Source organism: Aeromonas sp. R4-1 (genome assembly GCF_040908325.1).
Taxonomy (GTDB): Bacteria; Pseudomonadota; Gammaproteobacteria; order Enterobacterales; family Aeromonadaceae; genus Aeromonas; species Aeromonas veronii.
On record NZ_JBFODM010000036.1, the window covers coordinates 1 to 44,345 of the forward strand.

The window sequence follows — 44,345 nt, forward strand, 5'->3', positions numbered from 1 at the left end:
GGCCAAGGAGAGGCCACTACCGATGGCGTGGATGGCCAGTGAACCTGACTCGATAACCCCGAGGGTAGCATTGGCGAGGGAAAGAACACGCTTAGCATGCATGTCCTGTCCAAATATATCGTCGATGTGGTTGAGGATTAGTTCGTGGTTAAACATGGGGATAGTCTGTTGGGTATTAGCTGGTCAAGGATGGCGATCATACCTCAGAAGCCGCGCCACGCCTCGCTCATATGAGGGGATGGTTAAGGATAGAAGGGTAGCGCTGGGCCAAAGGCTCCGGGAGCAAGGCATTGGGATGAACATCAAACTGCACCGTAGTGCCATCCGGCAATGGCAAGGTCAATACACTGGCGAGATGCCCGGGTTCAAAAGGCTTGTCAGGAACCACCACTCTGACCTTTTCAGCTCGCACATCATAGATCCCTCCCCTTTCCAAGTTTTCATCCATGAAGGTCCACTGTGGTTCTGCTGCAACCTGAACAGACAAACTGGTGATAATCACCGCAATGCCATGCTTCATAGAGCCTCCTTGCCCTACCTTGGTGACAACAAGTATGGTGCAGCGTCAATTGACGATCTGCGTGACAGACAGAAAAGAAAATTCGCACAAAACTTCTGTCACGCTGAAAAATCGTGCTACACCCGCGCTCCCCATCTCAGGCAATACAGACTGGCCCCATTCAACAACGGAAAAAAGTGAAGGCGCCATTGGCGCCTTCACGGATAGATAGGGGGATGAATATCCCCTCCATTTGGATTGGTTCGTTGGTGTATTACTGCTTGCCAGCGCCCGATGCTATTGGGCAATGAATCACCATACGCTGGTTATACTCGCTGGCGTAAGCGCTCAACTTGGCATGTATCTCTTGCTGACCGGGCCTTATCACATCGCCCAATCCATCCAGATAACGCTTGCCACAGCGCGCCTTGGCCTCTGCCTGCTGCTCGGCTGCAATACCGGGGGCGAACTCTCCCCGCCCGGCTATCACTATCAGGCGGTAATCCTGCCTGGCGAGGTTTGCACTCAGCTCCTGTTCCAGCGTGCTGGCATCGGCCTGACAACCGCCGAGCATGACAAGCAGCAACAGAGGGACTCCCTTCATGTACGCCTCCGTTGCCAGCCGAGCAGCGCCAGAGCCAGCGTCCACAATCCGAGCGCCCCGCCACCACCGCCGCCACCTGAAGTCGAGCCACCTTGCACCAGAGGCAATTTGAGGGGACTGATGGCAAAGAAGATATTGTCGCTGCATGCCACTTTCAGCCTGACGCTGCTGGTGAGATCGGCAGGCAACGTTACCGTTGCTGCGCCGTTATTGGGTTGTCCGGCGGCGAGCATTGTCCAGCTTACGCCCTCATCCTGGGTCACCGAGATGTCCACCTTGCTGCAACTGATCGGCGCCACAGTTGTGCCCGCCACATCCCATGCCACTGCCTGACTGGCCCCCGGAGTGAGAGTCACCCCGTAAAACGGGTTGGTGATGCGAAATGCCGCACCGGTATTGATCACTTGCACTTTCATGTCATCACTGGCAACGCCACCCTGACCATCACGCACCGTCAGTCTGAAATTGAGATCCCGGTTGATAGTCGGCCAGGCCTCTCCTTTGGCAAGCGTGCCGGAGAGCAGGGATGGCAAACTCGGCAGGATCCGCTCCGACGATGCCGTGGGAGAGACAAAACGAAACAGCGGCCGGGAGCCATCGTCAATCATGGTGGCGGCACTGCTCGATTCAGTGCCCAGATCGATCTGCTCCCAGTTGTAGAGCAGAGAATCATTATCCAGATCTCCACCAGCCCCTTTTAACATAAAGGCCGTATTGGCAGGGATCACATAGTCCCCCCCTGCTGCTGCCTGCGGGGCATTATTGCTCAACACGAGTGTGGTTCCGCAAGTCGATAGAGTCGCCATGTGTGCACGCATCTGCTCGATGGACTTGCTATGAAAATAGGGGTCGCTGTGAGTCTGGATATTCTCATCACCACAAATACCGGCATAGGCCATGATGGAGCTGCCACTACCTGGCTCGAACGCCTGCTCGGCAACCCGGTTGCCCCCACCACAACTGCCCGTTGTACCGTTAAAGGTGTGATCGGCACCGAATTGGTGGCCAATCTCATGGGCCACATAGTCGATAAAGAAAGCATCCCCTACGGGGTCTGACGAACCCGTCATACCTGACGACTTGGCCCCGTAGGCGTAATAAGGCGGCATGGCATCAACACATAACACACCCAACCCCGCCAAGCCTCCGCCACCGGTGTTGAGCACATGGCCGATATCAAATGCCCCCAAATCCCCATCAGCAAAGGCCTGCGCCTGCACATCGACGTTGCGATCCGCATCCGCATCGGTGTTATCAAAGGGATCACTGGCAGGATCGCTAAAGATCACACTGTCATTACCACTGGCCAGCACGAACTCGGCCCCCACGTCGCGCTGATAGACTTCGTTCACCCGGTTGAGCAGGGTAGTGATGGCCGCCAGGGCCAGCACCGTGGAGCCACCGTGATATCGGGTGTACTCACCGGCTGCCGAGATAGCGATGGTGTAACGCTTGCGGACATTGCCATCAACCTGCACTTTGCGCACCAGTTTGCTGACACCCGGCCCGATTACCTTGTCGGCATCCTCTTCCAGACGACTATGGGCATCCTTCTGGTAATAGACGGCATACCCTTCGGCATTGCGCAGCGGATCGACAAACACCATCTGGCCCTGATGGCTGAACATGGCGTGGAAACCCTGTGGCCCCAGATCGAAGCGCCCGGTATCGACCGGATGCGCCGGGTTGTAACCCTTGAAGGTACGGATCTGAGGATACTTGGCTGCAAGGTCTGCGGGCAGCACGTCGTAAGCTTCCAGAGCAAAGGTGACCTCCCCCCCATCGGGTAGCGGCAGGGTCAGCTCACTCGCCCCGGCTTGCAGTCCGGCAAAATAGTCGAGCGGCACCTTGGCGACCCGGAACTGATGGGCCCGCACCTCATAGCCCTCATCTGCTGTTGCTCTGGCGGCAACCGTGCCCCATTCGCTGGCCATCAGGCTGGCTGAGCCCAGCATGCTGGCCATCAGCAAGGCCACCGTAGAGTATTTCGTCACATGCATTGTTTTTAGTCCTTGTATTAATGCAATCGCCTGAATTGCGGCCTGTACTTTATTTTTATTCGGCCACATCAATACAAAGCTGAAGCAACCCTTTCCACCATTCCCGAGTGGGAGTGTTGCGCCAACCCCGTCTAACCCCTATCATTGCGCGGATTTGTCAATTTTAGAACTGCCCCTCTTCACAAAGGTGCGGTTCATCTTTATCTGGCCAAGGTTAATCTCATGCTCAAATCCCCACTGTTGCCCCGTTTCGGGGATCTGGTCGTTGCCATTGTTGACGATGTACTCGGTCAGGGTCTCACCCTCGACCGCGCTTATGCCCGTCACTTCTCCGGCATCGAACTCAAACCGCAAGAACAGGCAAGGATTGCCCTGGTCACCGGCGACCTGCTGCGCCGTCTCAGCCTCTATTGTTTCCTCACCGGTATTCAGGTGCGTCAGGCCGAAAAGAATGTCTGGCCACTGCTGCACAGCTGGCACGCCTTCCACAAAATTGCCCAGCCCAACAACCCGACCCTGGATCGCTTTAATGAGGAAGCATTCCGCCGCCGTCTGACCGAGGCGAAGAAGAACCCGGTATTGATGGATGGTTGCCCGAGCTGGTTGGAGAAACTGGGTAGCGAGCAGCTGGGTGAAGCCTGGCCTGCCGAGCGTGCCGCCCTGGCCTGGATGCCCAAGCGCTACCTGCGGGTCAACACCCTCAAGTGCACCCGTGATGAGCTGCAAGCCATTCTGGCCAAAGAGCAGGTCACCACCATTCCGGTTGAAGGTGTGGAGACAGCCCTGCAGGTCACCTCTGACGCCGCCCTGTTCCGTACCAAGGCCTTTGCCGATGGTTGCTTCGAACAGCAGGACGCAGGCTCCCAGCTGGTTGCTGCTGCGCTGGAAGTTGCCCCAGGCATGCGCGTTATCGACGCCTGCGCCGGTGCCGGTGGCAAGACCCTGCATATCGCCGCCATGATGCAGGGCAAAGGCCGTCTGCTGGCAATGGATGTGGAAGAGTGGAAGCTGGAGAACCTCAAGCAACGCGCTCGTCGCGCCGGTGCCCACAACGTGGAGACCCGGGTCATCACCAGCAGCAAGACCGTCAAGCGCCTCAAAGAGAGCGCCGACCGCGTACTGCTGGACGTGCCCTGCTCCGGTCTAGGCGTACTCAAGCGCAATCCGGATGCCAAGTGGCGTGATACCGCCGAGCGTCTGCCGGTGCTGGTCGCGCTGCAAGAAGAGATCCTGCAGCGTTACAGCCAGATGGTGAAAGTCGGCGGCCTGCTGGTCTATGCAACCTGCTCCATCCTGCCCGAGGAGAACCGCCAGCAGGTGGACAAGTTCCTCGCCGCCAACGAAAACTTCCGTCTGCGTGACGATCACACCGTGAGCCCGTCCGAGACTGGCTTCGACGGTTTCTACATGGCTCGTATCGAACGGATCGCCTGATCTGCCCGATGACCAGATAGAAAAAGCGGCTGCCATTGGCAGCCGCTTTGCTTTGGCTTGCTGACACACTCCCGATGGGGGTGACAGTGTCTACTGCTTGCGTCGCCAGCAAATAAAAAAGGGAGCCATAAAGGCTCCCTTTTCAGCGATGTGAACACCCGCTTATTCAGCAGCAGCGTCATCCTGCTTGTACTTGGCAGCAGTCTCTTTGATCAGAGCCTGCAACTCGCCAGCCTGGAACATCTCGATCATGATGTCACAGCCACCGATCAGCTCACCTTCAACCCACAGTTGGGGGAAGGTCGGCCAGTTGGCGAATTTTGGCAATTCGGCGCGGATATCCGGATTTTGCAGGATATCAACGTAGGCAAACGGCTCGCCGCAGGACATCAGAGCCTGGGAGGCCTGGGCAGAGAAGCCACAGCTGGGTAGCTTGGGGGAGCCCTTCATGTAGATGATGATGGGGTTGTCAGCCAGCTGCTGCTTGATCTTTTCAATAGTTTCCATAGGTGCCTCACTAGAGCGATTTCGGCGGCCATTCTACTGCAATCTTGCCCGAGCACAAACTGACAAAGGGGTGACCCGGCTCGAATTGTGCAAAGAACCCACACAGGATTGATCGCGATCATGGCGCCAATCAAGAGTTGTTAGGCCATCTTTGATACTGCTACAATCCCTTGGCTTTGGGCTACCCAGCCCCATCATTTTAAAAACAACTCTTTTCACATATAGAAAAGAGTACGCAATGTCTTGCAACCGTCGCCTTCGCACGGTCCAGCCAATGGAGAGTAGAAAATGGCATTCGAACTTCCCGCTCTGCCCTATGCAATCAACGCTCTGGAACCGCACATCTCCCAGGAAACTCTGGAATATCACCACGGCAAGCACCACAACACCTACGTGGTCAACCTGAACAATCTGGTGCCGGGTACCGAGTTTGAAGGCAAGTCTCTGGAAGAGATCATCAAGACCTCCAACGGCGGCATCTTCAACAACGCCGCCCAGATCTGGAACCACACCTTCTACTGGCACTGCCTCTCCCCGAATGGTGGTGGCGAGCCGACTGGCGCCCTGGCTGATGCCATCAACAAGGCATTCGGCTCCTTCGCCGAGTTCAAAGATGCCTTCACCAAATCAGCCATCGGCAACTTCGGTTCCAGCTGGACTTGGCTGGTGAAGAAAGCTGACGGCTCTCTGGCTATCGTCAACACCTCCAACGCTGGCTGCCCGCTGACTGAAGCCGGTACCACCCCGCTGCTGACCGTTGACCTGTGGGAGCACGCCTACTACATCGACTTCCGCAACCTGCGTCCGAAGTACATGGAAACCTTCTGGGCTCTGGTTAACTGGGAATTCGTGGCCAAGAATCTGGCTGCCTAAACAGCCTCGCTTGCCAAAACGCCCCGCACTGCGGGGCGTTTTTTTATCTCGATATGGCTGCGAAAATGAATAAGGCGCCCGCAGGCGCCTTTTACATATCGAGATGACCCGCTTACTGGTCCAGCTCGTCCATGTATTCATCCAGATTGGCATCGTCAGCCTGCTCTTGCTGAGACGCTTTCAGCTCGGTCTGCTTGCCCGTCACCTTGCCCTGGTTATATTGCAGGTAGAAGTCCTTGGTCAGCGCATAAGGATCGAGGGAGTTGTCGATGATCCGCTCCTGATCGATCAGCTTGGCACGTGTGCCCAAGCCATCCAGTGCCCAGTGTGCAACCTTCATCGGGAAGGTTAACAGGGCATAGGGGAAGTAGAAGCTGTCAATCGCATCGCCAACCAGCTCCCGGGTGGTAGTCGGGCCGTAGACAGGCACCATGATGTAGGCACCATTACCGATGTCGGCCCTGCCCAGCACTGTGTCCATTTCCAGCTTGTTACGCTCGAGGCCGGCATGTTTGGCCACATCGAAGATACCCAGCAGACCGACCGTGGTGTTGAGGGTAAAGCGCCCCAGGTTGGTGCCCGCCCCCTTCAAATCACCGGTGATCAGATGGTTCACCATGCTGCTTGGCTCATCAAAGTTGGCAACAAAGTTGGCAATGCCATCCTTCACCCCTACCGGAATGTAGCGGGCATAGGCATGTACCACTGGACGTGCCACATAGGGCTCCAGCACATCATAGTTGACCGCCCACATGGCCCGGTTGGCCCCCAGGAAGGGATCGCGGGGATCGGCCGCCGTACTGGTGGCACCCGGATTATTCATGCCGGGATTGAGATCCAGACTCTCTGGGCCAGGCTTGGGTGGGCCACCGGCACAGCCAGCCAGCAAGAGGGCTGCCAGTATGGCCCCTGAACGAAGATACATATGATTGTCCTGACGTTTTATTTTGATTTATCAGAAGTATAGATAACCCGGCTCCTATCCAGGAGCCGGGTTATCCAAAGGCATATTAGAGGGCGTGATCGATGCGGATGTCAATCGGAGCAGCAGGGATCTCGGCCGTCTTGACCGGCACGGATACCCCTTCGAAGGCTCCTTCCTTGTTCATCACATTGCCACCGCGCGAGAGACGTGCCTTGAACTGCAGCTCCGGATAGGCCGCCAGTTTGCTACCTTCCATCATGGCATCGCCATCCCCGAGTGACAGGGTAACAGGCAAGGTTGGCCCTGCGATACGCTTCACGGCGATGGGCATAGGCGGCCCGTTGGGCACCACGGCAAAGACGAAGAGATGGGCATCTTCCGGCATCTGAATGCCCGCCGCCAACGTAACGTGGATGGGGAATTCCCCCTCCTTCACCGCCAGCGGTTGTCCCTCAACTGCGCCTGCTTTGGCTGCGCCTGAATTCGTCACCTCGATGCCGCGCTGCTTGAGCTGCGCGCGGGCATACTCCATGGAGCGCTCGACCATCACGTAACGGGGAGTGCCTTTCTCCATCAGTGGCAACATAGCCTGCCAGCGAGCCAGCGCGGTCTGGAAGTCCTCTTTTTGCAGCGCCATAAAGGCATAGACGGAACGCGCCTCGATATTGTCCGGATCCTGCGCGATAGCAGCCTGCAACAGGGCATCCGCTTGCGCCTCATCCCCCGTCATCATCAGCGCCTGCGCATAGGGCACCGCCACCAGCGACTTCTGGGGAGCCAGCGTGTAGGCCCGCTCCAGCGCCTCGCTGGCCATCTCGGGATCATTGCCATCCAGCGCCAAGCGTCCCAGCAGCAGCCAGCCGCGGTAGTCGTTCGGTTCATCCTTGAGGCGGGTACGCAGTGCCAGCGTGAAATCCAGCAGATCCTGCTCGGTCACCTGGGCATCCCGCTCCACCAAAATGCGGTTGCTCAGCTCGCCAAGACGGCTGCTGGCATCTTGCCAGCGACTCACCTCTTGCCAGGAGCCCAACTTGTAGTAGAGCCCCAGACTCACCACCAACAGCACCAGTACACCCGGGATCCAGATCAAACTCTTGCCACTGCGGGCAGTCTGCTCCACATCAGGGATATCATCCAAGAGACTTCGTTGCAGCTCGACCAGCGAGTCGGACTCCTCAGCCAGGACACCCTGCTCGCGCTCTTCGCCAATCTCCAGCAGCCGCTGGCGATAGAGCTGTTTGTTGAGCGCCGAGCGACTGATGCTCTGTTTGCCTTCACCACGCCACAGCGGCACGACGAGCGCCAGACTCACCAGCACCAGCAAGCCCGCAATCACTATCCAAAAAGCGGTCATTGTTTCTCTTCCTCTTTCAGCAGCTCGGCCAGTCGGCGCTGCTCCTCCTCGCTCAGGGCGTTATCCAGTTGTATTTTCACCGCAGGGGGCCGGCGGCTGCGCACCACGACCACGGCGCCACCGATCAGGATCACCAGCAGCGGGCCGAGCCAGAGGATCAGGGTGGAGGCCATCAGGGGCGGGTTATAGAGGATAAAGTTGCCGTAGCGGGCCACCATGTAATCCACTATCTCCTCTTTATCCTTGCCCTCGCGCACCATCTGGTAGGTCTTGTCGCGCAAGTCCTTGGCCAGCCCAGCATTGGAGTCGGCGATATCCTGGTTCTGACACTTGGGGCAACGCAGCTCCTTGGTCAGTTCACGGAAGACCTGCTCCTGATTGTCGTTGTCGAAGGTGTAGACATCGATAGCGGCCATGGCGGGCGCTTGCACCACCCATCCCAGCAACAGCAGCAGGGCGGCAATAAATACTCTCATCAGGACTCCCCTCACTTCATGGCATCAAAGATGGGTTTGAGGGTCAACGCCCAGTTCTCGGGGTTGATATCCCCCACGTGGCGATACCGGATGATCCCCTTGCTGTCGATAAAGAAGGTCTCCGGCGCGCCATATACCCCGAGATCCAGCCCCAGCATGCCGTCCGGATCATAGAGGTTGACCTGATAGGGGTTGCCCAGCTCAGCCAGCCATTTGATCGCCTTGTCGCGCTCATCCTTGTAGTTCATGCCGATGATGGGAATACCCTGCCCCGCCAGCTGTTTGAGGTAGGTGTGCTCGCCGTAGCAGGTCGGGCACCAGGTAGCCCAGACGTTGAGCAGCATGGGGCGACCGGTCAGGATACTGCGATCGTGCTGCTTGTTCAGATCGTAAATGTCCTGCAGGGTGAACATCGGCACCTCTTTGCCCACCATCACGGACTCAAGCTTGGTGGGATCGGAGTAGAGCCCTTTGAACAGGAACACCGCCCCCAGCAAAAAGACGATAAAGGGGATTAAAAACAACCAGGTCTTTTTGTTCATGCCTTGGCCTCCTCCTCACGACGGCCGAAACGGTAACGCTTGTCCAGCATCGCCAGCACGCCACCGATGGCCATAAAGACGCCGCCAAACCAGATCCAGCGCACGAACGGCTTGTAGTAGATCCGCACCGCCCAGGCTCCGTTGTCGAGCTGTTCCCCCAGCGCCGCATAGAGATCACGGGTGATACCGGCATCGATGGCCGCTTCGGTCATCGGCATCCGGGTCACCTTGTACATCCGCTTCTCGGGCTTGAGCAGGGCGACCTGCTTGCCATTCTTGTGCACTTCCAGCACGCCCTTGAAGCCATCGTAGTTGGGGCCGTTCTTCTCCTTGATCCCGGCAAAGACGAATTCGTAATCGGCAAAGTGCACCCGATCACCCGCCTGCATTCGCAGATCCTTCTCGATGCTGTAATTCTGGGTGCAGGCGATACCTATGATGCTGACTGCCAGCCCCACATGGCCGAGGATCATCGCCCAGTGGCTGTTGCCAAGCTTGCGCACACCGACTGCAAAGCTGTGCTTGTGGGTCGCTCGCGCCCAGGTCTCCTGCACGCTGGTGACGATGATCCAGGCCCCCAGACCAATCCCTACCGCCGCCCACGGCTTGAAGGTTTCGGCAAAGAGCAGCGGCAACAGCAAGGCTGCGGCCAGACTCAGCACCAGTGCCACAACCACCTTGTTTTTGAGTTCCCCCAGCTCCTGACGACGCCAGCGAAACAGCGGGCCAACCCCCAGCAGCAGGGCAAACGGGATGATCAGCCAGCTGTAGATGTGGTTGAAGAAGGGAGTACCGATGGAAATGCTCCCCAGCCCCAGCTCCTTGTGCACCAGCGGCAGCAAGGTACCGAGCAGAACGGTCAGCAGACCTGCAACCAGCATGATGTTGTTGCAAAGCAGCAGGGTCTCGCGGCTCCACAGCTCGTGTTTGCCGTGGCTCTTCACCTGCGAGCCTTTAAAGGCAAACAGCAGCAAGGATGAGCCGATCACTGCCAGCAGGAAGCCGAGAATAAACAGACCGCGGGTCGGATCGGAGGCAAACGCATGCACCGAGACCAGCACGCCGGAGCGCACCAGGAAGGTACCCAGCAGGCTCAGCGAGAAGGCGGAGAGGGCCAGCAGCACGGTCCACGCCTTGAAGGTGGCGCGCTTCTCGCTCACCGCCAGCGAGTGCAGCAGAGCGGTGCCCGCGAGCCAAGGCATAAACGAGGCGTTTTCTACCGGATCCCAGAACCACCAGCCGCCCCAACCAAGCTCGTAGTAGGCCCACCAGGAGCCGAGCACTATGCCCAGGGTCAGGAATACCCAGGCCGCCATGGTCCAGGGGCGCGACCAGCGAGCCCAGGTCGCATCGAGACGGCCGGTCATCAGCGAAGCAATGGCAAAGGCAAACGCCACCGAGAAGCCCACATAACCCATGTAGAGCATCGGCGGATGGAAGATAAGACCCGGATCCTGCAGCAGCGGATTGAGGTCACGACCATCTACCGGGAAATAGGGCAAGGTGCGGGTGAAGGGATCGGAGGTGAACAGCACGAATGCAGTGAAGCCGACCGAGATCAGCCCCAGCACACCGAGTACCCGCGCGACAGCATCGAGCGGCAGACGGCGACTGAACATGGCCACCGCCGCAGTCCAGCCACCCAGAGTCAGAACCCACAGCAGCAGGGAACCTTCGTGGGCCCCCCACACCGCCGAGATGCGATAGGCGAGCGGCAGCAGGCTGTTGGAGTTAGTGGCCACATACTGCACGGTGAAGTCGTTATCGATAAAGGCCCAGGTCAGGCAGAGAAACGACAGCAGCAGCAGCAAGAACTGGGCATAGGCGAGCGGACGGGCCGCCGACATCATGCCAAGACGCCCCCAACTGGCGCCTAGCAGCGGGTAGCTGCCCAGCAGCAGGGCGGTGGCAAAGGCCAGGATCAGCGCAAACTGACCTAATTCCGGGATCATGAAGGCATTCCTTTCAATTGAACGGTGACAACAGCCGCACCACGCACGGCAGGCAAAGCGGAAAAGGCAAAAACCAGAGGGATCACTGCTTGGCTCCCTTCAACTGCGCCTCGGTATACTCCGGCTTGAAGTGCATGCCGTTGGTGGCATCGGCCACTTCCGGCGGCATGTAGTTCTCATCGTGCTTGGCCAACACCTCGAACGCCTCTACGGTCGTGGCATCCTTGAGGGTGCCCTGGGCAACAATCCCCTGCCCTTCACGGAAGAGATCCGGCAGGATGCCGTCAAACTCGACCTTCACCAGATGACCGCCGTTATCCACCAGCTTGAAGGCAACCTTGAGGCTCTGGGGATCCCGCTGTACCGATCCCGGTACGACCAATCCACCGATGCGCAGGCGCTGTCCCTCTTCCGGCTTGATCTTGTCCGGCCCCTTCCCCTCCACCAGCTCGCTCGGGGTGTAGAAGAGGTCGATATTCTGACTGAGGGCGTAGAGCACCAGCCCGCTGACTGTCGCCAGACCCAGGGTAATGGCGAGAATGATGGTGAGGCGTTTTTTGCGTCTCGGATTCATAGGGTGTTCTCCATCTGCTGGGCCGCCTTGCGACGGGCCTCACGCGCCTGCTTGCTGCGCAACTCACCGAGCAGGCTGCGGGTTTTCATGCGGCTAGAAATGATGATGCCGACCAGACACACCAACGTCAGGCCAAAAGAGAGCCAGACATAGAAGGCGTAACCGCCCATCGCCATAAAATCACTGAAAGAGGCAAAGTGCATGCTTACTTCTCCTGCTCTGCAATCTCTTTGACCCAGGGGCGATGCCACTCCCGCATCAGGAGTTCATTGCGAAAACGCATCAGGGTCAGGGCACCGAGAAACGAGGCAAATGCCAGGATCATGATCAGCAGCGGCCAGAGCATCTCGGGTGAAATGGAGGGTTTGTCAAATTTGGTGATGGTGGCCCCCTGATGCAGGGTGTTCCACCACTCCACCGAGTAGTGAATGATGGGCAGGTTGATCACCCCGACCAGTGCAAGAATGCCGGCGGCACGGCCAGCGACCACCTTGTCACTGAAGGCGTTGTAGAGGGCTATCACGCCGAGGTAGAGAAACAGCAGGATCAGTTCAGAGGTTAGTCGCGCATCCCACACCCACCAGGTTCCCCACATCGGCTTGCCCCAGGCGGCACCGGTAAAGAGGGCAATAAAGGTAAATACGGCGCCGACCGGCGCAATGGCTGCAACCGTCATGTCCGCCATCCGCAATTGCCACACCAGGCCGATAAAGGCGGCTACCGCCATGGTGGAGTAGGCCCCCATGGAGAGAATGGCGGAAGGCACGTGGATATAGATGATCCGGAACGAATCTCCCTGCTGGTAATCTGCCGGAGCAAACGCGAGGCCCCAGACAGTACCGATCACAAACGAGAGCAGACTAATCACCGCAAACCAGGGCAACAGCGTGCCTGCCAGCTGATAGGCACGCTCCGGTTTGGCATAAGGGTGCAACCATTTCCACATAGCTCACAAAACCTTTTTGTTATTAATCGTTTGGCGAGGCCTACCATACCGACCGCAGGGCAGCATCAAATACCCCGAAAGCAATAAGCGGCACTCTCCTTGATCCATCGCAACATTATTTTTTGCAAAAAGACTCCGTTCGGAGCCAAATCCGGTTCAGCTCACGGCCATCAGTTGAGGCTGACCCGCAACGCCGCCGACACAGCCAGCGGCGTCAGTGTCAAAGCCCCCACCAGCATGGCGGCCAGAATGGCAAGCTGCCCGCCATAGGGCAAGCTCATCCCCGCGGCATCGATGGCTGAGGTGGCAAAAATCAGTACCGGAATATAGAGCGGCAGGATCAGCAGACTGAGCAGAACCCCGCCTTTGCGCAATCCCACCGTCAACGCAACCCCGACCGCGCCGAGCAGACTCAATACAGGAGTGCCCAGTGCCAGCGTCGCGACGACAGCCAGATAAGTGTTCATATCCAGCGACAGCAAAATCGCCAGCAAGGGAGAGATCAGCAGCAGCGGCAATCCGGTCAGCAGCCAGTGAGCGACCACTTTCGCCAGCGCCAGCAAGCCCAGCGGGTGCGGCATCAGCATCATCTGCTCCAGCGCGCCATCGGCAAAGTCGTCGCGAAACAGTCGCTCCAGCGACAGCATGGCCGCCAATAGCGCCGCTACCCAGATGATCCCCGGGGCAATACGGGCCAGCAGTTTGGGCTCCGGGCCAATCCCTAACGGAAACAGGGTGATGACGATGAGGAAAAACCAGAGCGGATTGAGAATATCGGAACGCTGGCGCAGAGCCATCAGCAGTTCACGGTGAATAAGGTGCATAACAGCGCGCAACATGGCGTTACTCCTGCAATGTCGAGGCGAAGGGGGTCAACGAGAGAGTCTTCAGCCGTCCCTGCATCAGGGTCAGATCCTGATGGGTGGTGAGGATCACCATGCCGCCCCGCTCGGCGTGGGCCAGAAAAAGCTGCTCGAGCACCTTGACCCCTTGTTTGTCGATGGCGGTAAAGGGCTCATCGAGGATCCAGAGTGCCGGTTTCTGTGACAGCCAGAGTCTGGCCAGAGCCACCCGGCGTTGCTGACCGGCAGAGAGTTGCCCGGTCGGGTTCTCTTCAAATCCGGCCAGCCCTACCCTGGCCAATATCTGCCACAAGTCAGTCTCTGTTTGCTGCGGGTGATGTAACTGCTGGTAGAACTTAAGGTTTTCAAAAGGGGTCAGCGCCGCTTTGACACCCGGCTGATGGCCGAGATAGAGCAGATTGGCATGATACTCATCACGACAGCGACGAATATTTTCCCCATTCCAGCACACCTCACCGGCAAACGGCTGCGACAGCCCGGTCAACAACCGCAACAAGCTGGTTTTGCCAACCCCGTTGGGCCCTTCAATTTGCACCAGATCGCCGGGCGCAACAGAGAAAGAGAGGTGTTCAAACAGAGTGCGATCTTCGCGCACGCAGCTCAGATTGTTAACTTGAAGCAGCATGGGGATTTTTTCAGAGAAAATGAAGCGGTCTGCATCTTAACACAGTATTGGAATACGTCTTTTCAAAGATGCAACAATTGAACTGACTGGCGACCGGGATCACAAAGAAAATACGGTAGAAACTACTCGCTCAACGCAGCTGGGGGACAAGCGGCTGCACGCCATAAAATTCAGGAAGGCAATTGCCTTCCTGAATCATCAAGAGCGACCTTTTCGCAACGATATCAAGAGCTCAGCCTCTGCCTTTGGCAACTCGCACTCACTCATGACTTCATCAAGATCGGCGCCCAGTTCGACCATCTTGGCCGCTCGGCTGTAGAGCCTGCGTTCGGGATCCTGCATGGTCAGCTCTTGCTGGCGCTCATTGACCTGCTGCATCGCCCCTTCCACCGACTGCAGACGCTGCCCCATGCCAATGGCACCGGTATGGAGCTCCATCATCTGCTTGCGCAAGCTTTCCAACTGACCTTGCAGCGTTGCCACACTGGCCTCGGACTCCTGCTTGCTGCGCTTGCTCTTGAACCAGATATAAGAGGCAAACGCCAAGGCAATCAGGGACATCCCCAAGGCAACCATCTCGATTATCAAAACATCACCTTACTTATCAGAGGGAACCGATATCTTCCCACTCTTCATCGGAGAGCAGCTTGTTCAAGTCAACCAGGATCAGCAGTTGCCCATCGCGGTTGCTCACCCCCTGAATAAACTTGGCGCTCTCTTCAGTACCGACCGCAGGTGCCGCATCGATTTCGGAAGAACGCAGATAAACCACTTCCGCCACGCTGTCGACCATGATGCCGATCACTTGCTTCTCGGCCTCGATGATCACGATCCGGGAGTTTTCACTCACATCACCGGAAGGCAAACCGAAGCGGGAACGGGTATCGATGACAGTCACCACATTGCCACGCAGGTTGATGATCCCCAGTACGTACTCAGGCGCACCCGGCACCGGTGCAATTTCGGTGTAGCGCAACACCTCCTGAACCTGCATCACATTGATGCCGTAGGTTTCGTTTTCCAGTTGGAAGGTTACCCATTGCAGCACTTCATCTTCGGCCAGATTCTGTGCAATATTGCGCTTTTCTGTCATGTTTTTATTCCTTTTATGAAAACGTCTACTGCTAAAACTAGCAATAAAACAGCTCGATTGCAGAAGTTATCAGCGACCTTCTATGTTAACCCCACGCTCCAGCAACAGGAGCAATTCGCGGACGTGTAACAGGGCACACATTTTTTCTTTAACCATGCCCGCCAACCAGGGGCGCTTGCCCTCCTGATGGCGCCATTTCACCTGGTCACGGTGTAACAATTCAGTCCCTTTGAGATGGTGGCAGGCTAGTCCCCACGGCGATTCACCAAGCATAATCAGATACTTGTAATCATCCATCTCGAGATGCTGACCCGGCATGACCCACTGGGCAGTATCGACCACATTCATCTTCTGCTCGCGAGAGGTCATGATCCCCTTGTACCAGCCAGGCTGGCCAAACAGGGAGGTGATCTCGCCCAGCTGATGAATACCACCCAGCTCGGTCAACGGCACCGCAAACGTCACGCCCGCGACTTCAAAGAAAAGGGCCTGAAACTCTTTACCGGTATCGATATTTTCCCAGGCAACCGGTTCACTGGCCTCTACCGGAGCAACCTCCAGCGCTGTCTCGGTCAGGATAGTAGTATGGGGCTCCGCAACCTCGGGGAGCAGCACCTCCGCAGGCCACTCAGGCTCCACCGGCAACAGTGACTCCTCCGCCACAATCTCCAGCGGTGCGGTGAGTGTTATCTCCTGGGTGAAGGCGTCATTCTCAAACTGGACTTGTCCTACCTGAGCCAACAGCTCACCGAGCTGGGCAAGCCGTGGATCGCTTTCGAGGTAAGGTGCGGCGACTACCTCGGGGACGCTTTGGGGCTGACGTTGCAACTGTAAAACAGGGGCTGATTGAGCCTCTTCCACCTCATCCAGCACCAGTGGCTCATCGAGCAGCAGGGAATGGAAATAGTCATCCATCGCCCGAACTTGAATGGTATCTCTCATGCCGTCACCTCATGAACCCGTTGCCGCTCAAGGGCATCAAGATGGTTGAGCAGCGTTTCATATGCATAGGTTCCACGACTCCCGGGAGAATAGATAGACGGGGGGATATGCAGCAAGCTGGCATCCCGAAACTTGGTATCAATAGGGATCACCGCATTCCACACTGAATCTCCATATTGATCCTTGATCGACTTCAAGGTCATCAGAGAGGCACGGGTGCGCTTGTCGAACATGGTCGGGATCACGGTATAACGGAACTTGTCACGCTTGGAACGCTGCATGATCTCGAATGTTTTCATCATCCGTTCCAACCCCTTGAGGGCCAGAAATTCTGTCTGGACAGGCACCAGAATGCGATCGCAGGCAGCCAGCGCGTTGACCATCATCACCCCCAGTACTGGCGGGCAATCGATCAGCACGTAATCATATTGATCCTGAATGCGCAGCAGTGCCCGCTTCAGTACCAGTCCCATCCCCTCACGATTGCCCATCACCCGATCAAGGGTCGCCAAGGTAATAGATGCTGGCAGCAAGTTGATATTTTCGAACTTGGTCTTGAGCGTCAGTTTATTGACAAGCTCAGCTGTCGGTTTGACAGCTTGAAACAACTCATAGAGGGTTCCATCCAGGCGATCTGAATCAAAATCAAGATATGCAGTCAGCGAAGCATGGGGGTCGGTATCAATCAACAGCACCCGCTGGCCACGCTGGGCCAGGATCCCCGCAAGCGAGACCACTGTGGTGGTTTTACCCACTCCACCTTTCTGATTGGCAACCGTCCAAACAATCACTGTATCAATCCTGCCTTGTTGTTATGCGTATGCCACCACCGGGCAAGGTGATCACCTTTATCTCTCCTGCATCCACCGCCTGTTGTACAGCAGGAACCGGTTCGGCAACTACCGTAGGCGTTGCAACCACAGGTGCTGGCGGCACCCAGGCAAACTTGGAGATAGCGACCACAACCTTGCGATTCTGCAGTCTGCCCTGCTCGCTGCCGTTGTCAGCAAAGGGGGAAAACTCGCCATATGCCTCGAACGCCAGACGCTGGGGGGCGATCCCATCTGCAATCAAACCATTGAGTACCGCTTCGGCCCGAGCAGCAGAAAGCGCCCAGTTAGAACGATAAATTTCATTATTTATCTGTTGGTTATCGGTATAACCCCGAACCCTTACATAGTTATCGACCGGTTTGAGAATACTTGAAAGAGTATTAATGACCGGTGCAGCGTTTGGTCCCAAAAAGGCACTGCCGCTACCAAACAACAAGCCGGAACTGAGTTCAACCGTCAGCCAGTTCTCATCTTGCGTCAGTTTGACGATACCGGCATCCACCAGCGAGCCCATGCTCTGTTGCAACTGCATATCGAGTTTTGCAAGTGTCGCGCCATCTTGCAGCACTGGCACACCAGAAATGGGAGCAAGTGAAGGAGAGGGGGATGCTGGGCTTTCCAGCAACGATGGAGAGGCAGATACCGGGTTATCCAGCAGGGAATTACCCTGCCCTTCAAGCAAGCCATTGCCGCCATACTGCATGACACTGAACGCCTGGCTCATACCATCAATCACCGCGCGATACTTGTCCTTGTTCACCAGCGCAACAGAGTAAAGTACCACGAACAAAGCAAAGATCAGCGTCATATAATCGGCATAGGAGACCAGCCAGCGGTCAAGATGCTCGCGACCCTGCAAGTGCAACCGATAGCGCTTGCGCATGGCTACTCTCCTTTCAAATAGGCCCTGAGCCGGCGTTCAACCTGCAAGCCGTTTTCACCATGGGCGATAGCCAGCAGCCCCTCCAGGGTCATCTCCTGAAAGAGTGCATAGTGATAGTGAAATGCGCGTAGCCGGTTGGCGATAGGCAGGTAGATGAGGTTGGCAAACCCCACTCCATAGATGGTTGCCACAAATGCCACTGCGATACCCGCCCCCAGCGCTGACGGGTCTTCGAGATGAAACATGGCCTGGATCAGGCCCAGCACGGCACCGATGATCCCGATGGTCGGACTGTACCCCCCCATGGCTTCAAATACTCTGGCGGCATGTTCATTGCGCTCCTGCTCGATATCGATGTCCGCTTCCAGCAGCATACGGATATCCTCTGTGGATACCCCATCGACAATCATGCCAAGCCCTTGACGGGTAAAGTTGTCTTCCTCCTGCTCGGCCTGATTTTCAAGGGCCAGCAGCCCTTGCTGGCGCGCAAAGACGGCCCATGACTGCAGCCGTTCGGCCTGGGTCGCGAGATCTTGGCGGGGAGGGGTAAAAATCCATAACAGCTGGCGCAACGCCAGCAAGATGTACTTGGCTGGGGTCTGCAACGTGACGGCACCAACGGTACCACCCAGTACGATCAAAAAAGCGGGGCCGTCCACCAGCGTCAACAGGGAGCCGCCATGCCACAGTTGGGCAATGGCAATAGCCCCCAATGCCAGGAGCAGACCTAGCAAGCCCATGATTAGCGCCCCAACTCAACCAGAATACGCTGGGCCACCTTGTCCAGAGGGAGTGATTCGCTGGCAATCCCCGCTTTGGCTACTGCTTGGGGCATACCATATACCACGCAGGAAGCCTCATCCTGAGCCCAGATGGTTGATCCCTGCTCTTTCAGCAGTCTGGCACCATCACGGCCATCAGCCCCCATACCGGTCAGCACAATCGCCAATACCTTGTCGGCATAGGTTTTGGCCGCAGAGGCAAAGGTGATGTCCACACAAGGCTTGTAATTGACCTTGTCGTTGCCATCCACGATGCGAATGCGGGCCCCTGCACCACGACCTTCCAACAGCATCTGCTTACCACCGGGAGCAAGGTAGGCATGCCCAGGTTTAAGCACATCGCCATCTTCCGCTTCCTTGACGCCAATCTGACATAACCCGTTGAGACGGGCAGCAAACGCGGCGGTAAAAGTGGCTGGCATATGCTGGATAAGCAGGATGGGATGGGGAAAATCCCCCGGCAACTTGGTCAGCACATTTTGCAAAGCAACAGGTCCACCGGTAGAAGTACCGATCGCCACCAACTGATAACTCTTGCCACTGCGCTTGAATGAGGCACTTGGCACAGTGCGTTGCAGGTCAGGCTGACGATCTGAAGATCTGGGCGCTGTGCTGCCCAGAGGAACACGAGCAACCGGTTCAGGTGCTTTGGGACGAGCAGCGGATGTCATCAGGAAGCGCTTGCGGGAGATCTCCTTCACCCGCTGTTGCAACAGTCTGACCGCTTCATCTTTGTCTCTGGCAATGTCCTCAAACTTCTTGGGCAAGAAGTCCAGGGCACCGGCGTCCAGCGCATCCAGCGTAGCCTTGGCCCCTTCATGGGTCAGGGAGGAGAACATCAGAATGGGGGTTGGGCACTTGGCCATGATCTCCCGCACCGCACTTATGCCATCCATCACGGGCATTTCGATGTCCATGGTGATCACATCAGGGCGCAGCGACATCGCCTTGTCCACCGCTTCACGTCCATTCTGGGCCGTATCAATCACCGTCAGCATGGGATCCTGATTGATGATCTCGCTCACCCGACGGCGAAAGAAGCTCGAATCGTCGACAACTAATACCTTGACTGCCATTGTTGTTTTTCTAACTCCTTGGGCCTGAGCTATTAATGTCTACGCGCATATGCTTTGAGCAGACTCGGCACATCCAAAATAAGAGCAATTCCACCATCACTGGTAATGGTCGCCCCGGCCATGCCAGGGGTGCCTTGCAGCAGGTTATCGAGTGGCTTGATCACCACCTCTTCCTGACCAATCAGACTGTCTACCACAAACCCGATTTGCTGAGTGCCAATCTGCACGATCACCACATGTCCGGTATCCTGACGTGAACGCTTGTTGGCGCCACGAATCAACCATTTATGCAGATAGAAGAGCGGTATCGCCTTCTCGCGCACAATGATGGTGAGCTGGCCATCAACCATGTTGGCCTTTTTCAGATCCAGATGGAAAATCTCGTTCACACAACCAAGGGGAAGTGCGAAGGTCTGCTCACCCACTTCCACCATCAGCGTCGGCAGAATGGCTAGCGTCAACGGAACCTTGATTTCGAGACGGGTACCTTTCCCCCAAGTGGAATCGATGTGCACCGACCCATTGAGGCTGACAATGCTGGTTTTAACCACATCCATTCCGACACCACGGCCAGAGATATCGGAGATCTCGGCCTTGGTTGAAAAGCCCGGAGCAAAAATCAGGTTATAGGCATCGTTGTCGCTCATGCGAGCGGCAGTATCTGCATCCAGAACACCGCGACTGATTGCGATGGACTTGAGTTTCTCAGGATCCATCCCTGCCCCATCATCCTCGATGCAAAGCAGAATATGGTCACCTTGTTGGGAGGCGCTAAGGGTAATAGTCCCTTGCCGCGGCTTGCCCGCTTTCTCCCGCACATCCGGCATTTCGACCCCGTGATCGCAGGAGTTGCGAACGAGGTGAACCAGAGGATCGGCGAGCGCCTCTACCAGGTTTTTATCCAGATCTGTCTCTTCGCCCACCATCACCAGCTCAATCTCTTTCTTGAGGGTTCTGGCCAGATCACGTACCACGCGCGGGAAACGACCAAATACCTTCTTGATTGGCTGCATGCGGGTTTTCATCACCGCACCTTGCAGGTCAGCCGTTACCACATCCAGATTGGCAACCGCCTTTGACATCTCTTCATCATTACTGGCAATACCCAAGCTCACCAGCCGGTTACGAACCAGTACCAACTCACCTACCATGTTCATGATGACATCGAGGGTCTTGGTATCCACCCGCACCGTCGTATCGCTTTGCACGGCACTATTTTCTGCTGGCGCAGGCGCAGCCTTGGCGGCAGGCGCTGGTGCCTTGGCTGCTTCAGCGGGTTTTGCGGGGGCTGCCGGTGCTGGTTTGGCAACAGGAGTGGCCGGTTTGGGCGGAGTCACCGCAGCAGGTGCAGCAGGTGCAGCAGGTGCGGCAGGTGCGGCAGGTGCGGCAGGTGCGGCAGGTGCGGCAGGTGCCATAGTACTCTGAGGCCCTTGACCACGACCATGCAATTCATCAAGCAGGCGTTCAAACTCATCATCATCGATAAGCTCGTCCACCTCTTTTTGTACCGACTTCAGAGGATTCACCTCTGGCGCCCCCATGTGCTGTCCCTGGCCATGAAGCTGGTCCAGCAAGGCCTCAAACTCATCATCGGTGATATCGCCAGAGCCACCCGCTATCGGGGCTGCTGCAGCCGTCTTGGTCGGAGCCCCACCCACGCCGTGGAGCTCGTCCAGCAGACGTTCAAATTCGTCTGCAGAAATTTCATCGATCGAGCCGCCGCCATTGACAGGAGCAGGCTCGCTGTTGATGGCTGCGGGTTCAACAACTTCTGGAGCGACTTCTTCAACAACTACCGGTGCTGCAGGTTCAGATTCTACAGCCGCAGCCGCACTGGTAGCAGTGCGCAGTTGCTCTTCCCCTTCTGGCTTGCACAACTCATGGAGGTCATGAAGCAAATCATCTGACGCAGGGCTGGGTGCTTCGCGATTTTGAACCTGGGCGAACATGACATTAATGGCATCCAGCGCTTGCAGGATTACATCCATCAGCTCCGCAGTAACGGTTCGCTTGCCATTACGCAAGATATCGAACACGTTTTCCGCACCGTGGCATACATCAACCAGTTCACCGAGCGACAGAAAACCTGCCCCCCCTTTCACGGTATGGAAACCGCGAAAGATGGCATTCAACAGGTTCTTGTCATCGGGCCGCTTTTCCAAGTCGACCAGTTGTTCAGACAACTGTTCCAATATTTCGGATGCTTCGACCAGAAAGTCTTGCAGTATGTCTTCATCAACTTCGAAGGCCATGCGTCACTCCATTAGAATCCCAAGCTAGACAGCAGATCGTCCACATCATCCTGACCATTGACCACATCGGCACGAGCCTCGGGGTTCATGATAGGGCCCTCTGCTTCAATCCCGTTGACAGGAATACTACGAGTTGAATGCTCAGCAGAAGCCTCACCAAACATGGTCAGCATTTCTATTAATTTTGTTTCAACTTCCTGAACAAGCTTGATGACCTTGCGGATCATCTGACCTGTCAAATCCTGAAAATCTTGTGCCATCAGGATTTCTGTCAGCAGTTGCCGTAATTTATCGGCATCAGACTCTGAAGCCTTAATAAAATCATCAAGTTGGTGACATAAGGATTTGAACTGCCCCACGCTCATGTCACGAGACATCAGGGCATTCCAGTTCGGCATCACCAGCTGGATATTGTCATTCAGGCGATCCGCTATCGGCAAACTGGCTTCCACCGCATCCATTGTGCGATTGGCCGCTTTGTCGGTCATATCGATAACGTAGCTCAAGCGCTCCCGAGCATCGGGAATATCATGAGTAGCCAAATCGGGAATACGGGGATCAAGGCGAAATTCTTGAAGTGAATCATGCAGTTGTCGGGTCAGCTGACCTACTTTTTCAAACAGATCGGCTGCGTTGGGGGCACATACTTCGGCAAGCAGTTCATCGGCCAGCTCAAATTCGCCTTGCTCCAGATGAGCAACAAGCATCCTTGCCTGGTCGAGCGAAATCATTGCTCTCGTTTTGGCCATCATCCCTGCAGCTCCTTAGCCAATTCGTTCGAAAATTTTGTCGAGTTTTTCTTTGAGCGTTGCTGCGGTGAAGGGCTTGACGATGTAACCGTTGACGCCAGCTTGGGCGGCTTCAATGATCTGCTCACGTTTGGCTTCAGCAGTTACCATCAGTACCGGCAGATGCTTGAGCTTCTCATCGACACGGATGGCTTTAAGCAGGTCAATACCTTGCATGCCAGGCATGTTCCAGTCGGTAACTACAAACTGAAAATCACCATTTTTCAGCATCGGCAGCGCTGTATTGCCGTCATCCGCCTCATGGGTATTGTTGAATCCCAAGTCGCGCAGCAAGTTCTTGATAATCCGGCGCATCGTTGAAAAATCGTCAACAATGAGGATTTTCATGTTCTTGTCCAAAATTCCCTCCTAAATAGCCACCAGAGTGGCTCACTTACATGATGCTAAAAACGGGTTGTGTCGTGCGGATTATGCCTTAGAGTTTCATCTCAGTGTAGCCAGTACAAACACTTATAGATGCCAATCTCTCAAACGAGCACGCAATCTGTGCATTGCCTGACTGTGGATCTGGCTCACACGCGACTCGCTGACATTCAAAACCTCGCCAATTTCACGCAAATTCAGCTCTTCATCGTAGTAAAGAGAGAGAACCAAAGCTTCTCTCTCTGGTAGACGACCAATTTGCTCGGATAATTGAATCTGAAATCGCTCGGCAGCCAATTCATCGAATCCCGAGCCTGAAGGGGCATCATCGGGGTTGCCGATCACATCCTCGCTGACTCCCAAATCTTCGATGCCGATAATTTTGCCGCAGGAGACGTCTTGCAGCATCGCATGGTAATCAGCGATGGAGACCCCCATCTCGGCAGCAACCTCGGTATCTCGCGCGTCACGCCCGTGAGTCTGCTCGACATTCTCGATCGCTTCTGCAATAGCCCTGCTGTTGCGATGCACTGAACGGGGCACCCAGTCACCACGCCGGATCTCATCCAGCATGGCGCCACGGATGCGGATCCCGGCATACGTCTCGAAGCTTGCTCCCTTGCTACCGTCAAAGTTGCGGGAGGCTTCAAGCAGCCCAATCATACCTGCCTGGATCAGGTCATCCAGCAAGACACTGCTGGGCAGGCGAGCCAACAAATGCTGGGCAATTCGCTTGACCAGGGGAGCATGACGCTCCACCAGCACGTAGGAATCCTGATGACGCAAGTACGCTTGGGCTTTATTCACGGGAACCTTCCTGTGTTGTGGCCGGTTTCTGCAACAAATTTTCCAGGAAAAACTCCAGATGGCCGCCCGGCTGGTTGGGAACCGGCCAGCTCGCAGCCTTGTTGGCAAGGGCCCGGAACGCCAGTGCGGCCGGCGACTTGGGAAACGCCTCGACAATCAGCTTCTGCTTGCGCACGGCGGCACGCAGATTGGTGTCATAAGGTACACAGGCGACCAGCTCCAGCGAAGTGTCGAGGAAACGATCCGTGACCCGGGTCAGTTTGGCAAAGAGCTCCTGCCCTTCCCGCAGACTGCGCACCATATTGGCCACCACCTTGAAACGAAACACGCCGTGATCCTTGGAGAGGATCTTGATGAGGGCGTAGGCATCGGTGATGGAGGTCGGCTCATCGCAGACCACCACCATGATGTCCTGAGCTGCTCGGGTAAAGCTCAGCACCATGTCGGAGATCCCCGCAGCCGTATCCACCAGCAGAATGTCGACCTGGGTCTTCATCTCGCTGAAGGCGCGTATAAGCTCGGCATGCTGCACCGGAGAAAGCTCGACCATGGACTGGGTGCCCGAGGTCGCAGGCACGATCATCATGCCGTAAGGGCCTTCGACAATGATGTCATCGATGGTGCACTCACCCGCCAGGACATGAGAGAGGTTGCGATGAACCCGCAGCCCCAGCATGACGTCGACGTTGGCCAGACCCAGGTCGGCATCCAGCACCATCACCCGCTTGCCTTGGGCAGCCATGGCTCCGGCCACGTTCAGGGTCACGTTGGTCTTGCCCACGCCACCTTTACCACCGGAAACGGCGATTACTTTTACTCGATTGTTTTGACGCATTTTGCGCAGACCACTCGCCTGATCCATATACATGTTACTCATAAAACTCCGAATCTTCGGCCTCGCCAAAGCCTGCGCCCCAGAAATAGGGCTCCTCTGTTTCTCGCTCCAGCGAGCCCATGGCAGCCCCGACGAGCTGCGCCGCATTGGCAACCTGAATATCTTCCGGAACCCTTTGTCCGTCAGTGATATAGCTGATGGGCAATGAATTCTGGATACACACGTTAATCACTTCGCCCAGATTCAGACTTTCATCCAATTTGGTAAGTATGCAGCCGCTTAATGGAATACGCCGGAAATGGTCAACCGCCTCCTGCATCACCCGACGCTGGGAAGTTGCCGACATCACCAGATAACTGCGGATCCGCACCTTGGCATTCTTGACCAGGGTATCGAGCTGCTCGGTCAGGCGGATATCCCGCTGGCCAACCCCGGCCGTATCGATAAGTACCAGCCGACGGTGGCGGAACTGATAAAGGGCATTGGCCAGCTCTTCGGCATCACGCACCTGCCGTACCGGGCAACCCATGATGCGGCCATAGGTCTGCAGCTGTTCATGGGCACCAATCCGGTAGTTGTCGGTGGTGATCAGCGCCACCTGCTCGGCGCCATACTTCATGGCGAAACGGGCAGCCAGCTTGGCGATGGTAGTGGTTTTGCCCACCCCGGTCGGGCCAAGCAGCGCAACCGCGCCGCCCTGACGCATGATCTCGTCCTCACTGATCTTGAGCTGGGCCGTCAGCACCTCGGCCAACTGGGCCATCGCCTGATGGATGGACATATCTTCGGGGATCAGTCCCGCAAGTTGATCGGCAAACGCATCATCAAAGCCCAGTTTCTTGAGCTCCTTGATCAACAGGGCCCGCATCGGTTCGCGGCGCTCCACCTCTTGCCACATCAGTCCGGAGATCTGGTGCTCCAGCAATTTGCGGATGCTGGCCATCTCCTTGCGCATCCCTTCCATCTCCTGATCCCGCTGGGCAGGTTGAGGGGGGCGCTGGCCGGACGCAACCCGGGCCTTGGGCTTGGCAGGTTCGGGAGCTGCGCCCCACTGCCCCTGCTCGGCCAATGTTCTGGGCGCTGCATTGGCAGCGGCCAGACCGGCCGATTGGGTATTGCCCATTGGCGCCCCATTGCCCGGCTTGAGCTTCTGCTGGCGCGCCAGCAAGGCGGCCAAGGTATCGGCATAATGTTCGTTCTGCTCCTTCGCCGGCGTCGGCTCGGGGCGGATCATCTGCCGTGCAGCAGACGAAATATTGACGCTCTCATCGTTCAGCTGACGGCGAACCGGCGCATCTTTGGGCCCCGGGACCTGGGATTGATAATCGACTGCGGCGACTATCTCTACCCCTCCGGTGACCTTCTTGTTGGACATGATGACGGCGTCAGGCCCGAGAGTCTCCTTGACCTCGGCCAGAGCCGTTCGCATATCCTTGGCAAAAAACCGCTTAATCTTCACCCGTCGTCTCCGCTAACTAGTTCTGCCCTACCGCACTGACGATGCGGATCTGCTTGTCGTCGGGCACTTCCTGATAAGACAGAACGCGCAATCCAGGAATGGCATTCTTGACAAATTTTGCCAGGGTATTGCGCAAGATCCCCGATGTCAGAAGCACGGCCGGTTGGCCTTCCAATTCTTGTCGTTGAGTGGCTTCCACCAGCGAACGCTGCATCCGCTCTGCCAGACCCGGTTCAATACCGGCACCATCACCACCACCTGCCTGCAGGGATTGATGCAATATACGTTCCAATTCCGGCGCCAAGGTAATCACCGGCAGCTCGGGATCGGGGCCTGCAATCTCCTGCACAATCAGGCGACGCAGGGCAATCCGGCAAGCGGCCGTGAGCACTTCCGGATCCGGACTGCGCGGCGCGTATTCAACCAGGGTCTGCAGGATAGTGCGCATATCGCGGATTGGCACGCCTTCATTGAGCAAATTCTGCAATACCTTCACAAGGTTACCCATGCTGATCACTTCCGGCACCAGCCCTTCGACCAGCTTGCTCTGATGTTTGCCAATCATGTCGAGCAGTTGTTGTACCTCGTCATGCCCCAGCAGCAGAGCCGCATGGTTGGTCAGGATCTGGCTCAGATGGGTAGCCACCACGGTCGCGGTATCCACCACCGTATACCCCAGTGTCTGTGCCTGAGAGACCATCTCCTTGGCAACCCAGACCGCTTCAAGTCCGAAGGCGGGATCCCGGGTCGCTATCCCCTGGATCTGGCCGAACACCTGCCCCGGATTGATGGCCATCTCCTTATCATGGTAGACATTGGCCTCGCCGGTACTGACCCCCATCAAGGTGATGCGGTATTGGTTTGGCGCCAGATCCAGGTTGTCGCGAATGTGGACGGCTGGGACCAGAAAACCCAGCTCTTGCGAGAGTTTCTTGCGCACCCCTTTGATCCGGTTGAGCAGTTCGCCACCCTGATTGCGATCCACCAGCGGGATCAGTTGATAACCCACTTCCAGCCCGATGATGTCCACCGGCATCACATCGTCCCAGCTCAGCTCTTTCTGCTCATGGGGTTGTTCGGCAGTGGCAGGCAGCAGCTCACCCTTGGCCGCTTTGGCGGCCGCCAGTTTCTCTCGGCGCAGCAACCACCAGGCGCCAGCGGCGGCAAGAGCCCCCAGACTCAGGAAGGCGAAATGCGGCATCCCCGGCACCAGTCCCATCATCAGCAGAATACCGGCAGAGATGATCAGAGCTTTGGGATTGTCAAACAGCTGACCCAGCACCGCGGTTCCCATATCCTGATCGGTATTCTGACGGGTCACTATGATGGCGGCTGCAATTGAGAGCAGCAGGGAGGGGATCTGCGCCACCAGACCGTCACCGATGGCCAACAGGGTATAGATCTCGGCAGATTCGCTGAAGGTCAGCTGGTGCTGCATCATCCCGATGATGAAGCCGCCGATGATGTTGATAAAGAGGATCATGATGCCCGCAATGGCATCCCCTTTGACAAACTTGGAGGCACCATCCATGGAGCCGTAGAAGTCAGCTTCCTGGGTTACATCCTGACGACGCTTCTTCGCCTCTTCCTGATTGATAAGGCCGGCGCTCAAATCGGCATCGATGGCCATCTGTTTGCCCGGCATCGCATCAAGGGTAAAACGGGCACTCACTTCCGCGATCCGCCCGGCACCCTTGGTAATGACCACAAAGTTGATGATCATCAGGATGGTGAAAACGATGATGCCGACCGCATAGTTGCCGCCGATCACCACGTTACCGAACGCCTCGATCACATGGCCGGCCGCCGCACTACCATTATGACCTTCCAGCAACACCACCCGGGTCGAGGCGACGTTCAACGCCAACCGCAGCAGGGTAGCGAGCAGCAGTACGGTCGGGAAGGCAGCAAATTCGAGGGGGCGGCGGGTATAGACGGATACCAGCAGCACCACGATGGAGAGGGCAATGTTGAAGGAGAAGAGCACATCCAGCATCAACGGCGGGATGGGCAACACCACCATGCCGAGCGCGGCCAATACCAGCAGAGGGGTGCCAAGGCCTTTGCCCAAAACTCCCCGGTACTCTTTGAACTGGCCCAATACTGCCTTGAATTCCATCGCGCTTCTCAATTTCAACCTGCTGGTGCCAGATTAAAGCAAACATCAAGCCAACAATACAAGACATTGAAATGCAATGGATTTATTTTGACTACGTCAGAACTTTGTCATTTTCGATATTCGGTCGGAATGGGCAGATCTTTAGCCAGCGGCTGGGGACGGCGCCCCTGACCACGACGGAATTTCTTAAGCTGGAAGACATAGGCGAGCACCTGGGCAACCGCCGCAAACAGCCCTTCCGGGATCTCGTGGCCCAGCTCGGTTGAGTGGTAAATAGCCCGGGTCAAGGCTGGTGACGGCATGATGGGGATCTCGTACTCTCTGGCGATCTCCCTGATCTTCATTGCAATTTCATCTGTGCCCTTGGCCACGACCTTGGGCGCGGCACCGGGTTTGCCCGCATCATACTTGAGCGCTACCGAGTAGTGGGTCGGGTTGGTGATCACCACATCAGCCTTGGGTACATCCCCCATCATTCGACGCATCGCCATCTGCATCTGCAACTGGCGGATCTTGCCCTTTACCTCGGGCTTGCCTTCGCTGTCCTTGAACTCGTCCTTGACCTCCTGCTTGGTCATCTTGAGCTGACGCATGTGGTTCCACTGCTGGAACGGCACGTCGATGGCAACGATGGGAAGCAGGGCGCAGCAGAGGATGATCAACATCCAGAGAAACAACTCCAGCGCATCGATAATACCGCCGGGGAAACCCTCCATGGAGAGGTTGAGCAGGTGATTGAACTGGCTGGATAACATCCACCAGGCAAACAGGGTGATGAACACCACCTTGGCGATGGATTTGACCAGCTCAATCAGTGACTGCACCCCGAACATTCGCTTGATGCCGCTGAGTGGACTCAGCTTGCTCATCTTGGGCATCATGGCTTCAGTGGAGAAGTTCATCCCCCCCATCAGGGTGTTGCCGATAAAAGCGGCAATCGCCACCAGTGCAAACAAGAGTCCCAGCGGAAGCACCAGTTCCCCCAGCAGCGCCGGCACCATAGCGATCATGGCATTGGGATCGAAGGCCTGCTCCCGATCCAGGGTAAAACCCATGGTGACAACCTTGACCATGGCGGTCGCCAGCGAGCCCTTGAGCATCAACAGGCCAAAGACCGCCGAGAGCAGAACGCTGGCGGTCCCCAGCTCTTTTGAACGTGCAATCTGCCCTTTTTCACGGGCCTGTTGCAGTCGTTTGCCCGTGGGTTGTTCGGTACGTTCCTGGTCGGTATCAGCCATGAGCACCCCCGAAGCACTGGGTGTTGATCAGCTCGCAGCTAACCTCCTGCACCCGCTCCCACATGATGTCGAAGTGACCGAGGAACCCACCGATAGTGAGCCAGAGGATGAGCAGACCCGACATCATGCTGACCGCAAAACCGATACTGAAAATATTGAGTTGCGGCGCCGCCCGGGTCATGACACCAAAGGCGAAGTTGATTAGGAGCAAGGCGACGATGGCTGAGAGCGACATCACCAAAGCAGCCTGATACATCACACCCAGAAACGCACTCAGGGTTTTCATGGATGAAACCGAGAGACCGTGCTCGGAGACAGGCAGTGTCTCGAAACTAAGAATGACCAGCCGCAGCATCACCAGATGACCATCCAGCGCCAGAAACACCAGGGTCGCCAGCATCAGATAAAACTGACCGACCACGGGGGCCGACTGGCCATTCATCGGGTCCACCAGGGTGGCAAAACCCAGACTGGTCTGCATAGCGATGACCTGACCGGCCATCACGAAGCTCTCCATAAGAAACTGGGTCATCAGGCCGAGGGCAATACCGATGAGCAGCTGCTGGCCCAATACCAGAAAACTGCCGACAGAGAAGAGCTCGATAGGGGGCATTTTCGGAAGCAGCGGGGCAATCAGAAAGGTGATGGCAAGAGCCAGCCCCATCCGTACCCGCGCAGGAGCAAGGCGGCTGCCGAACACCGCCATCACCATCAGCAGGCTGCTCACCCGCGCCAGCGGCCAGAGGATGGAAGACAACCACTCCATGATCAGAGCGGTTGTGTAGGTCATCCCACCACCTCGGGGATTTGATTGACCATCAGTATGAAGAAGTCCATCAGACTCTGCATTCCCCAGTGAGCACCAATTCCCAAGGCTAGCAGGGTCACGATAAGACGGGGCAGAAAGCTCAGGGTCTGTTCGTTGATGGAGGTGGCCGCCTGAAAAATGGCTACCACCAGCCCGATAGCGAGGCTGGGCAGGATCACGGCACACACCATGATGGTCACCAGCCAGAGCGCCTCGCGAAAGACGTCGACAAAGGTTTCAGGACTCATGTTCGGGCTCCTTGCGCTCGACCGGCTAACCGGCACCCAGTCCGAAACTGTTGGCCAGTGACCCCAGAATGAGGTTCCAGCCATCCACCATCACAAACAGCATCAGCTTGAAAGGCAGCGAGACAATCATCGGCGAGAGCATCATCATCCCCATCGCCATCAGGATACTGGCGACCACCAGATCGATGACCAGGAACGGCAGGAACAGCATAAAACCAATCTGGAAGGCGGTTTTCAGCTCGCTGGTGACAAACGCCGGGATCAGCACTCGTAGCGGCACATCGGCAGGTTTCTCCACCTGCACGTTGGCGATCTCCATAAAGGTGTTGAGATCCTTGATGCGGGTCTGGGCCAGCATGAACTGATGGATGGGCAACTCGGCCCGCTCCAGCGCATCCTTTCCCTGAATGGTCTCGGCCAGATAGGGCTGCAACGCCTCATCATTGATGCGATCCAGCACCGGCGACATGATGAAGAACGACATGAACAGGGCGATGCCGATCAACACCTGGTTGGAAGGACTCTGTTGCAGACCGATCGCCTGGCGCAAGATACCCAACACCACAATGATGCGGGTAAACGAGGTCATCATGATCACCATGGCCGGCAAGAAGGAGAGCGCGGTCATCAGCGCCAGCACTTGCAGGGTCAGGCTGTACTCCTGAGAGCCATCCCCCATGGTCTTGACGGTCACCGCCGACATGGCGTCCTGTGCCAGTGCAGGCCAGGAGCAAAACAGTGGTATCAGCAGGCTGACCAGCAGCCCCGTTTTCAGCCATAAGCCGTTAGCTTTTTTCATGCTTGCCCATCAATTTGCCAAGCTGCTGGGAAAACGCCTGCGGCTGGTTTTCATCCAGCGGCTCCTCCAGCCGGTAGAGAAAGTTGATCTGCTGCGGTGTTACGCCGACCAGCAGTTGCTGTTCGCCCACCTTGACCACCAGCAGCTTCTCTTTGTAACCCACCGGCAACGAGGCGATGACCCGCATCTGGCCGCCCCCAATGGCGGTCGCCAGCTTGCTCTTCTTGAGCAGAAAGCCCAGCACCAGAATGAGACCAATCACCATCAGACTTGAGAGCAACCAGGAGCTCAGACTAGGCACGTTGGCAGATGCCGCTGTCTCGGCAAAGGCCGGAACAGGCAGCAATAACAACAGGAGGCGCATCATTTGAGCTTCTTGATCCGTTCAATCTGGCTTATGACGTCGGTCAGGCGAATACCGAACTTGTCGTTTACCACCACCACCTCGCCGTGAGCGATCAGGGTGCCGTTGACCAATACGTCCAGCGGCTCGCCAGCAACCCGATCCAGCTCCACCACCGAGCCCTGGTTAAGCTGCAACAGGTTGCGGATGCTGATCTGGCTGCGGCCCACCTCCATGGCGATGGTGACCGGAATATCGAGAATGGTGTCGAGCTTGCGACGCTCCTCGGCACTGATGGGGGCATCATCTTTCAACTCTTCCAGCGGGGCTGGCTTGGCTTCCGCCGTCACCTGCTCCTCCAGAGCCGCAGCCCAGGCATCAGCCATCAGATCCTCTTCCTCAGTTCCGCTCATCTTGTTTCCTTATGCTACTTCGTGACCGTTTACCGTAATAAACCGTCAATTATCGCTGTTGATCTTCGATACTGCGCTCGAGCTCTTCCAGCTCGGCCTCGCCATCAATTCGTACCCCGCCCCGGGTCACCAGATGCATCTCCGTCTTGACCCCTTCCGGACGTTTGAGCTTGTCGGTGATCTTGAGCGCCACATTATCCTTGGTGCGGCCCATCTTGGCGTGGAAAGTGGGCAAGTCCTCCACAAAAACCAGCAGATTTTCCGGCATATCGACGGGAATGATATCGCCGGGTCGCAGCTCCATCAGTTCACGCAGGGTGAGTTCTGTCTCCAGCAGCTTGGCCCGCAGCTCCACCTTGACGTCCATGATCTCGTCACGCAGCGCCTTGCTCCAACGTACGTCGGTATCCCCCTTGTCACTCTGCACACCGGCATCCAGCAGCTCGCGGATCGGTTCCAGCATGGAATAAGGCATCGCCACGTGGAAGTCGCCGCCGCCACCATCGAGCTCGATGTGGAACGAGCTGACCACGATCACCTCGGTCGGGCTGACGATGTTGGCCATTGCCGGGTTCACTTCGGAGTCGAGATACTCGAACCCCACGTCCATCACCGGCGCCCAGGCATCCTTGTAATCCTCAAACACCAGTTTGAGCAGCATCTGGATAATGCGCCGCTCGGTCGGGGTAAATTCGCGCCCTTCAATCTTGGCGTGATAACGGCCATCGCCACCGAAGAAGTTCTCCACCAGGATGAAGACCAGTCGGGCCTCCATGGTGATGAGTGCCGTCCCCTTGAGCGGGCGGAACCGCACCATGTTGAGACTGGTCGGCACAAACAGGGTATGAACATACTCGCCAAACTTGAGCATCTGCACCCCGTTGATGGAGACCTCGGCGGTACGACGCATCATGTTGAACAGGCTGATCCGCATATGGCGGGCGAAACGTTCATTCACCAGCTCCAGCGTCGGCATGCGACCACGGACGATGCGGTCCTGGGAGGAGAAGTCAAACTGGGCTACGCCGGGGTCTCCAGCGCCGCCTATCTCTTCCTCTTCGACATCATCGACACCGTGCAAGAGGGCATCAATTTCGTCCTGACTTAACAGATCGCTCACGCTTCACCTACTGCATTACAAAGCCGGTAAACAGCACTTGTTCGATAACGGGGGAAGAGACCAGGTCCTTGAGCACCCGACGGCACTCTTCCAGTGAATCCTTGCGCAGCTTCTCCTTGCCTTCAAAGGTCATCAGCTGTTCGGCACTGGCTGCGCTGAATACCCGCAGCAAGGTGCCTTCAATCAGGGGGATATTCTGTTTGGCCAGCGTCTCGTCGGCGGTACCGCGCACCATCAGCTGGATCTTGATCTGCACCAGTCGATCTCGCTGGGCACCTGCAACGTTGAAGACAAAGGGGCGCGGCATACCGACATAGAGGGAAGGTTTAGGCGCTTCCTCCTTGGGTGCGGCCTCGGCACCTTCCGCCGCTTCAGCGGGCGGTTTATCGGAGCCGGAGAGCATCAGGAAGGCGCCAGCACCACCACCGCCCAGCAAAATAACCGCTAGGGCAATGATAATGATCAGCTTCTTTTTCTTGCCCGCAGCCGGGTCTTTTAGCGTCAACTCGTTATCGTCAGCCATCCCTTGTCCACCCTAGTCTCAAACTTGTTCGATATCATAAACTTACTCGGGATTGCATCAAGCATAGAAATCAATTCCGGAACCGTTTGTCGATTCCACCAGCAAACTGGGGTTGGAAGTGGTGAGTTCCCCTTCAACCAGCCCGTTACCGGACCGCTGCTGACCACTACTCTGACCTTGCTGCCCCTGCCCGTTAAAGGTGGGCTGGCCCTGTTGCTGCTGTTGTTGCGACTGCTGCTGCACCTGCGTCTGACCAAGCTGGATCCCCTGCCCTGCCAGCATGTCACGCAGCCGGGGCATCGCCTGCTCCAGCATCTCGCGGGTCTGTCCATGTTGTACCACAAAATGGACGTTGGCCTGGCTGTCGGCTCCCATCTGGATCTGGATCTTCATCTTGCCAAGGCCGAGGGGGTCGAGCTGAATTTCCGCCTGTTGCAGTTTTTCGGCCAGCATCACATTGACCTTCTGGTGCAATTCGGCAGGCGCTTCCTGACTGGCCAGTTTCAAATGGGGTAAATTCTGCGGCTCACGGCGCAGCGTTGTCTCAGCGGCGGGCGCCCGGCTATCGGCTACCTGTGGCTGAGTTTGGCTGTTTTGGCCATGCTGAACAGTCTGGTTCTGGCTGCTCTCACCGCTCGATGTCGCCGCAACCAGGCTCTTCTCCGCCTCACCGGCCTTCGGTTTTACCTCAAGCGAAACCGCTTTGCGCACCTCGTCGGTGCCGGTCACTTCCATCTGCTTGATGCCGGCTGAAATGGTCGACAGCGGCGCTTGCGGCCCTTGAGATTCAGCCTGTGCCAACACCTGCTGCGGCGCCACCATCACGGGGGCGGCAGCACTATCGGTCTGAGCCGTCGCAGTTGCCGTTACGCTGCTCTGGGCTGCGGCACTTTCTGCGGCACTTTGCGCCGTCGTCACGGGCGCCGAACCTTGATTGGCGGCGGTGGCTGGCTGCAGGCTTCCCTCGGCAGCACTCTTTTCTGCCCCCTTGCCAGCTACCCCACTTCCATCCGCAGTTGCTGAAGTAGTTGCAGCGCCCGCCTCAGGCTGCTTGAGCCCCTCGCTGAAGGCCTTGAGCGCAGCCCCCTGAGTCGCGGCTTGCGTCGCCTGCCCCTTGTTAGTCAAAGCATTACTGGCGGCGAGATCGGATTTGCTGTCGCCAGCCTCTTTTGTTGCGAGAGACTCCGCTGATTTGGCGGCGCTTGCCGACTCATCGACCGGCAGCACCTTGGCCAGCAGGGCCATCCGCTCTGCCCCCGTGAGGGGCTTGGTCTGCTTGCCATCCGCTCCGAGGGTTTCGCCCTTGGCAGAGGCTTTCTCCCCGGACTGCCCATCCGCAGTGGTGGCGGCATCTTCACCTTCAGAGGAGAGAACGGCAGAAGAGGCATCGCCCTGCGTCACCACTCGCGCCGCAGAGGACGATACCGTGGTATCAAGAGTCGAGTTGGCGGTCGTCGCCAGCGGCGACTGCGCCCCGGTCTGACCGGCAAGCTGTTGGGCAATCCTGGCAGCGGCAGGAGTCTGCTCGCTTTCATCAAGCGCAATCCCCTCCAGCTCACCCTCTTGCGGCAACGGATTGCCGTCTACCGCAGTGGCGCTCTGTTGGGCCGCCACCGCCAGCTGGGGAGTCACTAGCGAGGTATCGAGCTTGAGGGAGTCTTGCAGGCGCAGCAGAAAGTCGGTGGCAGGGACCTCACCCACCTTGTTGTCGGCGTCAGGATCCTGCTCCTTGCTGGTCTCCTCTTTGGGAGAGGCGCTCTCGGTCGCCAAAGATTTGGCTGATCGGACATGGTTACCGCCCTGAGTGGCTTCGGGGGTGCCCTGCTCGCTGTTCCGGGCCTTGGCAATCAGGGTGGCGAAATCACCCTTGCTGTCGCTGCCGGTTCCCCCATCGATACTTTTGCTCTCGACGGAACCGCTCAGAGGCGCTTTGTCCAACCCGTTGGCCGCAGCCGAAGGCGTTTGTGTCAACAGTGTCTGCATCATGATGGGATCCCTGAATTCTGGTGGCCCCCAGTGAGATGGCCGCCGACAATGTCCATATCAAAGCAAGTTACAGGCCAGCTTGATGAAAGCGTCGCAACATAGCGTACTCATCCAGCATCTTCTGCTCCTGACGCTGGGCTTTCTGCTGCTCGCGGCTCGCCTGCTTCTCCAGCAACAGCTCTACCGCCTTGCGCCGCTGCTGGGCAGCCAGCCACTCTTCACGGCGCTGTTCCAGCGCCTGACGCACCTGCAACACCCCTTCGTACTGCTGGGTCGCTGCCTGTTCGAGTTTGTTGATAAAGGCGTGATACTGGGTGTTTTGCTGGGGTGAGATCCCCTGCAGGCCGCGATCGGTCCACTGCTGGTGATAGATCTGGCGGTACTGGTTGAGAGCATTTTGCTGATCCATGAACAGCTTGAGATCCTGCTGCGCCTTCACCAGTGCCAGCGCACACTGCTGCTCCGCTTCCACCAGCCGATCGGCCAACAATACCAACCCTTTACTCATCGTCGACCTCTCTGTTACCGACCATCATCAGCGCATCAATGGCATCGCCACCATCTGCAAGGCTTGCAGGCCATCATCGTAGTGAATGACCTCGCGCATCCCCTGCTGCAAGAACTGATCCAGATAGGGTTTTTGAATGATGGCGCGGTCAATGCGCGGATCGGAACCCTGACTGTAGGCGCCGATGGTGATGAGATCCCGGTTCTGCTGATAGAGGGAGTAGAACTGCTTGAGGGTGCGCGCCAGATCCATATGTTCCGGCGAGGTGACCATAGGCATAACCCGGCTGATGGACTTCTCGATATCGATGGCCGGATAGTGGCCCGCATCAGCCAGCTCGCGCGACAGCACTATGTGGCCATCGAGGATCGCCCGCGCCGCATCGGCAATGGGATCTTGCAGGTCATCCCCCTCGGTCAGGACGGTGAAGAAGGCGGTGATGGAGCCCTGGCCGTCACTGCCGTTACCCGCCCGCTCCACCAGCGCCGGTAATTTGGCAAATACCGAGGGCGGATAACCCTTGGTCGCCGGCGGCTCGCCCACCGCCAGCGCGATTTCACGCTGGGCCTGGGCATAACGGGTGAGAGAGTCCATCAAGAGCAGCACATTAAGCCCCTGATCGCGGAAATATTCTGCAATGGCAAGCGCCGTTTCACACCCCTTGAGCCGCATCAGCGGCGAGGCGTCAGCGGGAGCCGCTACCACCACGGAGCGGGCTCGCCCCTCCTCTCCCAGAATGTCTTCGATAAACTCTTTAACTTCCCGGCCCCGTTCACCGATGAGGCCGACCACCACCACATCCGCCACCGAGCCGCGAGTCATCATGCCAAGCAGCACCGATTTACCGACACCGGAACCGGCAAACAACCCCATCCGCTGGCCCTGACCAACCGTCAGCACGGCGTTGATGGCGCGCACCCCCACGTCCATCGGCTGATGGATCGGGCGGCGAGAGAGCGGGTTGATGCGGTGCTGGGCAAACTGCACGGTCTGGGAGGAGAGAATGGGGCCGAGCCCATCGAGTGGCTGGCCGATGCCGTCGATGACTCGACCTAGCAGGTTCATGCCGACCGGAATACCATGCTCTTCGGTGATGGGCACCACCCGGGCACCGGGGATCACCCCCTTGAGCTGCTCGCTCGGCATCAGATAGAGGCGATCGCCAGAAAAACCGACCACTTCAGCCTCCAGCGTCCCATCAAGGGTATCGATGCGGCAGAGGGCACCGATGGCGGCGCGGCAGCCGATGGCTTCGAGGGTCAGCCCCACCACCCGGGTCAATTTGCCGGCGACCGGCGGTTTGGGGGCGCTGTCGCGTACCTTGTACCCTTGCAACCGGTTCAGTAGCGAGCCGCTCATCTGGCCTCCTGAGAGCTAAAAAGTGCAGCCGGACGGCAACGTCCGGCATCGGTTATGGGCGTGAGTCCTGCGAAGCCGGTTTCTGCGACGCATTGTCCCGCAAGAAGTTGCGCAGCAACTGATCGATGCGCGCGGAGAGGGTCAAATCGATGCTGGAGAGCTCGGTCGCCAGTTGCAGATCGCCGAGGGAGAGGGTGGGATCGCTCTGCAATCGCCAGTGGCGCTTGGCGCACTCGTCGGCGCCAAATGCCTGCTCGATTCGCGCGATATCGTCGGGATGCAACATCAGAGTCACCCCCTGTTCGGCGGCAGGCAGCAAGGCCAGCCCCTCTTTAAGCGCCTCCAGCAGAATGCGGGGGGAGGTCTCCGCTTCGTGACGAATGAGCGCGCGGGCCAGTTGCATCACCAGCGAGACCAACTGCTGCTCCACCGCCTGATCCAGCTCGTTAAGCGGATTGGCAAGGCGGGCGGCGAGCCCCTGCCAGTGGGCAATCTCCTGCTCCACCAGCTCGCGGCCCATGGCCAGCCCCTCCTCGCGCCCCTGTTCGAGACCAGCGGAGTGGCCCTGTTGCAATCCTTCCAGCTTGCCCTCTTCCATCCCCTTGGCATAACCGGACTCACGCCCCTCAGCCATCCCCTCTTCCCAGGCGGCCTGACGGATCGCTTCAAGCTCTTCGGCGGTGATGCTGGGAGCCGGCTCCTGTTCGGGCTCCGGCTCCACCACCTCCTCTTCCTGCTGATACCAGTCAGGGGACAGGCCAAGAGCATTGGTAGGCGCTCCCGCCTCTACCTCGACCTCCATCTCGGGCCAGCCCCAGGTCTCAACCCGGGCATCATCGCCCTCGGGGCGCACATAACCACGCAGTTTGTTATTCATGCTTTGCGCGGCTCCTCACCACTGCCTGATGCGGGCTTGGCATCGCGGTTCTGTTTATGGGCCATGGCTTAGAGGAACTCCTCGCCGCCACCGGCACCCAGCATGATTTCGCCAGCATCCGCCAGACGACGGGCGATGGAGAGGATCTCTTTCTGGGCCGCTTCCACTTCGGAGACCCGGATCGGCCCCATGGCCTCCAGATCGTCTGCCAGCATTTCGGCCGCCCGTTTGGACATGTTCTTGAAGATCTTCTCGCGCATCTGATCGTCGGAGCCCTTGAGGGCACGTTGCAGCAGATCCCCAGGCACTTCCCGCAGCATGGTCTGGATGCCGCGATCGTCCACATCGATGAGGTTTTCGAACACGAACATCAAATCCTGGATCTGCTGGCTCATCTCTTCGTCCGACTCGCGGATGGAGTCCATCAACTGGCCTTCGATATTGGTATCCAGATAGTTCATGATGTTGGCGGCAGCCTTCAGGCCGCCCATCTTGGCTGCCTGGGCACCGGCCGCACCGGCGAACTGTTTCTCCATGATGTCGTTCAACTCTTGCAGTGCCGCCGGTTGTACCTCTTCGAGGTTGGCGATACGCATCACCAGATCGAGGCGCACCTGCTCCGGGAACTGGCTCAGGATCTCGGCGGATTGCTCCGGCTCCAGATAGGAGAGCACGATAGTCTGGATCTGCGGGTGTTCGTTCTGGATGATGCTGGCCACCTGACGGGCATCCATCCACTTGAGCGAATCGAGGCCGCGGGCGCCGGAACCGAGAATGATCTGGTCCACCAGGTTGCTCGCCTTGTCCTCGCCAAGGGCCGCCACCAACGCCTTGCGCACGAAGTCTTCGCTGCCGATACCGATGTTGGTGTACTTCTGGATATCGTCGATGAATTGACGGTGCACCGCCGCCACCCGATCGTGACTGAAGTCAGACATGGAGGCCATCGACATACCGAGCCGCTGCACCTGCTTGGGCTCGAGATGACGGAAGATCTGGGCGGCATCCTCTTCATTGAGGCTCAGCATCAACACCGCAGCCATCTCCATCCCCGACATCTGGTCGAGGATCTGGCGCTGACTGTCGGTGATGTCATTGCCGGTGACTTGACTCTTCTTTTCTTCAGGCATCTTTGTTCGTTACCCATTCTTTAATGACCTGAGCGGCCAGATCCGGCTCGTTCGCCACCAGCGCACGTACCGCCTTGAGCAAGTCTTCGTCACGGTGCAGATCCGGCAGTTTCAGCTGGCCATCGCGGACACCAAATACCTGATCGTTCTCGACTTGTGCTGACAGCAGACTCAACTCGTCGTCGCCACCCAGTACGGTGTGGTTGTCGAAATCCACTTCCCCTTCCGGTTTGGCATCCGGATAGAGCAGTCGTTTGAGCATGGGGCGAACCACGGTGACGATCAAGACGATGATCACCAGTACCGAGGCGGCAATCCGCACCGCACGCCAGAACCAGGGCTGATCGTAGAGCGGCACCTCGGCCACGGTATCCAGCTCTGGGCGATTGAACGGAATCGCGACCACCTCAAGGGTATCACCACGGGTCACATCAAAGCCAAGGCCACCGCTCAGCAAACGGCGCAATGTATCGAGTTCTGCCTGGGTGCGCGCCTCACGGGTCACAGCCCCGTCGGCACCGGGTACTGCTTTGTAATCCACGGCAACCGAGACGGTCATGCGGCGAATGCCACCCATCTGGCGACGGGTATGGCTGACGGTGGTATCCAGCTCGAAGTTGCGGGTCGCCTCTTTGCGGGAACGGCCAGAAGCGGCAGCGCTGGCACCATCACCACCGGTCGCCTCCTCGGGAATATTGGAGGCGGCAGGGGGTTGGTTGGAGAGGGCGCCAGGCACACCACCGTTGCTGCCGCTGGCGCTGTTCTCTTCCATGGTCATTTCGGAGCGCACTGCAGGCAAGTCAGGGTTGTAAGTCTTGCGGGTCTGCTCCTGCTGGGAGAAGTCGAGGGAGAGATCGACTTCCGCCGTATAGTTGTCGGCCCCCAGCACCGGGATCAGGATGGCGTCAATTTTTTGTTTGTACTCCAGCTCCTGCTTCTGCTGCATGGCAAACTCTTTGCGAGTCTGGGCCGAGATCGGGTCTTGCGAGCCGGAGTTGAGCAGACGGCCATTCTGGTCGGTGACGGTGACGCGGGTCGGCTCAAGGCCGTGCACGGCAGAGGCCACCATATCAACGATGGAGTCCACCTCCCCCTGCCCCAGCGCCGCCCCTTTCAGGTTGAGCACCACGGTGGCACTGGGTTTGCGTTCGTTGCGGGCAAACACGTTGTCTTTCGGGATAGCCAGCAGCACCTGGGCCTTGGCCACATTCTGGAACTGCTCGATGGCGCTCGCCAGCTGGCGCTCGCGGCTCAGCTTCAGACGTTCACTCTCCATCCGCTGGCTGACGCCGAAACTGGAATCTTTCAGCAGGATATCTTCACCACCGATGCTGCTATCGGTGGCATTGGCAAGACCGGCACGGGTCAGGGCCAGCTGGATAGTGGGGTAGCTTTCGGCGTTGACCAGCACGCTCTTGCCATCCACCTCGTAGGGGATCTTCTGCTGATCGAGGAAATCGAGAGTCTTCACCAGCTCCTGGGTGGTGTAGGTGCCGAGGGGACGCATGTCCGGCTCCTTGCCCCACAGCAGGATAAACACCGCAATGGCCAGACAGATGGCAAGCCCCAGGATCAGGGTGATTTGCCGCAGCACATCGGTGTTGGACAGGAAGCCCAGCGCCGAACTCTTCTGCTCATTTTCATCGAGGGCGGCGGTGCCCTCATCGTTTATCAGCAGATCGCCGTTTTGGTCAGTAGCCACGATTTATGTCCTTATTGCTGACATGTTCATGATGTTCAGTCGTCATGGTTTATTGGCGTCGCTTATACCGGCATGTTCATGATGGTCTTGTAGGCATCGACCATCTTGTTGCGCACCTGTACCGTGGCTTCAAAGGCGATGGACGATTTTTGGCCCGCGATCATCACCTCGGCCAGATCCACCGACTTGTCACCCATATCGAAACGGGTACGCAGGTCATTGGCGGCCCCTTGCAGCTCGTTGACGTTGCCAAGCGCCTGTTGCAGCAGCTGACCAAAGTCGGAGGTTACCTGACGACCGGGTTGTGCCAGCGGCGTTGCGCCTGCTTCGATCTTGAGCGCCTGCATCTCTTGCATCAGGCTGCTTGCACTAATTTCCATTTTCCATCCCCAGACAAATCATTGACGCTGGCATGCAACAAGCAATTAGAGTGCCAATGCGTTAAAAGCGCGATGCGGATGAGTGGCCAGACCAGGCCGGACGGGTTCGACAACGGCAGGTGGCTCTGATTAAATCCGACTCTGACGCCCACTTTTGCTGGCTGGCAAGGAGTCCGCTCTGGATTATCGCAAACCCGTGTTCAAGGCGATGGACTACATCAGCCACCATCTGGATGACAATCCGGGCCTGGATGAGGTCGCAGCGGCGGCAGCCATCTCCACCTTCCACTTCCACCGTATTTTCAAGACGGTGGTCGGCGAGACCATTGCCGGATTTACCCGGCGCCTGCGTATGGAGCGCGCTGCCCGTCGCTTGCTCGCCTCCCCCCAGAGCGATATCACCACCCTCGCACTGGCCGCCGGGTTCTCCAGCTCGCAGAATTTCGCCAAGGCCTTTCGCCTGCACTTCGCCATGAGCCCCTCGGAATACCGCCAGCAGCAGGGGGGAAACTGGAAAAGCAAGATTGGAAACGATCCCCTTCCCTTTGACACCTATGATGGCCTGGTCATGCACCCGGTCACCGAACACCCGGGTCTGTTGCAGGGGGCTAGCGTCAGGCTGATGCCCGCTCGGCGCGTGGCGTACATGCGCCGCCTGGGCCCCTATGGCAAAGAGACCTGCGAGCAAGCTCATCGGGATTTGCTCGCGCTGTTCACCTCAGACGAGGCGATGACACCGGCGGGTACCCTGAGTCTCTATTGGGATATCCCCGATATCACCGATGAGACCCGTTGCCGTACTGACGTCTGCATCGAGCTGGGGCCAGAGATCCCCGCAGGACGCCAGTTAACCACCCAGATCATCGCCGCGGGCCCCTATGCGGTTTGTCAGTTTATCGCTCGCGGCGATCAACTGGTTGCCTGCTGGGAAACGGCGTTTCGCTGGGTAGTGGGCCAAGGGCTGAACTGCGACGATCGCCCGTGTTACGAGCAATACCACGCAGGCACGGACCCCGACCAGGAGCATTACGTGTTTGATATCTGTATCCCGCTGATCAACCGATAAGCCGATACCTCATTTCCATTTACCCACTTCGGTGCCTTCGGGCACCGAAGCGACGGAGTCATGCCCATGAATATCAAAACGCTGTTTCTCGCCAGCCTGCTGGTAACGCTCCCCGCTGCCGCCAATGCCCAGTCACAGAGCCAGACTCTGATCTTTGGCGGCACCATCTACAGTGGTGATCCGGCGAACCCTCACCCGGAAGCGGTCGGCATTGAAGGTAAAAAGATAGTGGCAGTCGGCAGCTATCAGGAGGTCAGTGCCCGCCTCGGCAACCATGCCAAGCGTCTTGATCTGAAAGGAAAGTACCTGATGCCGGGGCTCGTCGACAGCCATGTTCATGCGGCATTTGCCGGTTTTCAGGGGATGACGGTTAACTTTCCCGATGCCATGAGTGAGGTTGAGCAGGTGCAGCAATTTCTGACCCGCAGCAAGGATGACCCCCGCCTGACACTGGGCGATGTAGAGCTATACAGCAATGTCTCCCTCGACTACTGGCATCAGCTTCCCCTGCTCGATCAGGTGTTCAATGGCCCGCAATACCGGCAGATCCCGGTGGTGCTTGCCGGTTCGGATGCCCACACCGGTTGGGCCAATCAGGCCATGCTGCGCAAGGCTGGCATTGATGCCGACTCCCTTGTCGGTCGTTATGCTCCGCTGAAAGGCAATTTTGGCCTCACCCCATCCGGCAAGCTCAATGGCTTTGCCTCGGAAGGCGGCTGGGATGCCATCCTCAAGGCGCTGCCCCCCGTCAGCGATGAGACGATTGCCAGTGCCATCATGACCGCCGCCAAACAACTCAATCAGGTGGGCATTACCGCCTGGATGGACCCTATCAGCAACATTCGCCCCCTCGCCCCTATCTTCAACGCCGAGCCGGATCGCCGCGATACTGGCCTGCTGCCGGCGTACAGCATGCTCTCCCGGGAAGGCAAGCTGACCGGACATGTGTCCGCACTGGCGCTGGTGGGGATACATGCATCACCCGCCATCATTGATGACGTATTGGCGCTGCAACAGCAGTTTCAAGATGCCCCGGACGTTAAACTGGTGGGGATAAAGATCCTGCAAGATGGTGTCATCGAGTATCCATCCCAGACCGCCAAGTTGAGCGAGCCCTACCTCAACCGTCCCGGTTACAGCGGCAAGGACGATCTGGACAAACAGCGTTTTAACGAGCTGATCCGCACCGCGGATGCTCATCAACTTATCGCTCACTTTCATGCCATCGGCGATCGGGCCGTCCGTGAATCCCTCGATGCCATCGCCTATGCCCGGGCCCACAATCAGGATCACCGCTTGCTGCACAGCATCACCCATCTGGAGGCTTAACCATCCCCTCATATGAGCGAGGCGTGGCGCGGCTTCTGAGGTATGATCGCCATCCTTGACCAGCTAATACCCAACAGACTATCCCCATG

At 57.6% G+C, this 44,345-nt stretch carries 46 protein-coding genes and 2 pseudogenes; 4 read left to right on the forward strand and 44 right to left on the reverse strand.

Translation table 11 applies throughout. The features are described 5' to 3' along the window. The 4 genes and pseudogenes from AB5Y90_RS04760 to AB5Y90_RS04775 all read right to left on the reverse strand — a co-directional run. Positions 1–156, reverse strand: a pseudogene (locus tag AB5Y90_RS04760) (IS4 family transposase); the annotation flags it as partial. Between the two features lie 70 nt (positions 157–226). Next, on the reverse strand, positions 227–520 hold the full coding sequence (locus AB5Y90_RS04765) for a hypothetical protein (RefSeq protein WP_368166619.1): 294 nt from the start codon (positions 518–520) through the stop codon (positions 227–229). Positions 521–773: 253 nt separating this feature from the next. After that, positions 774–1,103 carry a hypothetical protein gene (locus tag AB5Y90_RS04770; RefSeq protein ID WP_120415664.1) on the reverse strand — a complete coding sequence of 110 codons (330 nt, stop codon included), beginning with the start codon at positions 1,101–1,103 and terminating at the stop codon, positions 774–776. Then, positions 1,100–3,103: a reprolysin-like metallopeptidase gene (locus AB5Y90_RS04775; protein ID WP_201943308.1), complete on the reverse strand. Its 2,004-nt coding sequence runs from the start codon at positions 3,101–3,103 to the stop codon at positions 1,100–1,102. Before AB5Y90_RS04775 ends, AB5Y90_RS04770 begins: the two co-directional genes overlap by 4 nt. A gap of 222 nt (positions 3,104–3,325) precedes the next feature. On the opposite strand from AB5Y90_RS04775, the gene AB5Y90_RS04780 reads away from it, so the two are divergent. Beyond that, on the forward strand, positions 3,326–4,537 hold the full coding sequence (locus tag AB5Y90_RS04780; RefSeq protein WP_069529060.1) for an RsmB/NOP family class I SAM-dependent RNA methyltransferase: 1,212 nt from the start codon (positions 3,326–3,328) through the stop codon (positions 4,535–4,537). A gap of 162 nt (positions 4,538–4,699) precedes the next feature. On the opposite strand, the gene AB5Y90_RS04785 is transcribed toward AB5Y90_RS04780, so the two are convergent. Beyond that, positions 4,700–5,044, reverse strand: a complete 345-nt coding sequence (locus AB5Y90_RS04785) for a Grx4 family monothiol glutaredoxin (RefSeq protein ID WP_069555635.1) — start codon at positions 5,042–5,044, stop codon at positions 4,700–4,702. Positions 5,045–5,332: 288 nt separating this feature from the next. Here AB5Y90_RS04785 and sodB point away from each other — a divergent pair, with 288 nt between their 5' ends. Continuing rightward, positions 5,333–5,917, forward strand: coding sequence for a superoxide dismutase [Fe] (gene sodB / locus AB5Y90_RS04790; RefSeq protein ID WP_005334664.1), 585 nt, complete (start codon positions 5,333–5,335; stop codon positions 5,915–5,917). A 112-nt stretch (positions 5,918–6,029) separates the two neighbouring features. Here sodB and AB5Y90_RS04795 read toward each other — a convergent pair whose 3' ends face one another. The 39 genes from AB5Y90_RS04795 to fliE form a co-directional block, all read right to left on the reverse strand. Next, positions 6,030–6,842, reverse strand: a complete 813-nt coding sequence (locus tag AB5Y90_RS04795; protein ID WP_368166620.1) for a VacJ family lipoprotein — start codon at positions 6,840–6,842, stop codon at positions 6,030–6,032. Positions 6,843–6,927: 85 nt separating this feature from the next. Then, the gene (gene ccmI, locus AB5Y90_RS04800; RefSeq protein WP_019444735.1) at positions 6,928–8,196 is read right to left on the reverse strand and encodes a c-type cytochrome biogenesis protein CcmI; all 1,269 of its coding nucleotides are present in this window, start codon (positions 8,194–8,196) and stop codon (positions 6,928–6,930) included. After that, a complete protein-coding gene (locus tag AB5Y90_RS04805; protein ID WP_368166621.1) occupies positions 8,193–8,672 on the reverse strand; it encodes a cytochrome c-type biogenesis protein CcmH in 480 nt (159 codons plus the stop codon). The genes ccmI and AB5Y90_RS04805 overlap by 4 nt, the downstream gene beginning before the upstream one ends. A gap of 11 nt (positions 8,673–8,683) precedes the next feature. Beyond that, on the reverse strand, positions 8,684–9,214 hold the full coding sequence (locus AB5Y90_RS04810) for a DsbE family thiol:disulfide interchange protein (RefSeq protein WP_368166622.1): 531 nt from the start codon (positions 9,212–9,214) through the stop codon (positions 8,684–8,686). After that, positions 9,211–11,166: a heme lyase CcmF/NrfE family subunit gene (locus AB5Y90_RS04815; protein WP_368166623.1), complete on the reverse strand. Its 1,956-nt coding sequence runs from the start codon at positions 11,164–11,166 to the stop codon at positions 9,211–9,213. The genes AB5Y90_RS04810 and AB5Y90_RS04815 overlap by 4 nt, the downstream gene beginning before the upstream one ends. Positions 11,167–11,248: 82 nt before the next feature. Then, positions 11,249–11,740, reverse strand: coding sequence for a cytochrome c maturation protein CcmE (gene ccmE / locus AB5Y90_RS04820; protein ID WP_005334685.1), 492 nt, complete (start codon positions 11,738–11,740; stop codon positions 11,249–11,251). Further along, on the reverse strand, positions 11,737–11,943 hold the full coding sequence (ccmD, locus tag AB5Y90_RS04825) for a heme exporter protein CcmD (protein WP_274161149.1): 207 nt from the start codon (positions 11,941–11,943) through the stop codon (positions 11,737–11,739). The genes ccmE and ccmD overlap by 4 nt, the downstream gene beginning before the upstream one ends. Positions 11,944–11,945: 2 nt before the next feature. Continuing rightward, the gene (locus tag AB5Y90_RS04830) at positions 11,946–12,686 is read right to left on the reverse strand and encodes a heme ABC transporter permease (RefSeq protein ID WP_042054451.1); all 741 of its coding nucleotides are present in this window, start codon (positions 12,684–12,686) and stop codon (positions 11,946–11,948) included. A 170-nt stretch (positions 12,687–12,856) separates the two neighbouring features. After that, a complete protein-coding gene (gene ccmB, locus AB5Y90_RS04835) occupies positions 12,857–13,525 on the reverse strand; it encodes a heme exporter protein CcmB (protein WP_005353658.1) in 669 nt (222 codons plus the stop codon). Between the two features lie 4 nt (positions 13,526–13,529). Then, the gene (gene ccmA / locus AB5Y90_RS04840; RefSeq protein WP_274161148.1) at positions 13,530–14,174 is read right to left on the reverse strand and encodes a cytochrome c biogenesis heme-transporting ATPase CcmA; all 645 of its coding nucleotides are present in this window, start codon (positions 14,172–14,174) and stop codon (positions 13,530–13,532) included. Between the two features lie 198 nt (positions 14,175–14,372). Beyond that, positions 14,373–14,750 carry a DUF2802 domain-containing protein gene (locus AB5Y90_RS04845; protein ID WP_005334692.1) on the reverse strand — a complete coding sequence of 126 codons (378 nt, stop codon included), beginning with the start codon at positions 14,748–14,750 and terminating at the stop codon, positions 14,373–14,375. Between the two features lie 28 nt (positions 14,751–14,778). Continuing rightward, complete coding sequence (locus AB5Y90_RS04850) at positions 14,779–15,267, reverse strand: chemotaxis protein CheW (protein ID WP_005298836.1); 489 nt, start codon at positions 15,265–15,267, stop codon at positions 14,779–14,781. 69 nt (positions 15,268–15,336) lie between these two features. After that, complete coding sequence (locus AB5Y90_RS04855; protein WP_227095019.1) at positions 15,337–16,209, reverse strand: chemotaxis protein CheW; 873 nt, start codon at positions 16,207–16,209, stop codon at positions 15,337–15,339. Then, positions 16,206–17,000, reverse strand: coding sequence for a ParA family protein (locus AB5Y90_RS04860; RefSeq protein ID WP_005334696.1), 795 nt, complete (start codon positions 16,998–17,000; stop codon positions 16,206–16,208). The genes AB5Y90_RS04855 and AB5Y90_RS04860 overlap by 4 nt, the downstream gene beginning before the upstream one ends. Positions 17,001–17,004: 4 nt before the next feature. Next, positions 17,005–17,925, reverse strand: coding sequence for a flagellar motor protein MotB (locus AB5Y90_RS04865; RefSeq protein WP_307896398.1), 921 nt, complete (start codon positions 17,923–17,925; stop codon positions 17,005–17,007). A 2-nt stretch (positions 17,926–17,927) separates the two neighbouring features. Continuing rightward, positions 17,928–18,665 (reverse strand): flagellar motor protein, encoded by a 738-nt coding sequence (locus tag AB5Y90_RS04870; protein WP_005343988.1) that lies wholly within the window; start codon positions 18,663–18,665, stop codon positions 17,928–17,930. 2 nt (positions 18,666–18,667) lie between these two features. Next, positions 18,668–19,783, reverse strand: a complete 1,116-nt coding sequence (locus AB5Y90_RS04875; RefSeq protein ID WP_064335787.1) for a chemotaxis response regulator protein-glutamate methylesterase — start codon at positions 19,781–19,783, stop codon at positions 18,668–18,670. 32 nt (positions 19,784–19,815) lie between these two features. Next, positions 19,816–22,035: a chemotaxis protein CheA gene (locus AB5Y90_RS04880; protein ID WP_368166624.1), complete on the reverse strand. Its 2,220-nt coding sequence runs from the start codon at positions 22,033–22,035 to the stop codon at positions 19,816–19,818. A gap of 11 nt (positions 22,036–22,046) precedes the next feature. Then, complete coding sequence (locus AB5Y90_RS04885) at positions 22,047–22,787, reverse strand: protein phosphatase CheZ (protein WP_005353668.1); 741 nt, start codon at positions 22,785–22,787, stop codon at positions 22,047–22,049. A gap of 12 nt (positions 22,788–22,799) precedes the next feature. Continuing rightward, positions 22,800–23,183 (reverse strand): chemotaxis response regulator CheY, encoded by a 384-nt coding sequence (cheY, locus tag AB5Y90_RS04890; RefSeq protein ID WP_013723552.1) that lies wholly within the window; start codon positions 23,181–23,183, stop codon positions 22,800–22,802. 111 nt (positions 23,184–23,294) lie between these two features. Next, a complete protein-coding gene (locus tag AB5Y90_RS04895) occupies positions 23,295–24,014 on the reverse strand; it encodes an RNA polymerase sigma factor FliA (RefSeq protein WP_019444723.1) in 720 nt (239 codons plus the stop codon). Beyond that, positions 24,007–24,882, reverse strand: coding sequence for a MinD/ParA family protein (locus tag AB5Y90_RS04900; RefSeq protein WP_013723550.1), 876 nt, complete (start codon positions 24,880–24,882; stop codon positions 24,007–24,009). The genes AB5Y90_RS04895 and AB5Y90_RS04900 overlap by 8 nt, the downstream gene beginning before the upstream one ends. Position 24,883: 1 nt before the next feature. Beyond that, positions 24,884–26,308 carry a flagellar biosynthesis protein FlhF gene (flhF, locus tag AB5Y90_RS04905; RefSeq protein WP_110302520.1) on the reverse strand — a complete coding sequence of 475 codons (1,425 nt, stop codon included), beginning with the start codon at positions 26,306–26,308 and terminating at the stop codon, positions 24,884–24,886. A gap of 16 nt (positions 26,309–26,324) precedes the next feature. Beyond that, entirely contained in the window at positions 26,325–28,427 is a 2,103-nt protein-coding gene (flhA, locus tag AB5Y90_RS04910; RefSeq protein WP_368166625.1) for a flagellar biosynthesis protein FlhA, read from the reverse strand. A gap of 107 nt (positions 28,428–28,534) precedes the next feature. Further along, complete coding sequence (gene flhB, locus AB5Y90_RS04915) at positions 28,535–29,665, reverse strand: flagellar biosynthesis protein FlhB (RefSeq protein ID WP_110302522.1); 1,131 nt, start codon at positions 29,663–29,665, stop codon at positions 28,535–28,537. Beyond that, entirely contained in the window at positions 29,658–30,455 is a 798-nt protein-coding gene (gene fliR / locus AB5Y90_RS04920) for a flagellar biosynthetic protein FliR (RefSeq protein ID WP_058055733.1), read from the reverse strand. The genes flhB and fliR overlap by 8 nt, the downstream gene beginning before the upstream one ends. After that, positions 30,452–30,721 carry a flagellar biosynthesis protein FliQ gene (gene fliQ / locus AB5Y90_RS04925; RefSeq protein WP_042082491.1) on the reverse strand — a complete coding sequence of 90 codons (270 nt, stop codon included), beginning with the start codon at positions 30,719–30,721 and terminating at the stop codon, positions 30,452–30,454. Before fliQ ends, fliR begins: the two co-directional genes overlap by 4 nt. A 25-nt stretch (positions 30,722–30,746) precedes the next feature. Further along, a complete protein-coding gene (fliP, locus tag AB5Y90_RS04930; protein WP_368166626.1) occupies positions 30,747–31,520 on the reverse strand; it encodes a flagellar type III secretion system pore protein FliP in 774 nt (257 codons plus the stop codon). Then, the gene (gene fliO, locus AB5Y90_RS04935) at positions 31,507–31,887 is read right to left on the reverse strand and encodes a flagellar biosynthetic protein FliO (protein ID WP_368166627.1); all 381 of its coding nucleotides are present in this window, start codon (positions 31,885–31,887) and stop codon (positions 31,507–31,509) included. The genes fliP and fliO overlap by 14 nt, the downstream gene beginning before the upstream one ends. After that, positions 31,884–32,276: a flagellar motor switch protein FliN gene (gene fliN / locus AB5Y90_RS04940; RefSeq protein WP_005298791.1), complete on the reverse strand. Its 393-nt coding sequence runs from the start codon at positions 32,274–32,276 to the stop codon at positions 31,884–31,886. Before fliN ends, fliO begins: the two co-directional genes overlap by 4 nt. Positions 32,277–32,325: 49 nt before the next feature. Then, positions 32,326–33,396 carry a flagellar motor switch protein FliM gene (gene fliM, locus AB5Y90_RS04945; RefSeq protein WP_005334736.1) on the reverse strand — a complete coding sequence of 357 codons (1,071 nt, stop codon included), beginning with the start codon at positions 33,394–33,396 and terminating at the stop codon, positions 32,326–32,328. Between the two features lie 7 nt (positions 33,397–33,403). Then, positions 33,404–33,919, reverse strand: coding sequence for a flagellar basal body-associated protein FliL (fliL, locus tag AB5Y90_RS04950; protein ID WP_005334744.1), 516 nt, complete (start codon positions 33,917–33,919; stop codon positions 33,404–33,406). Between the two features lie 57 nt (positions 33,920–33,976). Further along, complete coding sequence (locus AB5Y90_RS04955; protein ID WP_368166628.1) at positions 33,977–35,905, reverse strand: flagellar hook-length control protein FliK; 1,929 nt, start codon at positions 35,903–35,905, stop codon at positions 33,977–33,979. A 67-nt stretch (positions 35,906–35,972) separates the two neighbouring features. Continuing rightward, positions 35,973–36,413 carry a flagellar export protein FliJ gene (fliJ, locus tag AB5Y90_RS04960; protein ID WP_151285827.1) on the reverse strand — a complete coding sequence of 147 codons (441 nt, stop codon included), beginning with the start codon at positions 36,411–36,413 and terminating at the stop codon, positions 35,973–35,975. A 27-nt stretch (positions 36,414–36,440) separates the two neighbouring features. Continuing rightward, positions 36,441–37,772 carry a flagellar protein export ATPase FliI gene (gene fliI / locus AB5Y90_RS04965; protein WP_005334747.1) on the reverse strand — a complete coding sequence of 444 codons (1,332 nt, stop codon included), beginning with the start codon at positions 37,770–37,772 and terminating at the stop codon, positions 36,441–36,443. Between the two features lie 52 nt (positions 37,773–37,824). Continuing rightward, on the reverse strand, positions 37,825–38,649 hold the full coding sequence (fliH, locus tag AB5Y90_RS04970; RefSeq protein WP_368166629.1) for a flagellar assembly protein FliH: 825 nt from the start codon (positions 38,647–38,649) through the stop codon (positions 37,825–37,827). A gap of 68 nt (positions 38,650–38,717) precedes the next feature. Continuing rightward, complete coding sequence (gene fliG / locus AB5Y90_RS04975) at positions 38,718–39,779, reverse strand: flagellar motor switch protein FliG (protein WP_005334749.1); 1,062 nt, start codon at positions 39,777–39,779, stop codon at positions 38,718–38,720. Continuing rightward, positions 39,772–41,481 (reverse strand): flagellar basal-body MS-ring/collar protein FliF, encoded by a 1,710-nt coding sequence (gene fliF / locus AB5Y90_RS04980; protein ID WP_042054467.1) that lies wholly within the window; start codon positions 41,479–41,481, stop codon positions 39,772–39,774. The genes fliG and fliF overlap by 8 nt, the downstream gene beginning before the upstream one ends. A 62-nt stretch (positions 41,482–41,543) precedes the next feature. Beyond that, on the reverse strand, positions 41,544–41,861 hold the full coding sequence (gene fliE / locus AB5Y90_RS04985) for a flagellar hook-basal body complex protein FliE (RefSeq protein ID WP_005362062.1): 318 nt from the start codon (positions 41,859–41,861) through the stop codon (positions 41,544–41,546). A gap of 154 nt (positions 41,862–42,015) precedes the next feature. On the opposite strand from fliE, the gene AB5Y90_RS04990 reads away from it, so the two are divergent. Together AB5Y90_RS04990 and AB5Y90_RS04995 are read left to right on the forward strand one after the other, a co-directional pair. Beyond that, positions 42,016–42,927 carry a GyrI-like domain-containing protein gene (locus AB5Y90_RS04990; protein WP_307896389.1) on the forward strand — a complete coding sequence of 304 codons (912 nt, stop codon included), beginning with the start codon at positions 42,016–42,018 and terminating at the stop codon, positions 42,925–42,927. Between the two features lie 66 nt (positions 42,928–42,993). Beyond that, positions 42,994–44,250 (forward strand): annotated as a pseudogene (locus tag AB5Y90_RS04995) (amidohydrolase); the annotation flags it as partial. Positions 44,251–44,345 lie beyond the last annotated feature (95 nt).

Coding starts and splice junctions, on each gene's coding strand:
- flhB (WP_110302522.1), bottom strand. CDS start 29,665: ATGGCTGATACCGACCAGGAACGTACCGAACAACCCACGGGCAAACGA.
- AB5Y90_RS04810 (WP_368166622.1), bottom strand. CDS start 9,214: ATGAACAAAAAGACCTGGTTGTTTTTAATCCCCTTTATCGTCTTTTTG.
- AB5Y90_RS04785 (WP_069555635.1), bottom strand. CDS start 5,044: ATGGAAACTATTGAAAAGATCAAGCAGCAGCTGGCTGACAACCCCATC.
- AB5Y90_RS04955 (WP_368166628.1), bottom strand. CDS start 35,905: ATGATGCAGACACTGTTGACACAAACGCCTTCGGCTGCGGCCAACGGG.
- AB5Y90_RS04855 (WP_227095019.1), bottom strand. CDS start 16,209: ATGAGAGATACCATTCAAGTTCGGGCGATGGATGACTATTTCCATTCC.
- AB5Y90_RS04830 (WP_042054451.1), bottom strand. CDS start 12,686: ATGTGGAAATGGTTGCACCCTTATGCCAAACCGGAGCGTGCCTATCAG.
- ccmA (WP_274161148.1), bottom strand. CDS start 14,174: ATGCTGCTTCAAGTTAACAATCTGAGCTGCGTGCGCGAAGATCGCACT.
- fliI (WP_005334747.1), bottom strand. CDS start 37,772: ATGAGCGGCTCGCTACTGAACCGGTTGCAAGGGTACAAGGTACGCGAC.
- AB5Y90_RS04795 (WP_368166620.1), bottom strand. CDS start 6,842: ATGTATCTTCGTTCAGGGGCCATACTGGCAGCCCTCTTGCTGGCTGGC.
- ccmI (WP_019444735.1), bottom strand. CDS start 8,196: ATGACCGCTTTTTGGATAGTGATTGCGGGCTTGCTGGTGCTGGTGAGT.
- AB5Y90_RS04870 (WP_005343988.1), bottom strand. CDS start 18,665: ATGGGCTTGCTAGGTCTGCTCCTGGCATTGGGGGCTATTGCCATTGCC.
- AB5Y90_RS04880 (WP_368166624.1), bottom strand. CDS start 22,035: ATGGCCTTCGAAGTTGATGAAGACATACTGCAAGACTTTCTGGTCGAA.
- fliH (WP_368166629.1), bottom strand. CDS start 38,649: ATGAATAACAAACTGCGTGGTTATGTGCGCCCCGAGGGCGATGATGCC.
- AB5Y90_RS04865 (WP_307896398.1), bottom strand. CDS start 17,925: ATGCGCAAGCGCTATCGGTTGCACTTGCAGGGTCGCGAGCATCTTGAC.
- fliR (WP_058055733.1), bottom strand. CDS start 30,455: ATGACCTACACAACCGCTCTGATCATGGAGTGGTTGTCTTCCATCCTC.
- sodB (WP_005334664.1), top strand. CDS start 5,333: ATGGCATTCGAACTTCCCGCTCTGCCCTATGCAATCAACGCTCTGGAA.
- fliN (WP_005298791.1), bottom strand. CDS start 32,276: ATGAGCGGAACTGAGGAAGAGGATCTGATGGCTGATGCCTGGGCTGCG.
- ccmE (WP_005334685.1), bottom strand. CDS start 11,740: ATGAATCCGAGACGCAAAAAACGCCTCACCATCATTCTCGCCATTACC.
- AB5Y90_RS04815 (WP_368166623.1), bottom strand. CDS start 11,166: ATGATCCCGGAATTAGGTCAGTTTGCGCTGATCCTGGCCTTTGCCACC.
- AB5Y90_RS04845 (WP_005334692.1), bottom strand. CDS start 14,750: ATGGTTGCCTTGGGGATGTCCCTGATTGCCTTGGCGTTTGCCTCTTAT.
- AB5Y90_RS04780 (WP_069529060.1), top strand. CDS start 3,326: ATGCTCAAATCCCCACTGTTGCCCCGTTTCGGGGATCTGGTCGTTGCC.
- fliE (WP_005362062.1), bottom strand. CDS start 41,861: ATGGAAATTAGTGCAAGCAGCCTGATGCAAGAGATGCAGGCGCTCAAG.
- AB5Y90_RS04850 (WP_005298836.1), bottom strand. CDS start 15,267: ATGACAGAAAAGCGCAATATTGCACAGAATCTGGCCGAAGATGAAGTG.
- AB5Y90_RS04875 (WP_064335787.1), bottom strand. CDS start 19,783: ATGGCAGTCAAGGTATTAGTTGTCGACGATTCGAGCTTCTTTCGCCGT.
- fliL (WP_005334744.1), bottom strand. CDS start 33,919: ATGGCTGACGATAACGAGTTGACGCTAAAAGACCCGGCTGCGGGCAAG.
- flhA (WP_368166625.1), bottom strand. CDS start 28,427: ATGGAATTCAAGGCAGTATTGGGCCAGTTCAAAGAGTACCGGGGAGTT.
- AB5Y90_RS04775 (WP_201943308.1), bottom strand. CDS start 3,103: ATGCATGTGACGAAATACTCTACGGTGGCCTTGCTGATGGCCAGCATG.
- AB5Y90_RS04900 (WP_013723550.1), bottom strand. CDS start 24,882: ATGTATATGGATCAGGCGAGTGGTCTGCGCAAAATGCGTCAAAACAAT.
- fliP (WP_368166626.1), bottom strand. CDS start 31,520: ATGAAAAAAGCTAACGGCTTATGGCTGAAAACGGGGCTGCTGGTCAGC.
- fliQ (WP_042082491.1), bottom strand. CDS start 30,721: ATGAGTCCTGAAACCTTTGTCGACGTCTTTCGCGAGGCGCTCTGGCTG.
- ccmB (WP_005353658.1), bottom strand. CDS start 13,525: ATGTTGCGCGCTGTTATGCACCTTATTCACCGTGAACTGCTGATGGCT.
- ccmD (WP_274161149.1), bottom strand. CDS start 11,943: ATGCACTTTGCCTCTTTCAGTGATTTTATGGCGATGGGCGGTTACGCC.
- AB5Y90_RS04805 (WP_368166621.1), bottom strand. CDS start 8,672: ATGAGAGTATTTATTGCCGCCCTGCTGCTGTTGCTGGGATGGGTGGTG.
- fliJ (WP_151285827.1), bottom strand. CDS start 36,413: ATGAGTAAAGGGTTGGTATTGTTGGCCGATCGGCTGGTGGAAGCGGAG.
- fliG (WP_005334749.1), bottom strand. CDS start 39,779: ATGCCTGAAGAAAAGAAGAGTCAAGTCACCGGCAATGACATCACCGAC.
- AB5Y90_RS04770 (WP_120415664.1), bottom strand. CDS start 1,103: ATGAAGGGAGTCCCTCTGTTGCTGCTTGTCATGCTCGGCGGTTGTCAG.
- AB5Y90_RS04885 (WP_005353668.1), bottom strand. CDS start 22,787: ATGATGGCCAAAACGAGAGCAATGATTTCGCTCGACCAGGCAAGGATG.
- fliO (WP_368166627.1), bottom strand. CDS start 31,887: ATGATGCGCCTCCTGTTGTTATTGCTGCCTGTTCCGGCCTTTGCCGAG.
- AB5Y90_RS04765 (WP_368166619.1), bottom strand. CDS start 520: ATGAAGCATGGCATTGCGGTGATTATCACCAGTTTGTCTGTTCAGGTT.